General features: G+C 62.4%; 55 protein-coding genes, 1 tRNA gene, 1 other RNA gene and 1 pseudogene (2 of these 58 running past the window's edge). 26 read left to right on the top strand and 32 right to left on the bottom strand.

What is annotated here, in order from left to right:
- Positions 1-1,452 carry the 3' portion of an ATP-binding cassette domain-containing protein gene (locus JH15_RS12770; protein WP_043530961.1) on the top strand. It extends 489 nt beyond the left edge of the window, so the window shows 1,452 of its 1,941 coding nt (coding positions 490-1,941); its start codon lies off the left edge, out of view; the stop codon is at positions 1,450-1,452.
- Positions 1,453-1,484: 32 nt separating this feature from the next.
- Here the strand turns inward: JH15_RS12770 and JH15_RS12765 are convergent, their stop codons facing one another.
- From JH15_RS12765 to thiD, 3 genes are read right to left on the bottom strand one after another with little or no spacing between them, the layout of a single operon-like run.
- On the bottom strand, positions 1,485-2,264 hold the full coding sequence (locus JH15_RS12765) for an SDR family oxidoreductase (RefSeq protein ID WP_043530960.1): 780 nt from the start codon (positions 2,262-2,264) through the stop codon (positions 1,485-1,487).
- Positions 2,265-2,323: 59 nt separating this feature from the next.
- Positions 2,324-2,761: a D-aminoacyl-tRNA deacylase gene (gene dtd / locus JH15_RS12760; RefSeq protein WP_043530959.1), complete on the bottom strand. Its 438-nt coding sequence runs from the start codon at positions 2,759-2,761 to the stop codon at positions 2,324-2,326.
- A gap of 56 nt (positions 2,762-2,817) precedes the next feature.
- Positions 2,818-3,639: a bifunctional hydroxymethylpyrimidine kinase/phosphomethylpyrimidine kinase gene (gene thiD, locus JH15_RS12755; protein ID WP_043530957.1), complete on the bottom strand. Its 822-nt coding sequence runs from the start codon at positions 3,637-3,639 to the stop codon at positions 2,818-2,820.
- A 69-nt stretch (positions 3,640-3,708) separates the two neighbouring features.
- Here thiD and JH15_RS12750 point away from each other — a divergent pair, with 69 nt between their 5' ends.
- The 14 genes from JH15_RS12750 to nuoN all read left to right on the top strand — a co-directional run bounded on the left by JH15_RS12750 (position 3,709) and on the right by nuoN (position 19,287).
- Positions 3,709-4,137 (top strand): YqaA family protein, encoded by a 429-nt coding sequence (locus JH15_RS12750; protein ID WP_043530956.1) that lies wholly within the window; start codon positions 3,709-3,711, stop codon positions 4,135-4,137.
- 154 nt (positions 4,138-4,291) lie between these two features.
- Positions 4,292-4,693, top strand: coding sequence for an NADH-quinone oxidoreductase subunit A (gene ndhC, locus JH15_RS12745; protein WP_043530955.1), 402 nt, complete (start codon positions 4,292-4,294; stop codon positions 4,691-4,693).
- A gap of 95 nt (positions 4,694-4,788) precedes the next feature.
- Positions 4,789-5,469 carry a NuoB/complex I 20 kDa subunit family protein gene (locus tag JH15_RS12740; RefSeq protein WP_043530954.1) on the top strand — a complete coding sequence of 227 codons (681 nt, stop codon included), beginning with the start codon at positions 4,789-4,791 and terminating at the stop codon, positions 5,467-5,469.
- Between the two features lie 37 nt (positions 5,470-5,506).
- A complete protein-coding gene (gene nuoC, locus JH15_RS12735) occupies positions 5,507-7,291 on the top strand; it encodes an NADH-quinone oxidoreductase subunit C/D (RefSeq protein WP_043530953.1) in 1,785 nt (594 codons plus the stop codon).
- 1 nt (position 7,292) lies between these two features.
- Complete coding sequence (gene nuoE / locus JH15_RS12730; protein WP_052384108.1) at positions 7,293-7,817, top strand: NADH-quinone oxidoreductase subunit NuoE; 525 nt, start codon at positions 7,293-7,295, stop codon at positions 7,815-7,817.
- Positions 7,817-9,184: an NADH-quinone oxidoreductase subunit NuoF gene (gene nuoF / locus JH15_RS12725; protein ID WP_052384107.1), complete on the top strand. Its 1,368-nt coding sequence runs from the start codon at positions 7,817-7,819 to the stop codon at positions 9,182-9,184. The genes nuoE and nuoF overlap by 1 nt, the downstream gene beginning before the upstream one ends.
- Before the next feature lie 19 nt (positions 9,185-9,203).
- On the top strand, positions 9,204-11,993 hold the full coding sequence (nuoG, locus tag JH15_RS12720) for an NADH-quinone oxidoreductase subunit NuoG (protein WP_081949025.1): 2,790 nt from the start codon (positions 9,204-9,206) through the stop codon (positions 11,991-11,993).
- Positions 11,990-12,964, top strand: coding sequence for an NADH-quinone oxidoreductase subunit NuoH (gene nuoH, locus JH15_RS12715; RefSeq protein WP_043530952.1), 975 nt, complete (start codon positions 11,990-11,992; stop codon positions 12,962-12,964). Before nuoG ends, nuoH begins: the two co-directional genes overlap by 4 nt.
- A 15-nt stretch (positions 12,965-12,979) precedes the next feature.
- Complete coding sequence (nuoI, locus tag JH15_RS12710; RefSeq protein WP_043530950.1) at positions 12,980-13,519, top strand: NADH-quinone oxidoreductase subunit NuoI; 540 nt, start codon at positions 12,980-12,982, stop codon at positions 13,517-13,519.
- A gap of 23 nt (positions 13,520-13,542) precedes the next feature.
- On the top strand, positions 13,543-14,088 hold the full coding sequence (gene nuoJ, locus JH15_RS12705) for an NADH-quinone oxidoreductase subunit J (RefSeq protein WP_043530949.1): 546 nt from the start codon (positions 13,543-13,545) through the stop codon (positions 14,086-14,088).
- Positions 14,085-14,393, top strand: coding sequence for an NADH-quinone oxidoreductase subunit NuoK (nuoK, locus tag JH15_RS12700; RefSeq protein WP_043530947.1), 309 nt, complete (start codon positions 14,085-14,087; stop codon positions 14,391-14,393). Before nuoJ ends, nuoK begins: the two co-directional genes overlap by 4 nt.
- A 10-nt stretch (positions 14,394-14,403) precedes the next feature.
- Positions 14,404-16,257: an NADH-quinone oxidoreductase subunit L gene (gene nuoL, locus JH15_RS12695; protein ID WP_043530946.1), complete on the top strand. Its 1,854-nt coding sequence runs from the start codon at positions 14,404-14,406 to the stop codon at positions 16,255-16,257.
- Positions 16,258-16,315: 58 nt separating this feature from the next.
- Positions 16,316-17,857, top strand: a complete 1,542-nt coding sequence (nuoM, locus tag JH15_RS12690) for an NADH-quinone oxidoreductase subunit M (RefSeq protein WP_043530944.1) — start codon at positions 16,316-16,318, stop codon at positions 17,855-17,857.
- Positions 17,854-19,287, top strand: coding sequence for an NADH-quinone oxidoreductase subunit NuoN (gene nuoN / locus JH15_RS12685; protein WP_043530943.1), 1,434 nt, complete (start codon positions 17,854-17,856; stop codon positions 19,285-19,287). The genes nuoM and nuoN overlap by 4 nt, the downstream gene beginning before the upstream one ends.
- Positions 19,288-19,364: 77 nt before the next feature.
- Here nuoN and JH15_RS12680 read toward each other — a convergent pair whose 3' ends face one another.
- The 6 genes from JH15_RS12680 to JH15_RS12655 form a co-directional block, all read right to left on the bottom strand.
- Entirely contained in the window at positions 19,365-20,480 is a 1,116-nt protein-coding gene (locus JH15_RS12680) for a TRAP transporter substrate-binding protein (protein ID WP_043530942.1), read from the bottom strand.
- Between the two features lie 99 nt (positions 20,481-20,579).
- Positions 20,580-21,983, bottom strand: a complete 1,404-nt coding sequence (locus JH15_RS12675) for a TRAP transporter large permease (RefSeq protein ID WP_043530940.1) — start codon at positions 21,981-21,983, stop codon at positions 20,580-20,582.
- Entirely contained in the window at positions 21,984-22,544 is a 561-nt protein-coding gene (locus tag JH15_RS12670; RefSeq protein ID WP_043530939.1) for a TRAP transporter small permease subunit, read from the bottom strand.
- 204 nt (positions 22,545-22,748) lie between these two features.
- Complete coding sequence (locus JH15_RS12665) at positions 22,749-23,558, bottom strand: endonuclease/exonuclease/phosphatase family protein (protein ID WP_043530938.1); 810 nt, start codon at positions 23,556-23,558, stop codon at positions 22,749-22,751.
- 18 nt (positions 23,559-23,576) lie between these two features.
- Positions 23,577-24,203, bottom strand: coding sequence for a thiol:disulfide interchange protein DsbA/DsbL (locus tag JH15_RS12660; protein WP_043530937.1), 627 nt, complete (start codon positions 24,201-24,203; stop codon positions 23,577-23,579).
- A gap of 171 nt (positions 24,204-24,374) precedes the next feature.
- Positions 24,375-24,989: a c-type cytochrome gene (locus tag JH15_RS12655; RefSeq protein WP_043530936.1), complete on the bottom strand. Its 615-nt coding sequence runs from the start codon at positions 24,987-24,989 to the stop codon at positions 24,375-24,377.
- A gap of 227 nt (positions 24,990-25,216) precedes the next feature.
- On the opposite strand from JH15_RS12655, the gene yihA reads away from it, so the two are divergent.
- Positions 25,217-25,822, top strand: coding sequence for a ribosome biogenesis GTP-binding protein YihA/YsxC (yihA, locus tag JH15_RS12650; protein WP_043531650.1), 606 nt, complete (start codon positions 25,217-25,219; stop codon positions 25,820-25,822).
- Here yihA and JH15_RS12645 read toward each other — a convergent pair.
- From JH15_RS12645 to argH, 7 genes and pseudogenes are all read right to left on the bottom strand, one after another.
- Positions 25,815-26,570 (bottom strand): HAD family hydrolase, encoded by a 756-nt coding sequence (locus JH15_RS12645; RefSeq protein WP_043530935.1) that lies wholly within the window; start codon positions 26,568-26,570, stop codon positions 25,815-25,817. The two genes, yihA and JH15_RS12645, sit on opposite strands and share 8 nt — an antisense overlap.
- 9 nt (positions 26,571-26,579) lie before the next feature.
- A complete protein-coding gene (locus tag JH15_RS12640; RefSeq protein WP_043530934.1) occupies positions 26,580-27,524 on the bottom strand; it encodes a tyrosine recombinase XerC in 945 nt (314 codons plus the stop codon).
- Positions 27,521-28,243, bottom strand: coding sequence for a DUF484 family protein (locus JH15_RS12635; RefSeq protein ID WP_043530933.1), 723 nt, complete (start codon positions 28,241-28,243; stop codon positions 27,521-27,523). Before JH15_RS12635 ends, JH15_RS12640 begins: the two co-directional genes overlap by 4 nt.
- A 27-nt stretch (positions 28,244-28,270) precedes the next feature.
- Entirely contained in the window at positions 28,271-29,104 is an 834-nt protein-coding gene (gene dapF, locus JH15_RS12630; RefSeq protein ID WP_043530931.1) for a diaminopimelate epimerase, read from the bottom strand.
- Positions 29,104-30,384 carry a diaminopimelate decarboxylase gene (lysA, locus tag JH15_RS12625; RefSeq protein WP_043530930.1) on the bottom strand — a complete coding sequence of 427 codons (1,281 nt, stop codon included), beginning with the start codon at positions 30,382-30,384 and terminating at the stop codon, positions 29,104-29,106. The genes dapF and lysA overlap by 1 nt, the downstream gene beginning before the upstream one ends.
- Before the next feature lie 52 nt (positions 30,385-30,436).
- Positions 30,437-30,541, bottom strand: a pseudogene (gene lptM, locus JH15_RS17835) (LPS translocon maturation chaperone LptM); the annotation flags it as partial.
- 1 nt (position 30,542) lies between these two features.
- Complete coding sequence (argH, locus tag JH15_RS12620; RefSeq protein ID WP_043530929.1) at positions 30,543-31,946, bottom strand: argininosuccinate lyase; 1,404 nt, start codon at positions 31,944-31,946, stop codon at positions 30,543-30,545.
- Positions 31,947-32,234: 288 nt separating this feature from the next.
- Between argH and hemC the strand changes: the two genes are divergently transcribed.
- From hemC to JH15_RS12595, 4 genes are read left to right on the top strand one after another with little or no spacing between them, the layout of a single operon-like run.
- Complete coding sequence (hemC, locus tag JH15_RS12615; protein WP_043530928.1) at positions 32,235-33,176, top strand: hydroxymethylbilane synthase; 942 nt, start codon at positions 32,235-32,237, stop codon at positions 33,174-33,176.
- Between the two features lies 1 nt (position 33,177).
- Positions 33,178-33,972 (top strand): uroporphyrinogen-III synthase, encoded by a 795-nt coding sequence (locus tag JH15_RS12610; RefSeq protein ID WP_043530927.1) that lies wholly within the window; start codon positions 33,178-33,180, stop codon positions 33,970-33,972.
- Between the two features lie 6 nt (positions 33,973-33,978).
- On the top strand, positions 33,979-35,805 hold the full coding sequence (locus tag JH15_RS18240) for a uroporphyrinogen-III C-methyltransferase (protein ID WP_081949023.1): 1,827 nt from the start codon (positions 33,979-33,981) through the stop codon (positions 35,803-35,805).
- Entirely contained in the window at positions 35,802-37,025 is a 1,224-nt protein-coding gene (locus JH15_RS12595; protein WP_043530924.1) for a heme biosynthesis HemY N-terminal domain-containing protein, read from the top strand. Before JH15_RS18240 ends, JH15_RS12595 begins: the two co-directional genes overlap by 4 nt.
- 159 nt (positions 37,026-37,184) lie before the next feature.
- Here JH15_RS12595 and JH15_RS12590 read toward each other — a convergent pair whose 3' ends face one another.
- The 4 genes from JH15_RS12590 to rloA3 all read right to left on the bottom strand — a co-directional run bounded on the left by JH15_RS12590 (position 37,185) and on the right by rloA3 (position 43,103).
- A complete protein-coding gene (locus tag JH15_RS12590) occupies positions 37,185-39,335 on the bottom strand; it encodes an outer membrane protein assembly factor BamB family protein (RefSeq protein ID WP_043530923.1) in 2,151 nt (716 codons plus the stop codon).
- Positions 39,332-39,733, bottom strand: coding sequence for a hypothetical protein (locus JH15_RS12585; RefSeq protein ID WP_043530922.1), 402 nt, complete (start codon positions 39,731-39,733; stop codon positions 39,332-39,334). Before JH15_RS12585 ends, JH15_RS12590 begins: the two co-directional genes overlap by 4 nt.
- Before the next feature lie 208 nt (positions 39,734-39,941).
- A complete protein-coding gene (ybiO, locus tag JH15_RS12580) occupies positions 39,942-42,323 on the bottom strand; it encodes a mechanosensitive channel protein (protein ID WP_043531646.1) in 2,382 nt (793 codons plus the stop codon).
- 225 nt (positions 42,324-42,548) lie between these two features.
- Entirely contained in the window at positions 42,549-43,103 is a 555-nt protein-coding gene (rloA3, locus tag JH15_RS12575; protein ID WP_043530921.1) for a retropepsin-like aspartic peptidase RloA3, read from the bottom strand.
- A 385-nt stretch (positions 43,104-43,488) separates the two neighbouring features.
- On the opposite strand from rloA3, the gene JH15_RS12570 reads away from it, so the two are divergent.
- Complete coding sequence (locus JH15_RS12570; protein ID WP_043530919.1) at positions 43,489-43,842, top strand: hypothetical protein; 354 nt, start codon at positions 43,489-43,491, stop codon at positions 43,840-43,842.
- 86 nt (positions 43,843-43,928) lie between these two features.
- Here the strand turns inward: JH15_RS12570 and nspC are convergent, their stop codons facing one another.
- Complete coding sequence (gene nspC / locus JH15_RS12565) at positions 43,929-45,080, bottom strand: carboxynorspermidine decarboxylase (protein ID WP_043530918.1); 1,152 nt, start codon at positions 45,078-45,080, stop codon at positions 43,929-43,931.
- Entirely contained in the window at positions 45,077-46,276 is a 1,200-nt protein-coding gene (locus JH15_RS12560) for a saccharopine dehydrogenase family protein (protein WP_043530917.1), read from the bottom strand. The genes nspC and JH15_RS12560 overlap by 4 nt, the downstream gene beginning before the upstream one ends.
- A gap of 284 nt (positions 46,277-46,560) precedes the next feature.
- Here JH15_RS12560 and JH15_RS12555 point away from each other — a divergent pair, with 284 nt between their 5' ends.
- Together JH15_RS12555 and JH15_RS12550 are read left to right on the top strand one after the other, a co-directional pair.
- Positions 46,561-47,481 (top strand): DUF389 domain-containing protein, encoded by a 921-nt coding sequence (locus tag JH15_RS12555; protein ID WP_043530916.1) that lies wholly within the window; start codon positions 46,561-46,563, stop codon positions 47,479-47,481.
- Between the two features lie 21 nt (positions 47,482-47,502).
- Entirely contained in the window at positions 47,503-48,099 is a 597-nt protein-coding gene (locus JH15_RS12550; protein ID WP_043530914.1) for an O-methyltransferase, read from the top strand.
- Positions 48,100-48,152: 53 nt separating this feature from the next.
- Here the strand turns inward: JH15_RS12550 and JH15_RS12545 are convergent, their stop codons facing one another.
- The 8 genes from JH15_RS12545 to smpB all read right to left on the bottom strand — a co-directional run bounded on the left by JH15_RS12545 (position 48,153) and on the right by smpB (position 52,429).
- A complete protein-coding gene (locus tag JH15_RS12545; RefSeq protein WP_043530913.1) occupies positions 48,153-49,046 on the bottom strand; it encodes a dihydrodipicolinate synthase family protein in 894 nt (297 codons plus the stop codon).
- Positions 49,047-49,235: 189 nt separating this feature from the next.
- A tRNA-OTHER gene (locus tag JH15_RS18120) sits at positions 49,236-49,322 on the bottom strand.
- Positions 49,323-49,336: 14 nt separating this feature from the next.
- Positions 49,337-49,846, bottom strand: coding sequence for a DUF4760 domain-containing protein (locus JH15_RS12540; protein WP_081949021.1), 510 nt, complete (start codon positions 49,844-49,846; stop codon positions 49,337-49,339).
- Between the two features lie 351 nt (positions 49,847-50,197).
- A complete protein-coding gene (locus tag JH15_RS12535) occupies positions 50,198-50,878 on the bottom strand; it encodes a site-specific integrase (protein ID WP_231566438.1) in 681 nt (226 codons plus the stop codon).
- A gap of 67 nt (positions 50,879-50,945) precedes the next feature.
- On the bottom strand, positions 50,946-51,071 hold the full coding sequence (locus tag JH15_RS18640; RefSeq protein WP_422730564.1) for a YegP family protein: 126 nt from the start codon (positions 51,069-51,071) through the stop codon (positions 50,946-50,948).
- Between the two features lie 12 nt (positions 51,072-51,083).
- Positions 51,084-51,275, bottom strand: coding sequence for a YegP family protein (locus tag JH15_RS18635; protein ID WP_231566436.1), 192 nt, complete (start codon positions 51,273-51,275; stop codon positions 51,084-51,086).
- Positions 51,276-51,506: 231 nt separating this feature from the next.
- Positions 51,507-51,886, bottom strand: a transfer-messenger RNA (tmRNA) gene (gene ssrA / locus JH15_RS17825).
- 57 nt (positions 51,887-51,943) lie between these two features.
- Positions 51,944-52,429: an SsrA-binding protein SmpB gene (smpB, locus tag JH15_RS12525; RefSeq protein WP_043530912.1), complete on the bottom strand. Its 486-nt coding sequence runs from the start codon at positions 52,427-52,429 to the stop codon at positions 51,944-51,946.
- A 132-nt stretch (positions 52,430-52,561) separates the two neighbouring features.
- Here smpB and JH15_RS12520 point away from each other — a divergent pair, with 132 nt between their 5' ends.
- On the top strand, positions 52,562-52,999 hold the full coding sequence (locus JH15_RS12520) for a type II toxin-antitoxin system RatA family toxin (protein WP_043530910.1): 438 nt from the start codon (positions 52,562-52,564) through the stop codon (positions 52,997-52,999).
- Positions 52,986-53,333: an RnfH family protein gene (locus JH15_RS12515; RefSeq protein ID WP_052384105.1), complete on the top strand. Its 348-nt coding sequence runs from the start codon at positions 52,986-52,988 to the stop codon at positions 53,331-53,333. Before JH15_RS12520 ends, JH15_RS12515 begins: the two co-directional genes overlap by 14 nt.
- A gap of 1 nt (position 53,334) precedes the next feature.
- Here the strand turns inward: JH15_RS12515 and JH15_RS12510 are convergent, their stop codons facing one another.
- Positions 53,335-53,859 carry an outer membrane protein assembly factor BamE gene (locus JH15_RS12510; RefSeq protein ID WP_043530909.1) on the bottom strand — a complete coding sequence of 175 codons (525 nt, stop codon included), beginning with the start codon at positions 53,857-53,859 and terminating at the stop codon, positions 53,335-53,337.
- Between the two features lie 71 nt (positions 53,860-53,930).
- Here JH15_RS12510 and fur point away from each other — a divergent pair, with 71 nt between their 5' ends.
- Positions 53,931-54,377 (top strand): ferric iron uptake transcriptional regulator, encoded by a 447-nt coding sequence (fur, locus tag JH15_RS12505; protein ID WP_043530908.1) that lies wholly within the window; start codon positions 53,931-53,933, stop codon positions 54,375-54,377.
- 113 nt (positions 54,378-54,490) lie between these two features.
- Here fur and recN read toward each other — a convergent pair whose 3' ends face one another.
- Positions 54,491-55,901 carry the 3' portion of a DNA repair protein RecN gene (gene recN, locus JH15_RS12500; protein ID WP_043530907.1) on the bottom strand. Its footprint extends 263 nt past the window's final position, so 1,411 of the gene's 1,674 nt are visible here — the last part of the coding sequence; its start codon lies off the right edge, out of view; its stop codon occupies positions 54,491-54,493.

The raw sequence follows: 55,901 nt of genomic DNA, 5'->3' as shown, positions 1-55,901 counted from the left end.
CTGTTCATGCCATCCGATATCCTGCTGCTCGACGAGCCGACCAACCACCTCGACCTGGATGCCTTGCTTTGGCTCGAACAGTGGCTGATCCGCTATCCCGGGACCCTGCTGCTGATTTCCCACGACAGGGACTTCCTGGATGCCGTATGCGACTACATCATCCATTTCGATCATGGCCGCCTGGCCACCTATCGCGGTAACTACACCGCCTTCGAGCGCACCCGGGCGGAAAAGCTCGCCCAGCAGCAGGCCGAGGCGGCCAAGCAACAGGCGCGGCGTGAAGAGATCGAGAGTTTCGTGGCGCGCTTTCGGGCCAAGGCCACCAAGGCGCGTCAGGCGCAAAGCCGGCTGAAAATGCTCGAGCGCATGGAAACCATCGCCATTGCGCATGTCGATTCGCCCTTTCATTTCACCCTGCCGTCGGCCGACAAGATCTCCAACCCGTTGTTGGTCATGGACGAGGCCGACCTGGGCTACCGCACCGAGGCCGGCGCTCACGTTCAGCTCGAGAACGTCAAGCTGAGCATATTGCCCGGACAGCGCATCGGCCTGCTGGGCCCCAACGGCGCCGGCAAGTCGACCTTGATCAAGTCGCTCACCGGGGAATTGCCGCCGCTGGCCGGCAAGCGCATTCCCGGCGAAAACCTGGCCATCGGCTATTTTGCCCAGCACCAGGTCGAGGGCCTGGACCTGACCGCAACTCCCTTCGTGCACCTGCAGCGTTTGTCGCCCACGGCCAGTGAACAGTCACTGCGTAACTTTCTGGGCGGTTTCGGGTTTCAAGGCGACGACGCCTTCGGTGAGGTGGGGCGCTTCTCGGGCGGCGAGAAGGCGCGTCTGGCGCTGGCGCTGGTGGCCTGGCAGAAACCCAACCTGCTTTTGCTCGACGAGCCAACCAACCACCTGGATCTCGAGATGCGCGAGGCGCTGACCGAGGCGCTGGCCGGCTTCGAGGGTACCGTGATCGTGGTCTCTCACGATCGCCATCTGCTGCGCGCCACGGTGGATGAGTTCTGGCGCGTGGCCGATCATCGCGTGGCGCCCTTCGACGGCGACCTGGAGGATTACCGGGCCTGGCTCAAGGCGCGTCTGGAAGGCGAACGGCGAGAGGCGCGTCAGGACAAGGCCGAACGGCAGGATAGCGACACTACTCCTCAGGATCGCAAGGCGGCGCGGCGGGCTGCGGCGGAACTACGTGAAAAGCTGCGCCCGCTCAAGCGGGAGCGTGACCGTGCCGAAGCGGAGATGGCCAAGGTGGAGGCCGCGCTCGACGAGGTCGAGACGCAGCTCGGCGATGCCGAGCTCTACACCGACTCGGCCCGCAAGGAAGAACTGACGAAAGCCCTGTCCCGCCAAGGTGAACTCAAGAGCCGCCTCGAGGAACTCGAAGGCCAATGGCTGGCTGCCGAAGAGGCATTGGAGCAACTCGAGGAAGAACTGACCGGCGAGTAGTAACCCATACGGGCCTATGTAGCTGGGCGGGATTACTCGGCATAGATCATCTTGCGCGTCATGCCGCCATCGATGACGAATTGCTGGCCGGTAATGAAACCGGCCTCGTCGCCCGCCAGAAAGGCGACCGCGGCGGCGATATCCTCGGGCACCCCAACCCGGCCGGCAGGGTGTTGCTCGCGGTCGACGGCACGATGATCGGGCGCGTTGCGTTGGGCGTACTTCTGCCACGGCCCGGTCTCGATCCAGCCGGGACTGATCGCATTGACCCTAATCTCGGGCCCCAGGCTCACGGCCAGGGCATGCGTCATCGACAATAGCCCACCCTTGGCCGCGGCGTAGGCCTCGCAATGCGGTTCCGATTGCAGCGCCCGGGTCGAGGTCATGTTGATGATGCTGCCTTTGCGTCGCTTCAGGTCGGCAATCGTGGCCCGGGTGCAGAGAAAGGCCCCGGTCAGGTGGCTGTCCTGCCAGCGCCGCCAGTCGGCGAGAGAAAGGTGCTCCAACGGGCCGGTCTCGGGATCGGCGATACCGGCGTTGTTGACCAGGAGGTCGAGCCCTGGAGGCTGGTTGTCGTTGGCCTGCCAGTCGCGTAACCGTAGCAAGGCGGCATCCACCTCGTTCTCGTGGGCGGTATCGGCCTTGAGCGACAGCAGGGGCGTGGTGGGGTGAGCGGCGTCGAGTTCAGCCAATGCCTCCCCGTCGCGATCGAGCGCGGCGACCCGCCAACCGCGGGCCAACAGGTATTCGACGATGCCGCGCCCGATGCCTTGAGCGCCGCCAGTGATAAATGCAAGCCGATTGCCTGACATGTTGCCTCCCGTTCCGTGGGTTTAGAGACGCGTTCGTGCGTCAAGAATTCCAAATGAGTTCAGGTCTCCAGCAGGAAGGTGACCGGGCCATCGTTGACCAGCTCGACCTGCATGTCGGCGCCGAACTCGCCGGTGGCGACGTTCGGCCAGCGTGATCGCGCCTGTTCGACGAGATAAGCGAAGAGCCGCTCACCTTCGTCCGGTGGCGCCGCGCTGGAGAAGCTGGGCCGCAAGCCGCGGCCGGTATCGGCCGCCAGTGTGAATTGCGATACCAGCAGCAATCCGCCATTGGTTTGCTGCAGATCGAGGTTCATCTTGCCTTCGGCGTCGCCGAAAATCCGATAATGCAGCAGCTTGTGCAGTAGCTTGTCGGCACGGGCCTCGCTATCGCCCTTTTCGACCCCGATCAGCGCCAGCAGTCCGTGGTCGATGGCTCCGATACGGCGCCCTTCGACATCGACGCTGGCGCGGCGGACTCGTTGAATCAACGCTCGCATGGATCCTGTTCCGGTTGGATGTTGGGGTGACGGTAGCACGGCTGGGATAAGGCCGCTCACCACCAGGCATGGAAGTGATGCACCGGACCGTGGCCGCGGCCCACGTCCAGCCGGGTGCTGGCTTCAAGGGCTTCGCTGAGCCACTGCTTGGCGCGTGCCACGGCGCTGGGAACCGCATCGTCGTGGGCCAGGCAGGCGGCGATCGCCGATGATAGCGAGCAGCCCGTACCATGCAGGTTGTCGGTGGCGATCCGAGGGCCATCCAGCCAGTGTGTCCCGTCCGGTCCGGCCAGCAGGTCGGGGCAGCGCTCGCCACTGCGCAGGTGCCCGCCCTTGAGCAGGACATGGCGGGCCCCCAGTGCCAACAGCGATGGCAGCAGGGCCTCCATGGCGTCCGGCGAGTCGGGTGTGCGGGTATCGAGCAGCACGGCCGCTTCCGGCAGGTTGGGAGTGATCACGTCGGCCAACGGAACCAGGATGTCGCGCACGGCGTGGAGGCCTGCATCGTCGACCAGGATATCGCCACTCTTGGCGACCATGACCGGATCGAGAACGATCCAGCGCGGCCGGTGCCGGGTCAGTATGCTGCGTATCGTCTCGGCGACATCCCGGCTGGCAACCATGCCGATCTTGACCGCATCGATGGCAACGTCGTCGAGCAGGGTCTCGAGCTGCTCCGCGATGAAGGAGGCAGGGACGGGATGCACACCGGTCACGCCGCGTGTGTTCTGCGCGGTCAGGGCAGTGATCACGCTGGTACCATAGGCGCCCAGCGCCGAGAACGCCTTGAGATCGGCCTGGATGCCGGCCCCCCCACAGGGGTCCGAGCCGGCGATGGTCAGCACATTGGGGGGGCGGGATGCGAAGGAGTCGGTCATGAGGCAGCCAGTGCAATCAATATCGATGAACAGTGGCTCTAGAGTACTCCGTGGCGGGGGTGATCGGCCATGCTGAGCCTGTTTTTCGTGGCGCTGGCCAGCGCCACGCTGCTGCCCGGGGGCTCCGAGGTGTGGCTGGCACGACAGTGGTGCCTGGGCGAGCCGGCATTGGCGTTGTGGACAGTGGCGACACTGGGCAATAGCTTGGGGAGCCTGGTCAATGTCGCTCTTGGTCGTTATGCGCGTCGCTTCCAAGGGCGTCGCTGGTTTCCGGCCTCGGCAGCGGGATTGGCGCGTGCCGAGCGTTGGTATCTGCGTTTTGGCGAATGGAGCCTATTGCTGTCATGGGTGCCATTGATCGGTGATCCCCTGACCGTTCTGGCTGGTGTGCTGCGCCTGCCCTGGTGGCGTGCCGTCCTGCTGATAGTTGTCGCCAAGGGGGGGCGTTATGCGTTGCTGCTGGGGCTGGCGCAAGCCTGGTTGCTGCCCTTGTGCTAGCGGCATTCGGCAAGGCGTCTCTGACAAATCCTGCATGTTCTCCTACGCTTATGCCTGACGGCTGTAAGCCGAACGCAGCACTCACCTGGCAGGTGCCGCTCGATATCGCTTACGGTATGACCCCATAAAGGAAATCGTGGCTTAGCGAGGTTCTATGAACGAGGAGACCAGTGGACTGGTTGCCCAATACTGGGCCATCGGGTTCTTCGTTTTCGCTGTCTTAGCGCTTTGTACCTTCATGATCGTTGCCGCCAGCCTGCTGGGAGGGCGCAGCCAGGGACGTAGCAAGACGTTGCCCTACGAGTCGGGCATCCTCGGTACGGGGAGTGCCCGCCAGCGTTATTCCGTCAAGTTCTATCTGGTCGCGATGCTGTTCGTGATCTTCGATATCGAGGCCGTGTTCCTGTTCGCCTGGGCCGTATCGCTACGTGAGGTGGGCTGGACAGGCTTCCTGGGCGCCGCCGTCTTCATTTTCATCCTGCTCGCCGGCCTGGTCTACGACACTCGGGTGGGAGCGCTGGATTGGGCGCCGAAGGGCCGTACCCCGCGACCTTGAACGGCAGAACGAGCTGACATAACAGGCAGGATAGAGGCCGTCCGGCAAACGTCGGCCTACCTTGCCAAGCCGGTCACAACATTCGGAGGAGTTGCATGGCATACACCCTGACGCGTGCCGACGATACGGTCGCTGCCGATGATGCTCGCTATCCCCTGGGAGAGCGCAAGCGCGTCGAGGACCCGATGAAGCAGCAAGTGCATCGCAACGTGTTCACCGGCAAGCTCGATGAGGTGCTGAACTCGGCAGTGAACTGGGGGCGCAAGAACTCGTTGTGGCCATACAACTTCGGTCTGTCGTGCTGCTACGTGGAGATGACCACCGCGTTTACCGCACCGCATGACATCGCCCGCTTCGGTTCCGAGGTGATTCGTGCCTCGCCGCGTCAGGCCGACTTCATGGTGATTGCCGGCACCTGCTTCATCAAGATGGCCCCTGTCATTCAGCAGCTCTACGATCAGATGCTGGAGCCCAAGTGGGTGATTTCCATGGGCTCCTGCGCCAATTCCGGCGGGATGTACGATATTTATTCCGTCGTGCAGGGGGTCGACAAGTTCCTGCCGGTGGATGTCTACGTCCCCGGTTGCCCGCCGCGTCCCGAGGCGTTCCTGCAGGGATTGCAGTTGTTGCAGAACTCGATACAGGAGGAGCGCCGTCCCCTGTCGTGGGTCGTCGGCGATCAAGGCGTCTACCGTGCCGAGATGCCTTCTCAACGCGAAACGCTGCGTGAGCGGCGAATCCAGGCCACGGAGCTGCGCACGCCCGACAGTATCTGAACGCGACCCCACCCAGGCAAGGAGAGCCACTTCGACCATGAGCGTCGCCTCACCCTCATCCGACAACGCCAGCTCAGGAGCGCGGACCGACCCCGTCGTCGAGGCGCTGGCACAGCGCTTCGGCGACCGTGCGCTGATCGAGCAGGCCACCCTGACCGGCATGCCGGTGGTGTGGGTGGCGCGGGAGCACCTCGTCGAAGCCCTCGGCTTCCTGCGCGACATGCCCGAGCCGTTCGAGATGCTGTATGACCTTTCGGCCACCGACGAGCGGCTGCGTAGCCATCGACAGGGCCTGCCGGAGGCGGACTTCACGGTCTTCTATCAGCTGCTTTCGGTCTCGCGCAATCGCGACATCATGCTCAAGGTGGCGCTTGCCGAGTCCGACCTCGAGCTGCCCAGCATCGTATCGCTCTATCCCAACGCCAATTGGTATGAGCGTGAAGTGTGGGACATGTTCGGCGTGGCGTTCCGGGGCCACCCGCACCTGACCCGGATCCTGATGCCGCCGACCTGGAACGGCCATCCACTACGCAAGGAACATTCGGCGCGGGCCACTGAATTCGACCCGTATACCCTGACGGTGGCGGGCCAGGATCGAGAGCAGGAGGCGCTGAAGTTCGATCCCGAGGCCTGGGGCATGCAGCGCGAGAACGATCAGTCGGAATTCATGTTTCTCAACCTGGGGCCCAACCATCCCTCGGCGCACGGGGCCTTTCGCATCGTGCTACAGCTCGACGGCGAGGAGATCATCGACTGCGTGCCCGATATCGGCTACCACCACCGGGGCGCCGAGAAGATGGGCGAACGCCAGTCGTGGCACAGCTACATTCCCTATACCGACCGCGTCGACTACACCGGCGGGGTGATGAATAACCTGCCCTACGTGCTGGCGGTGGAGAAGCTCGCCGGTATCGAGGTGCCGGACCGGGTCAAGACCATCCGCGTGATGATGGCCGAGCTATTTCGCATCAGCAGCCACTTGTTGTTCCTGGGCACCTACCTGCAAGACCTGGGGGCCATGTCGCCCGTTTTCTATGCGTTCACCGACCGTCAGAAAGCCTATGAAGTGGTCGAGGCGATTACCGGCTTTCGCATGCACCCCGCCTGGTTCCGGATCGGCGGGGTGGCCCAGGACCTGCCGCAGGGCTGGGAGCGGCTGATGCAGGGCTTCGTTGACTGGATGCCCAAGCGCCTCAAGGAGTACGAGCGCGCCATGATGGAGAACGCCATCGTGCGCGAGCGGACCCGCCACGTTGCAGCTTTCACCACCCGCGAGGCGCTCACCTGGGGGGTGACCGGCCCCAATCTGCGCGCTACCGGATGCGATTACGACCTGCGCAAGCAGCGCCCTTACTCGGGCTACGACAATTTCGATTTCGAGGTGCCGCTCGGCGCCAATGGCGATGCCTTCGACCGCGGTCAGCTGCGTATCGAGGAGATGCGCCAGAGTCTGCGCATCATCCAGCAGTGCATCGACCACATGCCGCCGGGCGACTACAAGGCGGACCACCCCCTGACCACGCCGCCGCCGCGGGAGCGCATGCTCCAGCACATCGAGACGCTGATCACGCACTTCCTGCAGGTCTCGTGGGGGCCGGTGCTCAAACCCAACGAGTCCCAGCAGATGGTCGAGGCGACCAAGGGCATCAACAGCTATTACCTGACCAGTGACGGCAACACCATGAGTTATCGCACGCGTATCCGCACGCCGAGCTTCCCCCACCTGCAACAGATCCCGGTGCTGATGCGGGGTGGCTTCGTGCCCGATCTGATCGCCCATCTAGGCAGCATCGATTTCGTCATGGCCGACGTGGACCGCTGACATGAACCAGACCGTCTCGACAAACGATCCGACGACGATTGCCAGCGATGGCGACGGTTTCGTCCTGAATGAAGAGGATGCCCGCGCCATCGTGGATGAGCGCGGCCACTACGAGCAGCCCCAGGCGGCCTGCATCGAGGCATTGAAGATCGTCCAGCGTCGTCATGGCTGGGTGCCCGACGGGGCGATACCCGCGATTGCCGAGGCGCTGGGCATCGGGGTGGCGGAGGTCGAGGGCGTCGCCACGTTCTATAGCCTGATCTTCCGCCAGCCGGTGGGGCGCCACGTGATCCTGCTCTGCGACAGCAGCTCCTGTTTCCTGACCGGCTACGACACGCTTTATGCCGAATTTACTCGCCATCTTGGTATTCGCTTCGGCCAGACCACGCCGGATGGGCGCTTTACCCTGTTGCCGGTGTGCTGCCTGGGGGCCTGTGACCGCGGCCCGGCGTTAATGATCGGCGAAGATACGTACGGCCCCGTGGCGCCCGAGGACGTGGCCGAGCTACTGGAGGGCTACGAGTAATGGCTTCCAACGCTTCCCTGCGCTATCGCTGCCAGCTCTGGCAGACAGCACGCGAACGTCAGCCCGAGACGCATCCGCTGACCTGGCGTCTGCGGGAGGACAATACCCGGATCGATCTTGACGATTACCTTGCCAAGGATGGCTATGCCGCGGTGCGAGAGACCCTCGGCCAGCAATCCCCCCAGGACGTGATCGAGACCATGAAGACCGCCAACGTGCGCGGTCGTGGCGGTGGCGGCTTCTCGGCAGGCATGAAGTGGAGCCTGACCATGCAGGGCGAGGGCATCCCCCGGGGTTACCTCGTCTGCAATGCCGACGAGATGGAGCCGGGGACCTTCAAGGATCGCCTATTGCTCGAACAGCAGCCGCACTTGCTGATCGAGGGCATGATCCTCGGCGCCTACGCCAATAACTCCGCCTATGGCTACATCTTCCTGCGTGGCGAATATGTCGAGGCGGCACGCAGCATCGACAAGGCCTTGGCCGAAGCGCGCGAGGCGGGATGGCTAGGCACCGATATCGCCGGCAGCGGTTTCGATTTCGATATCGCCCTGCATACCGGGGCCGGTCGCTACATCTGCGGTGAGGAAACGGCCCTGATCAGCTCGCTGGAAGGCGGCCGTGCCAACCCGCGCACCAAGCCGCCCTTCCCGGGGCAATCCGGGGCGTGGGGCAAGCCCACCGTGGTCAACAACGTCGAGACGCTGTGCAACGTCCCCGGGGTGATGCGTCATGGTGCCGACTGGTACCAGGGCTTGTCGGGCGAGCGCAGCGACGACGGCGGCACCAAGCTTTACGGCGTCTCCGGTCAGGTCGAGCGCGCCGGCCTGTGGGAATTGCCCATCGGTACGCCTGGCCAGGAGATCCTCGAGCGCGCCGGCGGCATGCGTGCCGGCAAGTCGCTCAAGGCATGGCTTCCGGGCGGAGGCAGTACCGGCTTCCTGTTGCCGGAGCATCTCGAACTGCCGCTCGACTTCGACACTATCGGTAAACAGGGCAGCCGGCTGGGTACCGGGTTGCTCACGGTGGTTACCGAGGAGCAAAGCATCGTGTCGCTGCTGCGCAACCTGGAGTCGTTCTTCGCCCGCGAGTCGTGCGGGTGGTGCACGCCGTGCCGCGATGGGCTGCCGTGGACGGTCAAGATTCTCGAATCGCTGGAGCGCGGCGAGGGCGAGGTCGGCGACCTGGAACTGCTTCAGGAACTGGCGGGCGATCTCGGTCCCGGCAAGACTTTCTGCGCCCATGCCCCCGGTGCCTCGATGCCGCTGTCGTCGGCACTCAAGCATTTCCGGGACGAATTCGAGCGGGGTGTCTCTCACCCCAGCCGGGCGGCGCATGAGGATCCCATCCCGGTGGGCAACGTATGAGGCGAGGGGAGACATCCTGATGGCGACGATACACGTGGATGGACAGGCCTATGAGGTGGATGGGGCGGATAACCTGCTCCAGGCCTGCCTGTCGCTGGGACTCGACATTCCCTACTTCTGCTGGCACCCGGCCATGGGCAGCGTGGGCGCCTGTCGTCAGTGCGCGGTCAAGCAGTACAAGGACGAGGACGACACCAAGGGCATGCTGGTGATGTCGTGCATGGCGCCCGCCAAGGACGATACGCGCATTTCGATCGACGACGACGAGGCCCGCGAATTCCGTGAGAGCGTGATCGAGTGGTTGATGATCAATCACCCTCACGACTGCCCGGTCTGCGAAGAGGGCGGCCACTGCCACCTGCAGGACATGACGGTCATGACCGGTCACGACCGGCGTCGCTACCGCTTTCGCAAGCGCACCCACCGCAACCAGTATTTGGGGCCATTCATCGGCCACGAGATGAATCGCTGCATTACCTGCTACCGCTGCGTGCGCTTCTACCGCGACTATGCCGGTGGCGAGGATCTTGGCGCGTTCGGCGCCAATGACAATATCTATTTCGGGCGTCACCAGGACGGGGTGCTGGAGAACGAATTCTCCGGGAACCTTACCGAGGTGTGTCCTACCGGCGTCTTTACCGATCGCACCCACTCGGAGCAATACACGCGCAAGTGGGACCTGCAGTTCGCTCCCAGCGTCTGCCATCAGTGCGCCGTGGGGTGCAATACAAGCCCTGGGGAGCGCTACGGCGATATCCGCCGCATCGAGAACCGCTACCACGGCGAGGTCAATCGCTATTTCCTTTGCGACCGGGGCCGCTTCGGCTACGGCTATGTCAATCGCGTCGATCGCCCCCGCCTGCCCGAGTGGCGTAGCGAACGCGATGAGGCGCCCATGACACTGGAGGTCGATGCAGCACTCGATCGCGGGACCGACCTGCTGCGTACGGCCCGGCGAGTCATCGGCATCGGTTCGCCTCGTGCGAGTCTGGAGAGCAACCACCAATTGCGCGAATTGGTCGGCGAGGCCAACTTCTCAACTGGTATCGTCGCAGCCGAGCAGGCCTGCCTCGAGCGCATGCTCAGGCTCAATCGGGAAAGTGGCGTGACGACGCCGACGCCACGCGATATCGAGCGCCATGATGCGGTGCTGGTGCTCGGTGAAGATCTGATTCAGAGCGCGGCAAGGCTGGGGCTGGCGGTGCGTCAGGCAGCGCTTGCGCGCCGCGAGGGGTTGGCGGCCGAGCGCGATATCCCGGCGTGGAACGCCGAGGCGGTCAAGACCTTGGGGCAGGATCGCTACCACCCGGTATTCATTGCCTATCCGACGCGCACCGGACTCGATGACGTCAGCGCGGCGAGCTGGCGGCTGGCGGCGGACGACATTGCCCGGCTGGGATTCGCCGTGGCCCACGCCATCGACGCGACCGCACCCGGTGTCGCGGATCTCGACCCGGCGCTGAACGACGAGGCCGAACGCATCGCCAAGGCGCTGATGGCGGCAGAGCGTCCGCTGGTCGTCAGTGGCGGCTCGTTGGGCTCGGAGGCCATCATCGAGGCGGCGGGCAACATCGCCCAGGCGCTATCACGACGCACCCAGCAGGCCGGGCTGACCCTGGTGCGCCGGGAGGCCAACAGTACCGGACTGTCGATGCTGGGTGGCCACTCACTGGAATGGGCCTTGCAGGCCCTTGCCGAGCGACACGCCGATGCGGTGGTGATCCTGGAGAACGATCTTTACCAGCGGCTGCCCGATGCACAGGTCGACCAGGCCCTGACAACGGCGGAGTCGGTGATCGTGCTCGATCATCAACGCACGGCCACCTGGTCGCATGCCCACCTGGGGCTGCCGGCGGCGAGTTTTGCCGAAGGCGATGGGACGCTGGTCAACCTCGAGGGCCGTGCACAACGCTTCTACCAGGTCTTCGATCCGCGTTATATCCGCCCCGAGACCCGAATCCACGAAAGCTGGCGGTGGCTGCACGCCATCGAGGCGGGCGTGGAGCGCCGTGAGGTGAGCGACATCACCTTCGATGACGTGACGCGGGTGTGTAGCGAACGCCACCCGGCCCTGGCGGGCATCGTCGAGGCTGCACCGGGCGCCGACTACCGCGTTCACGGACTCAAGCTCGCCCGCGAGCCGCAGCGTTACAGCGGACGTACGGCGATGCGGGCGCACCTCGATGTCAACGAGCCGCGCCCGGCACGCGATCCCGATTCACCGTTCACCTTCTCCATGGAAGGATATAACGGCTTCTTCCAGCCGCGTCAGGAGGTGGCCTTCGCCTGGGCACCGGGCTGGAACTCGCCGCAGGCCTGGAACAAGTTCACCGATGAGATCGGCGGTCATTTGAGTGCCGGCGATCCTGGGGTCCGTCTGCTGGCACCACAGCCAGGCGACCATGATTACGCCCACGAGGTCCCGGTGGGCTTCACGCCGCGTGACGATGCGTTGCAAGTTGCCGTACTGCCACGGCTGTTCGGCGGGGAGGAGACCTCGTCCCGAGCAGCGCCGATCGAGGCGCGGGCCGTGGCAGCGGCGCTGACCCTGGCGGCTGGCGATGCCGAACGGCTCGCACTCAAGGAAGGTAGCCACGTTCAACTGATGACCGCTTTGGGGGAACTCAGCCTGCCGGTCCATCTCGAGGCGGCATTCGTGCCCGGGCTGGTCGGCGTGCCGGCGGGGCTGCTGCCGTTCTCGGCCAATGGCGAGTGGGCAGCGCTCTCAGTCGTCACGCACGGGCCTGACCCGGAGGCGGTCGACCTGCACTCCCAAGCCTCGGCACGGGGCGAGGAGGGGCGCCCATGAACTGGCTGTCGCCGACCCTCGTCGAAGCACTCATTGCCATGTCGAAGGCGTTGGTGATCCTGCTGGCCGCCGTGCTGCTGGGGGCGGTCATGACAGTGGTCGAGCGTCGCCTGCTGGGGTTGTGGCAGGACCGCCACGGGCCCAATCGGGTCGGGCCGTTCGGCTCGCTGCAACTGGTCGCCGACATGATCAAGATCTTCTTCAAGGAGGACTGGATCCCGCCCTTCGCCGACCGGCCCCTGTTCGTGCTGGCTCCGGCCATTGCCATGGCCTCGTTGCTGCTGTCGTTCATGGTGATTCCCATCACGCCCGGCTGGGGCGTGGCGGATCTGCATATCGGCCTGCTGTTCTTTCTCGCCATGGCCGGTATCAACGTCTATGCCGTGCTGTTCGGGGGGTGGTCGAGCGGTAACAAGTACGCCCTGATCGGCGCCATGCGCGCCTCGGCCCAGACGCTCTCCTATGAAGTCTTCATGGGGCTGTCGCTGATGGGCGTGGTGGCCATGGCCGACAGCTTTAACCTGCGCGAGATCGTCAATGCCCAGACCACGGTATGGTTCGTCATTCCCCAGTTCTTTGGCTTCTGTACTTTCCTGATTGCCGGTATCGCGGTGACCCACCGCCATCCATTCGACCAGCCCGAAGCCGAGCAGGAGCTGGCCGACGGGTATCACATCGAATATTCGAGCATGAAATTCGGCATGTTCTTCATCGGCGAGTATGTCGGCATGGTGCTGATCTCGGCCTTGATCGTCACGCTATTCTTCGGCGGCTGGCACGGCCCGCTATTGCCGCCGATCGTATGGTTCATGCTCAAGACGGCAGTGTTCCTGGTGCTGTTCGTGCTGCTGCGGGCTGCCTTGCCTCGGCCGCGCTATGACCGGGTCATGAGCTTCGGCTGGAAGATCTGCCTGCCGCTGACACTGATCAATCTACTGGTGACCGGCGCGGTGATTCTGATCGTCGGTTAAAGGAGGCGTTTCGACATGCTCAAGTGGCTGTTCACAGGGACCTGGTCCCAATTGCGAACGATGGGCATGGTTTTCATGCACAGCTTCCGCAAGCGCGAGACCCATAACTACCCGGACGAACCGCTGAACCTGCCGCCACGCTACCGGGGACGCATCGTGCTGACTCGCGACCCCGACGGCGAAGAGCGGTGTGTGGCCTGCAACCTGTGTGCAGTCGCCTGCCCGGTGGCTTGTATCTCGCTGCAGAAGGGCGAAAAGGAAGACGGCCGCTGGTACCCCGAGTTCTTCCGTATCAATTTCTCGCGTTGCATCTACTGCGGTATGTGCGAAGAAGCGTGCCCGACCTCGGCGATCCAGCTCACGCCCGATTTCGAGATGAGCGAGTACCGGCGTCAGGAGCTGGTGTACGAAAAGGAAGACCTGCTTATCAATGGCCCGGGCAAGGACCACGACTACCACTTCTACAAGGTGGCCGGGTTGGCGATCGGTGGAAAGGACAAGGGCCGGGCCCAGAACGAGGACGAGCCGGTGGATGTCAGGTCGCTGCTGCCCTAACCGATCATCTTTGAGGGAGAGACATGGAAATCGCCTTCTATCTCAGTGGCTTGGTCGCGGTGCTGGCGACCCTCGGGGTCATCAGCAACACCAACCCGGTGCATGCGCTGCTGTATCTGATCGTGTCGCTGATTGCCGTGGCGCTGGTGTTCTTTTCGCTGGGCGCCCCGTTTGCGGGGGCGCTGGAGATCATCGTCTACGCCGGCGCGATCATGGTGCTGTTCGTGTTCGTGGTGATGATGCTCAACCTGGGCGAAGCGGTGGTCGCCCAGGAGCGTGCCTGGCTGCGGCCGAGGACCTGGCTGGGACCCGCACTGCTGGCCGGGGTGCTATTGGTGACTCTGGTGGGCACGCTGTGGCGGGGTGACATCGGGCTGGTCATCGAAGGCGAAACGTTGACCGCCAAGGCCGTGGGCACGTTGCTGTTCGGGCCGTGGCTGCTGATCGTGGAGCTGGCGGCGATTCTGTTGCTGGCCGCGCTGGTCACGGCCTCGCATGTGGGGCGGCTGCGCCCTCCCGAGAAACCGCCGACCGATCGCGAATCGGGCGCACGCAAGGAGGCTTCATGAACGGGGTTCCCCTGGACCACGCGCTGGTACTGGCATCGATTCTGTTCACGCTGGGCCTGGCCGGCTTGATGATCCGCCGCAATATGGTGTTCGTGCTGATGAGCCTGGAAATCATGCTCAATGCCGCGGGGTTGGCGTTCATCGCCGGCGGCACGGCCTGGGGACAGCCGGAAGGCCAGGCCATGTTCCTGCTGGTGATTACCCTGGCCGCCGCCGAGGCGAGCGTCGGGCTGGCGCTGCTGATCCAGCTCAACCAGCGCTTCAAGACCCTGGATACCGATGCCGTAAGCCGGATGCGAGGATGAGGAGCCGCCGATGTCGTTTCTACTGCCGCTGACCTTTCTGCTACCCCTGGCCGGTACCCTGCTGCTTTCGTTGTCGCGGGGTCGGCTGGGCGAGCGAGCCAGTGCAGCGATAGGCACCGCAAGCGTGGGGCTGTCGGCACTGGCCACTGCAGCGTTGATCGCAGGGTACCTCGAGGCCCCCGAGCGCCAGGTCGTGACCCTGTGGACGTGGGTCTCGGTCGGCGATTTCCAGCCGACCCTTGGTCTGGCCCTGGACGGACTGTCGTTGACCTTGCTCGGCGTCATCACCGGGGTGGGTCTGTTGATCCATCTGTTCGCGGCCTGGTATATGCGCGGCGAGAGCGGGATCACCCGCTTCTATGCCTACATGAACCTGTTCGTGTTCAGCATGGTCCTGCTGGTGCTGGGCGATAACCTGCTATTGCTGTTCCTGGGCTGGGAGGGCGTCGGGCTGTGTAGCTACCTGCTGATCGGCTACTACTACCGGACCGCTGCCAACGGTTGGGCGGCCTTCAAGGCGTTCATCGTCACGCGGGTGGGCGATGTCTTCCTGGCGATCGGCTTGTTCCTGCTGTTCAGGGAGCTGGGTACGCTGAACATCGCCCAACTGCTCGAACGTGCGCCGCAATTATGGGCTGAGGGGGCCCCCACGGTCGAACTGGCGGCGCTGCTCTTGTTGGGCGGGGCGTTGGGCAAGTCGGCGCAACTGCCCCTGCATACCTGGCTGGCCGATGCCATGGCCGGCCCGACGCCTGTCTCGGCGTTGATCCATGCTGCCACCATGGTTACTGCCGGGGTCTACCTGATTGCGCGGATGCATGAGCTGTTCCTGCTGGCCCCCGACGTGTTGCTGCTGACCGGGGTGATCGGGGCGCTGACACTGCTTGCCGCCGGCTTCGCGGCCCTGGCTCAAACCGACATCAAGCGCGTGCTGGCCTACTCGACGATGAGCCAGATCGGTTACATGTTCCTCGCCTTGGGGGCCGGCGCCTTCGATGCGGCGATTTTCCATCTGATGACGCATGCGTTCTTCAAGGCGCTGCTGTTCCTTTCTGCCGGGGCGGTGATCGTCAGCTGCCATCATGAGCAGGACATGCGGCGCCTCGGCGGGCTGTGGCGCAAGCTGCCCCTGGCCTACGCCGGTTTCGTGGTCGGCGGGGCGGCGCTGGCGGCGCTGCCGCTGGTGACCGCCGGCTTCTACAGCAAGGACGAGATCCTCTGGCAGGCGCTGGCCGCGGGCCATGGGGGGCTATTGGTTGCAGGGCTGGTGGGGGCCTTCCTGACTTCGATCTATACCCTGCGCCTGATCATCAAGACCTTCCATGGCGAGGCGAAAAGCGACAATGCACGTCATGCCGAGGCGGGGCAGGGCCTGGCTCACGGCGTGCCCTTGATCGTGTTGATGGTGCTTTCGACCTTTCTAGGGGCCTGGTTGACGCCGCCCCTGGCGGGGGTGCTGCCGGACCCGCACGAAGGAAGCGCCGGTTGGCATACCGCGCTCGAGATTGTCGCCTCGCTGGTTGCCCTCGGCGGGTTGGCCCTGGCGGCATGGCTATTCTTGCGCCGCCGAAAATGGCTGGCCGAACAGACCTCGCAGGGATGGGGAGCACGCCTGTGGCGCTGGTGGCACCATGCGTGGGGCTTCGATACGGCCTATGACCGCGGCCTGGTGCGCCCCTATTGGCGCACGGTCCACGCCCTGCGCAGTGACCGGGTGGACGGCCTGTTCGGTCTGGTGGCGATCATGGTGCGCATGACGCATCTGGGGCTGAGCTGGACCCAGACCGGCAAGTTGCGCTTCTACGGGCTGTCGATGGTGGGCGGCGCCACGCTGGTGATCCTGGTGCTGGCCTTGGTGCGATGATCTGAAACGCCATGGGTGAAATGAAAGCGATGACACGACGACAAGGAATGCGACGCTTATGACGCTGGTCGGGTTGATTGTGATCCCGTTCCTCGGTGGGCTGCTGTGCTGGCTGGCCGAACGTCGCGGGGATAGGTTACCGAGATGGATTGCCCTGGGCACCATGGCGCTTGAATTGCTGCTCACGCTGGGCGTGTGGTTGTCGCACGATTTCAGCCTGCCTTCGCCAGGCGGCGAGGCGAGCACTTGGGCCATGGAGTGGCGCGTACCGTGGATCCCGCGCTTCGGCATCGAGGTGCACCTGGCATTGGATGGCCTGTCGCTGGTGCTGATCGCCCTGACCGGTTTCCTGGGCATGCTCGCCGTACTCTGCTCGTGGCGCGAGATCGTACGCCGGGTGGGGTTCTTCCACCTCAACCTGCTGTGGATACTCGGCGGGGTGGTGGGGGTCTTCCTGGCCATCGACCTGTTCCTGTTCTTCTTCTTCTGGGAAATGATGCTGGTGCCGATGTATTTCCTGATCGCCCTGTGGGGACACAGTGGGTCGGAGGGGCGTACACGGATTCGCGCTGCCACCAAGTTCTTCATCTACACCCAGGCCAGCGGGCTGTTGATGCTGGTGTCGATACTTGGTCTCGTCTTCGCGCACCATGCCGCCACCGGGGAATATTCGTTCAGCTACGATGCCTTGCGCGACGTCACGCTCTCGGAACCGGTGGCGATGTGGCTGATGCTGGGCTTCTTCATTGCCTTTGCGGTGAAGCTGCCGGTGGTCCCGCTGCATGGCTGGCTCCCCGATGCCCATGCCCAGGCGCCCACGGCCGGCAGTGTGGATCTCGCCGGTATCCTGCTCAAGACAGCCGCCTACGGCATGCTACGTTTCGCCTTGCCCTTCTTTCCCGAGGCCTCGCAAGCCTTTGCCCCGGTGGCCATGGCGCTGGGCGTGGTGGGCATTTTCTACGGGGCCGTGTTGGCCTGCGGCCAGAACGACATCAAGCGTCTGGTCGCCTATACCAGCATTTCGCACATGGGCTTCGTACTGATCGGCATCTATGCCGGGACTTCACTGGCCCTGCAGGGGGTTGTGATGCTGATGGTCGCTCATGCCTTCTCGGCGGCTGGCCTGTTCATTCTCAGCGGCCAACTCTATGAGCGCCTGCATACCCGCGACATGCGCGAGATGGGCGGCCTCTGGGGGCGGGCTGGTGGCCTCTCGGGATTCACCTTATGCTTCGTGGCCGCGTCGCTCGGCCTGCCGGGTACGGCCAACTTCCTGGGCGAGTTCATGGTGCTGTTCGGCAGCTTTTCGGTGGCTCCCTGGACGGTGGTCATCGCCAGTGGCGGTCTGGTCCTGGCGGCGGTCTATTCGCTGCTGCTCATGCAGCGGGTGCACTTCGGGCCGCCTAAGGACAGCGCACCGCTTGCCGATCTCGATGGACGGGAATACGGGATGTTACTGGGTCTCCTGGCGCTGGTGCTGTTGTTCGGTCTCTACCCACAGCCATTGCTGGACACCACCGGCGCGGCCATGAGCGAAGTGCAGCGGCTGTTCGGTAATACCGAACTGCTCGACGCGACGTTGACCTGGGAGGCCTCATGACCTACTTGATTGCGCTGCTGCCGCTGATCCTGGTCTGCGCCACGGCGGTTGCCGTCATGCTGGGCATCGCCTGGCAGCGCCACCACGCCAGCACCGTCCTGACGGCGGTCGTGGGGCTCAACCTGGCCCTGCTCTCGCTGGTTGCGGTCCATCAGGTGGCCCCCTTCGAGACGCTATTGGTCGCTGTCGACGGCCTGGCAATATTCGGCGCGGTACTGGTGCTGGTTTCGACGCTGGCCTGTGCCACCCTGGCACATGCCTACCTCGAGCACTATCGGGGGCCGCGCGAGGAATTCTACCTGCTGCTGCTATGTGCCGCCGCGGGGGGGCTTGTCCTGGTCTCCAGTCGTCATATGGCCACCCTGTTCTTCGGCCTCGAACTGCTGTCGATGCCGCTCTACGGCATGCTGGCGTATGCCTTTCATGAGCGCCGCTCGTTGGAAGCGGGCATCAAGTACCTGGTGCTATCCGCTGCGGCGACGGCCTTCCTGTTATTCGGCATGGCCTTGGCCTACGCCCAGACGGGCCGGCTCGATCTGGCCGGGCTGACTGCCGGTCTCGGCGAGGGGGGTGGAGCCTGGGGATTGGCGGGGGCCGGCCTGATACTGGTGGGGCTGGGCTTCAAGCTGTCACTGGTGCCCTTTCACCTGTGGACCCCCGACGTCTACGAAGGAGGGCCCGGTCCGGCTGCAACGTTCCTGGCTTCGGCCAGTAAGGTGGCGGTGGTCATCGTGCTGCTTCGCCTGGTGATCGAATCGCCCGCCTTTGCTCATGTGGGCGTGCATCAGATTCTCGCGGTGCTGGCTTTCGCCAGCATGCTGATCGGCAATCTGCTGGCCCTTACCCAGGCCAACCTCAAGCGGTTGCTGGGTTACTCGTCGATTGCCCATTTCGGCTATCTGCTGGTGGCACTGGTCGTTGCCGAAGGCTTGGCCGTTGAAACCGCCGCAGTCTATCTGGTGATGTACGTGGTCACCACGCTCGGCGCCTTCGGCGTGGTGACCCTGGTATCGAGCCGGGATATCAGCGGTGATGCCGCTGCCCTGCACCATTATCGCGGCCTGTTCTGGCGACGCCCCTATCTCACGGCGGTGCTCACCGTCGCGCTGTTGTCGTTGGCTGGCATTCCCTTCACTGCCGGATTCATCGGCAAGTTCTATATCGTCGCATTAGGGGTCGAGGCGGGCCGCTGGTGGCTAGTCGGCGGCTTGATCGTGGGCAGCGCCATCGGACTCTATTACTACTTGCGGGTCATGGTCACGCTGTATCTGGTCGAGCCAGGCATGCAGCGTCATGATGCGCCTCACGATTGGGGGACGCGTGCCGGTGGTGTGGTCGTGCTGGGGCTGGCGGCACTGGTGGTACTGCTGGGTGTCTATCCGACCCCGATCATCGAATGGGCCGCCGCGTTGGGCGTGGCGCACGGCTGACATTGGACAACGACGCTCTGCTTCCCTTATAAAAAAACCGGGCCCCAAGGGGCCCGGTCGAGTCAGTGGATGAGGAATCACTCGCTGGCTGAGGTCGTGTCGCCATCCGGGTTACGGGCGTTGAGGAACGCCTGCTCGGAAATCGCGTGGTAATCGACGACCTTGTCCTGGAACTCGCGATAGGAGTCATAGATACGCTGGGAGATGTCGCTGGACTCGGCCAGCTCCTGGACCACCGCTTCGGAATGCTCCTTGGCCTGGGCCAGGACATCGTCAGGGAAGCGGCGCAGCTCGACACCATGCTCGTTGACCAGGGTCTCCAGCGCGTCGTTGTTACGCGCCGTATACTCGTCCAGCACTGCCTGGTTCACGTCACGCATGGCGGACTCGAGGATCGCCTTGAGGTCGTCCGGCAGCTCGGCCAGGGCCTCTTCGTTGACGATGGTCTCGAACATGACGGTCGGCTCGTGCCAGCCCGGATAGTAGTAGTAGTCGGCTGCCTGGTAGAGACCGAAGGCCAGGTCGTTGTATGGCCCGATCCATTCGGTGGCATCGATCGCGCCGGATTGCAACGAGGTGAAGATCTCACCGCCCGGCATGTTGACGATAGCCACGCCCATGCGGCTCATCACTTCCCCGCCGAGGCCGGGCATGCGCATCTTGAGACCGTCGAGGTCAGCCACGGAATTGATCTCGCGGTTGAACCAGCCGCCCATCTGGACGCCTGAGGCCCCTGCGGTCATCACGTCGACGCCGAACTGGTCATAGAGCTCGTTCCAAAGCTCGAGACCGCCGCCGTAATGCAGCCACGCGTTCATTTCCTGGGCGGTCATGCCGAATGGCACGGCGGCGAAGAACTGTGCGGCCGGGGCCTTGCCCTTCCAGTAGTAGGAGGCGGAGTGCCCCAGCTCGGCAGTCCCTTCGGAGACGGCATCGAAGACCTCGAAGCCAGGCACCAACTGACCGGCACCGAAGACCTCGATCTTCAGGCGACCGTCGGACATTTTTTCGACGATCTCGGCGAGGCGCTCCGGGCCTTGTCCGACACCGGGGAAATTCTTGGGCCAAGAGGTCACCATCTTCCATTCGAAGGTTTCCTGGGCCTCGGCGGCATTGTCGAATACCGACACCATGCCCAGGCCAGTGGCGGCCGTGGTCATGGCGATGGCTGCAGTGAGAGACTTCAGTTGCATAGCGCGAATCCCCTTTTTATGTTCGAGGTTATTGCCGGGTGCTGCGTGTGGCGGGCCAAGGCCCCGCCGGTGAAAGTATTGTTTTTTTTACGCGACTCATCAGAACTGAGCCGGTAGCCAGGTGGCCAGCCCGGGGAACAGGGCAAGTGCCCCGAGCATGGCGAGCTGGATCACGATAAACGGTACGACACCGCGGTAGATCGCCGTGGTCGGTACCGAGGCCGGAGCGACGCCGCGCAGGTAGAACAGTGCGAAACCGAAAGGCGGCGTCAAAAACGAGGTCTGCAGGTTGATGGCGATCATGATGCCCAGCCAGATCGGGTCGAGCCCCATGGCCAGCAGTACAGGACCGACGATCGGCACCACCACGAAGGTGATCTCGATGAAGTCGAGGATGAAGCCGAGCAGGAAGATCACAACCATCACAATGATCGTCGCACCCACCACTCCGCCGGGCATGTTCTCGAAGAGCTCGGTCACTAGATGCTCGCCCCCATAGGCGCGGAACACCAGCGAGAACAGCGCGGCGCCGATCAGGATCAGGAACACCATGGTGGTGACGTGCGTGGTCGAGCGAACCACGTCCTTGAGGGTGTCGAAATCCAGCTTGCGATAGGCCAGGGCCAGTATCAGCGCACCGAAGGCTCCCACCGCGGAAGCTTCCGTGGGCGTGGCGAAACCGCCCAGAATCGACCCCAGCACCGCCACGATCAGCACGATCGGCGGCACCAGGCCCTTGAGCAACAGGGTGAACAGACTGCCCTGATGATCGAGCTCGGCCATCAATTCTTCGCGGTCGGCCGGAGGGGCAGCCTCCGGTTTGAGCCAGGCGATCACGGCGACGTAGACGATATAGCACACCACCAGGATCAAGCCGGGGACAAGGGCGCCGACGAACAGGTCGCCTACCGAGACCGTACGTGGGCTGAAAATACCCATGGCCAACTGGGCCTGCTGGTAGGCGGAGGAGAGCACGTCACCCAGCAGTACCAGCGCGATGGACGGCGGGATGATCTGGCCGAGGGTGCCGGTGGCGCAGATGGTACCGGTGGCCAGCGACTGGCTGTAGCCGCGCTTGAGCATGGTCGGTAGCGACAGCAGGCCCATGGTGACCACTGTGGCACCGACGATACCGGTGGAGGCTGCCAGCAACATGCCGACGATGGTCACCGAGATACCCAGGCCACCGCGCATGGAGCCGAACAGCAAGGCCATGGCATCGAGCAGGGTTTCGGCCACTTTCGATTTCTCGAGCAGCACCCCCATGAGCACGAACAGCGGGACGGCCAACAGGGTCGAATTGGTCATGATGCCGTAGAGGCGATTCGGCATGGCCGACAGATATCCGCCATCGAAGTTGGCATCGATGCCCATGGCCTCGAGCCCCATGCCCAGCCCGGCGAAGGCCAATGCGGTGCCGGCAAGCGACAGCGCTACTGGATAGCCGAACATCAGCACGATACAGATGACTGCAAACAACACGAGCGACATGTATTCGAACATTTACACGCGCTCCTCGAGGTGGGCATCGTTCTCGCTGGTCGGCATGATGCGCCCCTGTATGATCAGCACGTTACGAATGATCTCGGCGATACCCTGGGTGATCATCAACACCGCGAAGACCGGAATCAGCGTCTTCAGCAGGTAGATTGCGGGAATCCCGCCCGACTCAGGGGAACCCTCGAAGATGGCCCACGACTTGGTGACGTAGCCAAAGCTCGAATACAGGATGAAGCCCATGACCGGCAGCAGCAGGAAGAGCGTGCCGAACAGGTCGGTCCAGGCTTTTCGCTTGGGGGAGTGGCTGCGGTAGAAGATATCGACGCGGACGTGGCCATCATGCTTGAGCGTATAGGACGCGGCGACCAGGAAGACCACGGCATGCATGTACATGACCGCTTCCTGAGCGGGGATACTGTTGATACTGAAAGCGTAACGCAACACGACGATAAGAAACTGAACCAGCATCATGATGATGATCAGCCAGGACAGCCATCGACCTAGCCGTTCTGTGATGCTGTCAATCCAGGCCAGCGGTGCTGGCACGGAGGAAGCGCGATTCATGGAACCCTCTCATTCTAGGCATTTTGCGCCGTTATTGTGCTGTAACGCAGGGGCTGGTGCACGAAATGCATTATCAACGCACCGGCCTGCGTCCAGAGGGGTCGTATCATCCCATAGCGGCGCTTTTGGCGCGACGAGGAGAATGACCGATCCATGGCGAAAACTGAGCCTAGCGTGCCCGCAACGCAGGTTACAGGCAATGGATCATTGGTCTGACAGGGCGGGGATGGCCAGGCGGCAGGCCGCAGGAAGATGGATATTGACGGCCAGGGGCAGATGATCCGAAGCCTGGGGATCCAGGGCCATGACGTCATCGGCCTTGATCGACGAAGAGAGCAGGATATGGTCCAGTGCCCGGCGAGGTTGCCAGGAGGGATAGCTCAATAACGTACGTACCGGATGCAGGGGCAGTGAGGTACAGAAACGCGAATGCGCATGGAGCTGGTCGGGGGTGCAGTTCAAGTCGCCCATCACCACTACATGCCGGAGAGGTTGGATGATTTCACTCAGGTAGTCGAGCTGGCGGACTCGGCCTCGATGGCTGAGTGCCAAGTGAGCGACGAAGATATGCAGGGCATCGGGGCCCTCGCCATACCGGGCGTGGATGGCTCCCCGCCCCGGCAGGGTGCCGGGCAAACGGTGCTCTTCGATCTTGCTTGGCCGCATGCGGGACAGCAGACCGTTGCTGTGTTGTGCCACGCGCCCCAGGTTGCGGTTGAGCTGCTGGTAGTGGTGGGCAAAGCCCGCCTTGCGCGCCAGGTACTCGACCTGATTGATATTGCTCGAGCGGAAGCTGCCGCCGTCGACCTCCTGGAGGCCGACGATGTCGAACTTGCCCAGGACATCGCCGAGAACGTCGAGTCGGCCGAGGCGTTTGGGGTTGGGCAGGAAGTGCTGCCAGCTGCGAGTCAGGTAGTGATGGAACGCCGAGGTATGAATGCCCACCTGGAGGTTGTACGTCAGCAGACGCAGCGTGACGTCACGGCTCGTGGAGTGGGCATTCGGATGAACCACTGCTTCTCTCCTTGCAGGTTACTGCTCCTGGCGGACCTTCTCTATCAACGCTTGTGCAATTCGCGGCATGTTCTCGAGGCTGCCGGCACTGGACGGGCTGATGACATAGCGACCCTCGACGATCAGTGCCGGAACGCCCATCAGCTCGTACGCACGCATGCGTGCATGGGCTTGGTTGACCTGGCTCTTGACCCCAAACGAGCCCAGCGCCTTCTTGGCTTCCTCTTCGCTGACTCCGTAATCGCTGAAGAACTCGGCGATATCGTCTTGGGCGGTCAGCTTCTTGCCGTCCTCATGAATGGCATGGAAGAAATCGTCATGTATCTCATCAAGAATGCCCAATTCTTCAGCAGCATAGAAGGCCATGGCGTGTTTGTTCCAGTCACCGCCCATGGTGGCCGGTAGACGCTGGAAGGTCACATCGTCGGGCAGCTCCGCGACCCAGGCATTCAGCGGGTCTTCCAGGTTGTAGCAATGCGGACAACCGTACCAGAAGGCCTCGACCACTTCGATCTGGCCCTCTTCGACCTGGGTGGGCACCGCTTCGTCGAGCACCTTGTAATGCTCCCCCTCTACAGGTGTCTGGGCCATGACCATGCTGGACAGGCCGAGGGCGGCAAGAGCGGCAACCATTGTCTTGATCATGCGTCTAAGCTCCTTGTGGCTCGAGCGGTAGCGGAGTGATTCGTGAGCTGCATGCTCGTATTCGTTAGGTCATGTGACGTTGCGTTGGAGCGTGTGGCCCGCCCAAGGTTCCGCGAGCGCTCACAAATACGAAAGGCGGCATGTGCCGCCTTCCGAAGATTCAATGACCCATCAGTGCAAGCCAAGCACGTAGTTGGCCACGGCTTCCATGTCCCGGTCGCTCATTTTCGAGGCGATATCGCGCATGATGCCGTTGGGGTCGTTGGCCCGATCGCCGGAGGCAAAGGCCTGCAGTGTCGAGATCGTGTACTGTGCATGCTGGCCGGAAAGCGCAGGATACTGAGCGGTGCCAATGCCTTCGCCGGTCGGTGTGTGGCAGGCCGCGCAAGCGGGGATGCCCTTGGCCATGTCGCCGGCGCGGTAGAGTTCACGGCCGCGCTCGACCAGGGTCGCATCGTCTTCCGCCTGGCCCAGGTTGGCCTGCTGATTGGCGTAAAAGGCTGCGACATCCCAGGCATCCTGATCGGAGAAGTTCGCGACGATAGGCTGCATCTGCGGGACGGGGCGAACGCCATCGCGGATCTCGATGATCTGCTTGGCCATGTAGGATTCCTGCTGGCCCGCGATGTTGGGAAAGGCGCCCGAAGGGCTGATGCCCTGCTGTCCGTGGCAGGCAGCGCAGGTACCTGCGAGTTCGCGTCCTGCGGCAGGATCGCCGTCCATCTCCGCATGGGCCACGCCAACGGCGCTTAGGGTCATTGCCAGGCTTGCCAGTAACTTTCTCATCGCTAATTCACTGCCGTTTGATTGTTGAACGGTGTGTACCTTGGGCGCCGCCTCTTTCTACGTTGCCATGGGGCACGGTTCGCTGTCGGCGAGAGCACGGTGGTACACTAGCGTGCCCCAGGACACAAAAAAAATACACTGCATTATAACGAGTCACCCGGACGAGGTGAATGCGCCCGATTTGTCCGTTGACCGCCCTTAGCCTCCAGCCGCGGAACCCCGTCGTCATGTCGCGTCTCAATTACCAGACCGCCCAGTTTCTTACCAGTGCCCCCACGCTTGCCCAGTGCCCGCCCGATGACGGGGCCGAGGTGGCGTTTGCCGGCCGCTCCAATGCCGGAAAATCGAGTGCTATCAATGCGTTGACACAGCAGAAAGCGCTCGCGCGTACCTCCAAGACACCAGGACGCACGCAACTGATCAACTTCTTCACGGTCGGTGGCGATGACGCCTGCCGTCTGGTCGACCTGCCTGGCTACGGTTTCGCCAAGGTGCCTGAAAAGGTGAAGCTCGAATGGCAGCGGCATCTTGCCGCATATCTGCAGGAGCGCCATTCGCTACGCGGTCTGATCCTCGTCATGGATGTTCGCCATCCGCTGACCGAGTTCGATGAGATGATGCTCGGTTGGGCCGATGACAAGAACATGGCGGTGCATATCCTGCTGACCAAGGCCGACAAGCTGAAGCGTGGCGCTGCGATGAGTGCCCTGCAACAGGTCCGCAACCAACTTCGCGAATGGGAGGATCTGGTCAGCGTTCAGCTATTCTCGGCCTTGAAGCGCGAAGGGCTCGATGAGGCTCGGACGCGCCTCGACAATTGGCTGGTTAGTTGAGGCGGCTGTCGAGCCACTGCAGAAGTGCCGGCAATTCACTGACGTGACGCAGCCGGTATACGCCTGGGGGCAGCGAGCGCCCGCTATCGTCGTGACGGTCGATCCACGCTACACGCATGCCCAGCCGTTGGGCTGGCATGACGTCCTCCTGCCAGGAATCACCGACATGCATGGCGCGTGAGGCGGGGGTTCCCAGGCGAGCCAGCGCGGCCAGGAACGGACGTGCATCCGGCTTCGGCGCCAGCAATTCGCCGGCTGCGATCGTGACCGGGAAGTGCCGGGCGATAGGCAGCCGTGTCACGTCAGCATTGCCATTGGTGATCGCCGCGAGCCGGTAATGCTCCCCCAGCCGGTCGAGCAGGGGCCCCACCTGGGGATACGGTTGCAATTGATGGCGTAGATCCATGAAACGGTCCATCGCCGCCGCGGCCCACAGGAACGCGGCGCTACGGGGAAGCCCAAACTCTTCCATCATCTCGATCAGCGCGCGCTCACGGATCCAGGTGAAGTCGCCGCGGCGCAGGGGATATTGCTGGGCGAGCGCCATCCGTCGATCCTGATAGGCCGAGAGCGGGAAGCGTTCGGCATAGCGCCCCCATTGTTCGATCTGTACCCCTTGCCAGGCGGCGAGCGCGTCGTCGAGCCAGGTGTAGTGGCCCTGTTCGGCGAGCTCCATGACCGGTCGGTTATCCCATAGGGTGTCGTCAAGATCGAAGGTCAGGGCGTCGATGACTGCGTGTCGCGCCATGGGAGCACCTCAAGGGAAGGAATCGTCAAGGGATGTGTCATCGGCGGGGGAGCGACGACGCTGTGCTCGCGGATGGGCGGCATCGTAGCTTTCGGCGAGATGCTGCCAGTCGAGCCGGGTATAGATCTGGGTCGTCGACAGGTTGGCATGGCCCAGTAATTCCTGAACGGCACGTAGATCCTGGCTCGACTCCAACAGATGGCTGGCAAAGGAGTGGCGCAGACGGTGGGGATGCAAGTGCTCGGCCAGGCCCCGCTCCTGGGCCAGCAAAGCCAGACGTTTCTGGATGGCCCGATGCCCAAGGCGTCGTCCCTGCTGGCCGACGAACAGCGCGGGCTCGTCCGGCGCGGCCAAATGACCACGTACCTTGAGCCAGGCGCTTAGCGCGTCGTGGGCGCGCCGCCCCACCGGAACCTGGCGGGGTTTGCTGCCCTTGCCGATGACTCTGACCCGGCGAGCGTCCACTTCCCCCAGATCCAGCGCGGCCAACTCCGCCAGACGCAATCCGCTCGAATAGAGCAGCTCGAGCATCGCCTGGTCGCGGCGGGCCAGCGGTGAGTCGTCATGCGGCGTGTCGAGGAACTGATTGAGGCGATCGATATCGACCGGATGCGGGAGGTGACGTGGCTGTCGAGGCGCCTGGGTCAGGCTAACGGGGTTGTGGGATAGCCGGCCTCGGCGCACCAGGTGATCGGCAAAGCGTGACAGCGCCGCGCGTCGGCGGGCCAGGCTGCGTGGCGCCAGGCCACGCATGCGTTCCTGGCCGAGGAAGCGACGTACCAGGCCGACATCGAAGTCCTCCCAGGCCTCGAGACCCTGGATCTCGGCCCATTGTGTCAGGGCAACGAGATCGCGGCGGTAGGCCGTGACGGTGGTCGGGCTGGCAGCCTGGGCCAATTCGTTCAGAAAGGCCGACACCTCGGTCGCAAGCGGCGATTCGGTGATCTGGCTCATGCGTTGCGGGGCTCGGCCAGACGGACCAGCAGGCGCGAGGTGACCTCGCCCAGGTATTCGGTGAACAAGGTGTCGAGGCTGGCCCGGAAATACTCGGGGTCGGGGCTGGCCAGCACCAGGTAGCCCAGGGGCTCGCCCAGGGTAAGGCGAGTCAGGGCGCAGGAGCCGGCCTGCTCGGGCGCCTTGGCATGGGGAAGCAGGCGCTGCCAATCGGTTCGGCTCAGCCGGGTACAGCGGCTGGTGCGGCCATCGAGTAGCGCGGCCAGGCGCAGTCCGGCGGCATCGTCGAGAATATGTCGGGGCGGCTGCGGTGGATGCGGTTCATGGTCGGTCATTGACGCCGGGCACCATAGAGCCACCGCGGGGGTGCGAAAGCGTTCCGACAATTGTGTGGCGAGTGCCTGGCCCAGGGCGTCGTTGTCTTCGGCCTCGAGCAGGGCCAGTACCAGCTCGCGGGTACGCCGGTACTGCGCTTCGTTATGGCGGGGCGAATCCAGCAACTGCTCGAGCCGCCACTCGGCGCTTTCGGCGCGCGCGCGCAGATCGTGGATCAGTCGTTCGAGCAGCGAGGTGGCGCCGCGTGCCTCGGGGTGCGGTACCTTGAGCTGCTGCAGCAGGCCCTCGCGGCCTACGAAAAAGTCGGGGTGCCGGGCCAACCATTGGGCGACTCGCTCGGGATCCAGTGTCTGACGCGGCTCGGGAGCCTGACCACGGGGCATGCATTCTCTCCTATCTCGAGCGGTACGCTAGTTGAGCGAGACCCGTCCATCGAAGACGCGTTCAGCGGGGCCGGTCATCATCAGGTGCGAATCGCCACCTTCCCAGGCGATGGTCAGGTCGCCGCCGGGCAAGTGTACGCTGACCGGGCTTTGCAGGAGCCCCTGACGAATGCCGCAGGCCACGGCCGCACAGGCACCGGTGCCACAGGCCATCGTCTCGCCGCTACCACGTTCGAAGACGCGCAGGCGAATCTCATGGGCCGAAACGACTTGCATGAACCCGGCATTGACCCGGCGGGGAAAGCGCGGATGGCTCTCGATACGTGGGCCGAGGCGTGCGACGGGCGCGGTATCGACATCCGCGACCTGCAGCACCGCATGCGGATTGCCCATCGAGGCCACTGCGATCTCGATCGACTCGCCGTCGACATCAAGGGAATGGACCGGACGATCCTGGTCGGCATCGAAAGGCAGTGCGGTAGGCGCAAAGCGCGGCGTGCCCATATCGACGGTGATGCGGCCATCCGTCTCGATGCGGAGCACCAAGGGGCCGCCGGCGGTCTCGACATGGACCTCGCGCTTGTGGGTCAGGCGCTGGTCGAGCACGAAGCGCGCAAAACAGCGCGCGCCATTGCCGCAGTTCTCCACCTCGCTGCCGTCGGCATTATAGATCCGGTACCGAAAATCCATGTCCGGGTCGAGCGGGGGCTCGACGAGCAGCAACTGGTCGAAACCGATGCCGAAGTGGCGATCCGCCAACTGACGGATCTGTTCGTCACGCAGGCGGGCTCGCTGGGTGACCAGGTCGACGACCATGAAGTCGTTGCCCAGGCCATGCATCTTGGTGAAGTGAAGCAGCATTACTTGGTCTCCGGCCCATCCTGGGGCAGCGGGGCTTCGCCGGACCACAAATCCTCGATACGCTCACGGGCGCGTACCAGGTGCATGCGGTCGCCATCGACCATCACTTCGGGTGGGCGCGGCCGGCTGTTGTAGTTCGAGGCCATCACGAAGCCATAGGCACCTGCCGAGCGTACCGCCAGCAGGTCACCCGCCGCAATCGCCAGTTCACGCTCCTTGCCGAGGAAATCACCGGTCTCGCAGACCGGACCCACCACATCATAGGTATTCATCTCACGCGATTCGCGCGTATCGACCGGCAGGATCGCCTGCCACGCCTGATAAAGCGCGGGACGGATCAGGTCGTTCATCGCGGCGTCGACGATGGCGAAATTCTTGGTCTCGCCGGGCTTGAGGAATTCGACTCGGGTCAGCATCACGCCGGCGTTGGCGGCGATCGAGCGCCCCGGCTCGAATAGCAGCGTCAATTCGCGCTTGTCTTTACGCTGGGCGAGCCGTTCGAGCAGCGAGGCTGCGTAGTCGAAGGGTGCTGGCGGCTGCTCATCACGATAGGGCACGCCCAGGCCGCCGCCGAGGTCGAGATGCTCGATATGGATACCGCGGGCTTCGAGGCGCTCGACCAGCGCCAACAAGCGGTCGAGCGCGTCGAGAAATGGCGAGAGTTCGGTCAGTTGCGAGCCGATATGGCAATCGAGGCCGACTACGTTGACGTTGGCCATCTCGGCAGCGCGGGCATAGACCTCGAGCGCCTCGTCGACAGGAATACCGAATTTATTGGCCTTGAGCCCGGTCGAGATGTACGGATGAGTGCGGGCATCCACGTCGGGATTGACGCGTAGCGACACCGGCGCCACGTAGCCGTATTCGCCAGCCACCCGGTCGAGGCGCTCGAGTTCGGGGAGCGACTCGACGTTGAAGCATTTGATACCCACTTCCAGCGCCCGCGCCATTTCCTCGGGCTGCTTGGCGACCCCCGAAAAGACCACCTTGGCAGGGTCGCCGCCTGCGGCCAGGACGCGCTCGAGCTCGCCGCGCGAGACGATATCGAAGCCCGCGCCGAGACGTGCCAGCACGTTGAGTACAGCCAGGTTGGAGTTGGCCTTCACCGCGTAGCAGATCAGGTGCGGGTGGCCGCCAAGTGCCTCGGTGTAGGCCCGGTAATGACGCTCCAGTGTGGCACGCGAATAGACGTAGCAGGGCGTGCCGAAACGCTGGGCGATGTCGGCCAGCGGCACGTCTTCGCCATGCAGTGTGCCGTTGCGGTATTCGAAGTGATCCATCTCAGTTCTCGTCCTGGTCAGCGTCGCGGGTTTCTTCTCGTGCTTCGCCTGTGCCGTAGCGCTCTTGTGCAGCCTTGTCATCGGGAAGATAAAGCGGGCCCTTCTGCCCGCAGCCGGCCAGCACGAGCGCGACCAGGCCCAGCGTCAGCCAACGCATCTCAAAGAGCTCCGTGCGGTTGGGCCAGCGCATCGCGGGCGCGTTGGGCCGCGGCACGCACCTGATCTGGCGCGGTGCCACCGATATGGTTGCGTGCGGCCACCGAGCCTTCCAGCGTCAATACCTCGAATACATCCTCGCCGATGGTCTCGGAAAACTGACGCAGCTCATCGAGGCTCATCTCGGACAGGTCTTTCTTCTGGTCGATGCCGTAGGCCACCGACTGGCCGACGATTTCGTGAGCATCGCGAAACGCCACGCCCTTGCGCACCAGGTAATCGGCCAGGTCAGTGGCGGTGGAAAAACCGCGCCGGGCCGCTTCGTACATGTTGTCGGCCTTGGCCTCGATGGCAGGCACCATGTCGGCAAAGGCCTTGAGGCAGCCCTGCACGGTATCCAACGTGTCGAACAGGGGCTCCTTGTCTTCCTGGTTGTCCTTGTTGTAGGCCAATGGCTGAGACTTCATCAGTGTGAGCAGCCCCATCAGGTGACCATAGACACGCCCGGTCTTGCCGCGCACCAGTTCGGGCACGTCGGGATTCTTCTTCTGCGGCATGATCGACGAGCCGGTGCAGAAGCGGTCGGGCAGGTCGATGAAGGCAAACTGGGCGCTGGTCCACAGCACCAGTTCCTCGCTCATCCGTGACAGGTGCATCAGCAGCAGGCTGGCAAACGCCGTGAATTCGATGGCGAAGTCGCGATCGCTGACGGCATCCAGCGAATTCTCGGCGGGGCGCTCGAAGCCCAGCAGTTCGGCGGTGACATGGCGATCGATGGGGTAGGTAGTGCCGGCCAGGGCCGCGGCCCCCAAGGGCAGGACATTGACCCGCTTGCGGCAGTCACGCAGACGTTCCTGGTCGCGAGCGAGCATCTCGTGCCAGGCCAGCAGGTGATGGCCGAACGTGACTGGCTGGGCCGTCTGCAGGTGGGTGAAGCCGGGCATGATGGTCGCGGCCTCGCGGTCGGCCAGCTCGATCAGGCCGGTACGCAAACGCAGCAGCTCGCTGTCCACGGCATCGATGGCGTCGCGCAGATAGAGACGGATGTCGGTGGCCACCTGGTCGTTGCGCGAGCGGCCAGTATGCAGTTTCTTACCGGTGATACCGATCTTCTCGGTCAGGCGTGCCTCGATGTTCATGTGCACGTCTTCGAGCTTCGCCGACCAGACAAAGCGACCTTCGGCGATCTCCTGGTCGATCTCCTCGAGTCCGGCGATGATGGCATCGCGCTCGTCGCCGCTGAGCACACCGACACCCGCGAGCATGGTGGCATGGGCGATGGAGCCGCGAATGTCGTGGTGGGCCAGGCGCTGGTCGAAATTCACCGATGCGGTGAATCGCTCGACGAAAGCATCGGTGGGCTCGCTGAAGCGACCGCCCCAGGACTGGTTGGTTGGCTGCGACATCGAACTGGACATCCTGCTTGGTGGTTGGTATCTGGCCAAAGTGTACCAGAGTCGGTCCACAGAGGAGATGGCTCGGGCTATGCACGAGCCTGGCTCAACACGATGGTTTAGGGAGCCAATACGAGGGTATGGGGGCGATATCAGCAGACGTGGATTTTTCCTGCTTCGATGAGTGCTTTATGATGGAGGCATAGACGCACCCGACACTCCGACCGGCATCGCCCGTCTGCGTCGCCTCAATTGCGCCGCGACCGGCTATCGGCCGTGGGCACCCACAGGGAGATCTTCGTGTTCGCCGACAATATTCTGCGCATCGCCACTCGCAAGAGCCGCCTGGCCCTATGGCAGGCCGAGCATGTTCGTGACCGACTGATGGCGCTTCACCCGGGCCTCGAGGTCGAACTGGTGGCGATGTCGACTCGCGGCGACAAGATTCTCGATACGCCACTGGCCAAGATCGGTGGTAAAGGACTGTTCGTGAAAGAACTCGAGGAGGCCATGCTCGATGGCCGTGCCGACATTGCCGTACATTCCATGAAGGATGTGCCGATGCATTTCCCCGAGGGGCTCGGCCTGTCGGTGATCCTCGAGGGGGCCGAGCCCACCGATGCTTTCGTTTCCAATCATTACGCCTCCCCGCATGAGCTGCCTGAGGGGGCGCGCATTGGCACCGCCAGCCTCCGGCGGGGCCTGCAGATGCGCGAACTGCGCCCCGATTTCGAGATTCTCAACTTGCGCGGCAATGTCCAGACCCGCCTCGGCAAGCTCGATGCCGGCGAGTTCGATGCCATCCTGTTGGCGACGTCAGGCCTGCGCCGGCTGGGCCTCGACGATCGCATCACCCAGGAGTTGCCCCCCGAGATCTGTCTGCCCGCCTGTGGCCAGGGCGCGCTGGGCATCGAATGCCGTATGGACGACCACCAGCTGATTGCGTTGCTGGCCCCCCTCGACGATCCCGCTACGGCGACCCGAGTGCGCGCTGAACGCGCCATGAATACCCGGCTCGAGGGTGGCTGCCAGGTACCCATCGGAGGGCACGCCGTCTTCGAGAATGAAGGGCGTAACCTGTGGTTACGTGGCCTGGTGGGCGATCCCGATGGGACCCGGGTGCTGCGCGCCGAAGGACGTGGTGCCGTCAGCGAGCCCGAAACGCTGGGCATACGCGTTGCCGAGGAACTGCTCGAGCAAGGCGCGGGCGAAATCCTGGCCCAGGTCTACGGCGAGCAGTGACATGCCGCTACGGCCGCGTGTGCTGATCACTCGCCCCGGCGAACGTGCCTTGCCTTTGCTAGAGGCCATCGCGGCGCGTGGCGCTCAGCCGGATAGGCTCGATGTGATGCGCCAGGAGCCGTTGGAAGAAACCCAGGCGATGCGCAACGCCTGGCTGGACTTCGATCAGTTCGACAAGGTCGTGGTCGTCAGCCCCTTCGCCGCCGAATGCCTGGCTGAGGCGCTGGACCGTTACTGGCCCCAGCTACCGATCGGGCCGCAGTATTACGCGGTGGGGCGTGCCACGGCGGATACCCTGCATAGCCAACTGGGCGTGCGGGTCCGGGTGCCGCCGGCCACCGGAGAAGATACCAGTGAAGCGCTGTTGGCCATGGCCTCGCTCAGGCACCTGGAAGGCAGCAAGGTCCTGCTGGTGGCTGGGGAAGGCGGACGCGAGCTATTGGCCGATACGCTGGTGGCGCGTGGCGCTCGGCTGACACGTCTGGCACTCTATCGACGGGTACTGATACCCCTTGCGGGGCCTTCGTTAGAGCGCCTGGCCAGCGGCGATTATGCTGCCCTGGTGGTTAGCAGCGGAGAAATTCTCGAACATCTGGCAGGATGGTGTACATCGACGGCGTTGCACCAACCGCTAATCGTTTCCAGTCAGCGGTTGGTTACACTGGCTAAAGAATGGGGTTTCGCCGATATACATGTGGCGCGGGGCGCCACGCCAGCCGCTTTGGCGGATGCCGTGGCCGAAACCTGCCGACTGGCCAGGGCCGATGCCGATCATGACGATCTTGAAAAAGGCTAGCGACTGATGAGCAAAGAACACGATCAGGAAGAACAACAGGCATCCAAGGGTGCCGATGCCTCACGCTCTGACAAGGACGAGTCGACGTCGGCGCCTTCCGGGTCGTCTGGTAAGGCTGGGGAGCGCCACGCCTCCGGCAGCGGCAATACAAGCAAATCCCAGCGTTCGCGCCCCCGCGGACGCCGTGGCAACAAGGCATCATCGGGGGGCAGTGACTCGCCGAGCCAGGCACAGCGTACCGACACCGGGACCGGCGCGGCCGCCGCGTCGCCGAGCGCTGGCTCGGGCGAGCCTCAAGTGAATGCCACCCAGGCGAGTGCCTCCCCGGCCAGCGGCACGGCGACCCCCGCCGATACTTCGAGCCCGTCGACGACGAAAACCACGGATTCGACGTCCCCAGCGGATTCGAAATCCACCCCTAGTCCGAGTGCTTCGGAAACGAAGGCAGCGACGCCGTCCCCGAAAGCGGCTGATACGCCTAAGACGACGGATAGCACGAAGTCGACGAACACCACGGAGCCCCCCAAACCGGGCTCGACGAGTGGCGCCAAGCCGACCACCGATGCCGCCAACCCGGTGGGCAGCAAGGGCTCAGGCACGACGGCCGGCGCCGGGGCGAGTGCCGCCCAGGCGGCAGGGGGCGATGGAGGACAAGGTGCCACCAAGGGGCCTCGTGGTGGCAGCGGTAGCGGTGGCAGCAACAAAGGCAGCAGTGGCAAGACCCTTGGGTTGGCTGCGCTGGTATTGGTCATCCTCCTGGCGGTGGCCATCGCCCTGTTCGGATGGCGCATGTGGCAACGCCTGGAAGCCCAGCAACAGCGTCTGGAAGACCAGCAGCAACGCCTGTCGGGTGTCGAATCCAATAGCCAGGCGATCGATGAGTTGCGCAACGAGGTGGCCTCCAGCGAGCAAGCGCGGCAGTCGGCAGTCGAACAGGCTCAGGCCTCGCTGCAGGAGGAGTTCGAAACGTACCGCAGCAATGTCGACGAGACCCTCGATCGCGTCCTCGACGAACTTTCCAGCGAACAGCAGACCGACGAGCGCGAATGGCTGCATGCCGAGGCGGCCTACCTGCTGCGCCTGGCCAACCAACGTCTCCAGCTCGAGCGGGACGTTCAGGGCGCGGCTGCTCTGCTGCGTACCGCCGACGAGCGCCTGCGCGAGGCCGACAATCCGGCCCTGGTTCCGGTCCGCCGCGAAATTGCCTCCGAACTGGCCGCGCTCGACTCGGTACCGCGCATCGACCGTACCGGCCTGTACCTGGCCATCAACGCCCAGCAGGAGCAGTTGACCAAGCTACCGTTACAGCAGGATGTCGAGCAGATTGCGGCCCAGCCGGGTGAAGATAGCCCGCCTTCGGGCGGCTGGCGCGAGCAGCTTTCGCGCTTCGCCGGCGAGCTCAAGGAACTGGTTACCGTGCGCCGCCATGACGAGCCGCTGGAAGCGCTGATCACGCCGCAGCAGGAGGCTTATCTGCGCCAGAACGTGCGCCTGGTACTGGAGCAGGCCCAGTTGGCCCTGTTGCAGGAAGCGCCGGAGCTGTACCGGTCGAGTCTCGACAAGGCAATCGACCTGGCCGAGCGCTTCTACGAAACCGACAGCGAGAGCGTGCAGAGCACCCTCGATAAGCTCGACGAGCTGCGTAATGCAGCGATTCGCCCCGAGCTGCCTGACATCAGCGGTTCCCAGCAGGCGCTCGCGACATTCATCGAACGCCGATTCAACGGCGATGCTCAGCGCAATGGCGGCAATCAGGGCAGCGCGAACCAGAGTGGCAATAGTCAAGGCGGTGGCAACGAACAGGCGGCCGATAGCCAGGGAGACGGGGCATGAGGAAGCTGATTCTGCTGATCGTCTTTGGCCTGGCCATCGGCGCGCTGTTTGGCCAGCTCATGCATTCGGTGCCGGGCTATTGGCTGGTACGGGTGGGCGACACTTCCTTCCAGACCTCGTTCTGGTTCGGGCTGATCCTGCTGCTGGCCGCTTTTCTGATTCTGCACTTCGTCCTGCGCGTGCTGACGCGTCTGCGCCATCCGGTCAGCCGGCTCAAGGTATGGAATAGCCGGACGCGTCATCGCAACGCCATGCGCCGCACGGTGCGCGGTCTGGTCGCTCTGGCCGAGGGGCGCTGGAAGCGGGCCGAGCGCTCGTTGGTCAAGGCCGCCGACGACTCCAGCACCCCGCTGGTCAATTACCTGTCGGCAGCCCTCGCGGCTCATTATCAGGGGCGTTACGAGCAGGCAGATACGCTGCTCAAGCGGGCCCACTTGAGTACTGAAGGCGCCGATAGTGCCGTGGGCATGGTCCAGGCGCAATTGATGCTCGACCGTCAGCAGTTCGAGGAAGCCATTGCGACGCTGACGCGGCTCGACAGGCAATTGCCCAACCATCCCCAGGTGCTCAAGTTGCTCAAGCAGGCTTACTTGAGCGTCAATGATTGGGATGGGCTGCGGCGCTTGATGCCGCGACTGGCGCAGCAGCAGTTGATCTCGCAGGAGGAGCGTCAGGAACTGGAGCAGCGCGCCTACCGCGAGCTGATCGTCCAGGCAGCGCGCAATCCCAACGATATCGAGCGGGTGCGTAACCTGTGGGCCGATATGCCCGATCACCTGCGTGGCGATATCGAGCTGATAGTGCTCTACACCGAGGCGCTGGTGCGCGGTGGCGAAGAAGGTATCGCCGAGCGGTTGCTACGTCACTCGCTCAAGGAGCACTGGGATGCGAGACTGGTGCTTCGCTACGGCTTGCTCAACGTCGATGCTGCACGGCAGTTGGTCTATGCCGAAAAGTGGCTTCAGGAACGCCCCAACGATCCTGATCTATTGCTGACCCTGGGGCGGCTGTCACTGCGCAATGCCTACTGGGGCAAGGCGCAGGAGTACTTCGAAGCCAGCCAACGCCAGCGGCCCAGCGGCGTGGTGTGTGCCGAGTTGGCTCGCCTTTATGCCAACCTGGGCGAGCACAACAAGAGCCAACTCTACTATCGCCAGAGCGTGGAGCTGCTCGATCGCTCCCTGCCGGCGCTACCTCAGCCCAGCGACAACAATCGCTGAGCGAAGGCCGACGCATTGCTCTCCTGGGCGCCGTAAGGCGCCCTTTTTTTATGGTGTCGGCCATGCTAGGCCATGGCGCAAAGAAAAGGGCCGCCCGGTGGGCGGCCCTTGTCGTATTGACGCTCTGGTTTCGGTAATGCGTATCCCGGCCTGCTGCAATCAGTCAGGCAGGGCGAATGTCACTACCTGATCGCTGACCTTGGGCAGAAGGATGGAGTTGCCCCCCACTGCAAAGGTCACGTATTGCTTGCCCTCGTAGGTGTAAACCGCAGGCATCGAGACCGCAGGTGCATCCACAAGGTGCTTCCAGAGTACTTCACCGCTCTCCATGTCGAGCGCCCGGACGCGCGAATCCATCGAGGCGCCGATGAAGATCAGTCCCGAGCGGGTGATGACCGGCGAGCCGATAGTCACCGACCCCCAAGACTCGGGCATATAGAAGCCGTGCTTCTGGACCTGGCCGAAGGGCACGTTCCACAGGCGCTCACCGGTATTCAGGTCGTAGGCGGCAATGGTGCCGTAGGGTGGCTTCCAGCAGGGCATGCCGGCCCAGTTCAAGAACGTCTCGAGATGAAAACCGTAATCGGTATCCCCCTGTGCGTAGTAGCCGCCTGTCTCGCCGGATTGCTCGAGCTGTTCGAACTCATCACGCGGGATGAGACGGTAGATCTGCACCACGCTGTTGGAGTTGATGACGAAGACACCGCTCTCCGGGTCAACGGCGCCACCGCCCCACTGCGAGCCACCTGTGGTGGGTGGGTAGGCGATCGTACCTTCAAGGCTCGGCGGTGTGAAAAGGCCCTCGTAGCGCAGCCCCTCGGCCTTGCGGCTGCATTCTCCGAAGCTCACGATATCGGCAAGCTTGGAGACGCCCGGCCATTCGTCGGGGATGACCGGCTCGGGAGTATCCACGAACGGTTGGGTCGGTGCGGCCTCTTCGCCCTCGACATCCGAGCGTGGTACCTCACGCTCCTCGATAGGGTAGATGGGCTCGCCGGTCTCGCGGTTGAGTACGTACAGGAAGCCTTGCTTCGAGGGCTGCACCAGTGCCGGCACGGACTCGCCATCCTGCTGAATATCCACCAGCGTGGGCGGCGCGACGGTATCGTAATCCCAAATGTCGTGATGCACGAGTTGCCGGCTCCAGACCACTTCGCCGGTTTCGGTGTTGAGTGCCGTGACCGAGGTGGCCAGGGGCATCTCTTCAGTGCGGTTGCCACCATAGTAGTTGGGGCTCGGCGAACTGATGGGTATGTAGAGCAGGCCGGTCTCGGGATCCAGGGACATCGAGGCCCATACGTTCGCCGTACCGGTGCGCTCGATCACCTCTTCGGGTAGCGCATGGAACGTCCACTTGCGCTCGCCGGTGCGGGCATCCAGGGCGAAAACGGTACCCGGAGGCGCGGCGGCATCTGTCCAATCCTTCCCGGCCCAGCCCAGGAACAGCGTATCGTTATAGACCGTGGGCGGCTGCAATAGCGACAGTGGCCATTTGTCATTGACCGTATTCCATTGGTTGACGTCGAGCATGCCGTCTTCGCCAAAGTCGGCGCATGCCTCGCCGGTATCGGCATCGACCCCGTACAGCTTGGCGTCCATGGTGCCAATGTAGACCATCTTCTGGCAGGCCTCGCCCTCTTGGGGGTCATCGGCCTGCCAGTAGGCGACGCCGCGATTCTTCATGTTGGGCTGGGTCAGCGCCTCGAGGCGGGCGTCGGGATCGAAGGTCCACTTTTCCTCGCCGCTGCCTGGTTCCAACGCGATGATGCGGTAGAACGGCGTACCCAGGTAGAGGGTGTCATTGATGAACAGTGGCGTGGCCGACCATACCGACATGGGAATATTGTCGCTGCCATCCGAGACATCGCCGGTGTGGTATTCCCAGACCTGCTCGAGCTCGCTGACATTTTCGGGTGTTATCTGCTCGGCAGGCGAGTACTTCTGGGCACGCAAGTCGCCATTGAAGGTACCCCAGCTGTCCGGTGTTTCCATCCAGGCATCGGGCCCTGGACGAGGCAAAGACGCTTGATCGTCTCCACTGGGAGCTTCGCCGGCGGGGCCGGTGTCGACACGTCCGCCAGGGCCGGTAGGTGTGACCGAGGACTCCTCGGTACTGGCAACGTCTTCTTCGTCGGTTTGTGCTTCGTCGTCGCTCGCGCCTTGCTCGCTGCTTTCATCCTGGGTTTCGGTTATGCCCTGCGGCTGACCGCCCTCCTCCTCGGAAGAACCGTTCTCTTGTGCCTGGGCATAGCCGACCAGGCCCGCCAGAACGAATGAGGCAGTCAGTATGGTCATGTGATGGCGAGTCATGAGGTGGCAGCCTCCTTGCGTTGAGTGGTGCGGTGATGCTTGCCGCTGGCGGGGTCGGCCACGAGATGAATCAACCAAGCCACCAGCCCGACACCCATCATGATGAGCAACCCGTTGGCCTCGAGGAGATAGGCAGCCAGGGCCGTTCCCAGCAGGTCGAGCAATATGAGAAAGACCAGAAGGCCACTCAGCCCTCGTCCCATGCCGCGTACGAAGCTCAGCAGGAGCGCGCCAATCACCAATAACGTCGTGGAGAAAAGTACCAGATAGGTACCTGGGGTATAGGCAATGCCATTGCCTTCGTTGAATGTGGCCACTACCGCGAGTATCCATGCAATGATCGAACTCGCGAGCAGCAGCCAGGCACCATAGGGAGTACCTTGGGGGTTGCTTGCCATTGTTCGTTCCCTTCCCTTGAACAGTGTGGAACGCGGCCTAGCCGCGCTGCCTCGTCAGGCAAAGCCGGCCAGACGTTGCGTCATAGCCTCGCTGGGTAAGTATAGGCATAACAAGTGATTTTTCATGTAGGCCCGCAAAACGAAAACGCCCCTCACCGTATGCGATGAGGGGCGTGGGGCTGTCGGTGCCGTCTAGAACACGTCGGGCTCAACGATCCTGTGGATCGTTGATGTCGTCCTCGTCAGGCTTGTTGTGGGACGTATCGCCCACATCCGACGTAGGGCTGCTGGCTCCGGTCTCGGGGGCGGCGTCGTCCTGCGAGGCGACCACAGAGGATGGACGCTCCTCCGCCAGGCGCAGGTGGGCGGGCGGTGCCGTACCGTCCTTGTTTTCCCCAAAATAGAGCGTGGTATGCGGGAACGGAATCTCGATACCGGCTGCATCGAAGTGCATCTTGACCAGGCGGTTGTAGGCACGGCCAACACCCCACTGGTCGCCTGGCGTGGTCTTGATTACCACGCGAATGTTCACCGAGCTGTCGGCCAGGGCAGTGACACCGGCAACGGTAAGCGGTGCCAGGATCTTGTGGCTATGCTCTTCGCTCGCCTGGAGCTCGTCGAAGGCGGCCTGCAGGTGCTCGATGGCATGGTCGATATTCTCGCGGTAGGCGATGCCGTATTCACCGATATGATTACCGAAGCCACGCATGTAATTGGACACGGTATCCACGCTCGAGAACGGCACGATGTGGTAGGTCCCGGCCAGGTCGCGAATGCCCACCGAGCGGATGCTCAGACGCTCCGCCGTCCCGGTGATTCCACCTACGGTCACCACATCGCCGGTATTCATGGCGTTTTCCACCTGGATGAATACGCCGGTGATGATGTCCTGAACCAGTTTCTGGGCGCCGAAACCGATGGCCAGGCCCAGCACCCCGGCACCGGCGATCAATGGCCCGATATTGATGCCGATCTCTGACAGAACGATCATTACCGTCAGGGTGATGATGGTAATGGCCAGGGCGTTGCGGAACAGAGAGAGCAGGGTCTTGGTACGGGCATCGGGCTCGCCCTTGCCGGTCTCGGGATTGAGGCGATGCTCGATCAGGCTTGCCAGGCCCAGCCATACGGCGATGGCGACGATCAGGATCACGGCCACGCTGATGGCACGTCCGGTGAGGTTGCGTCCTGCTTCGGAGGCGTACCAGCCGGACATGTCGAAGGCGCCCCAGGCACTGAGTATGGCCATGATCACTACGATCAGGATTACTGCGCGCAATACCCGCAATGCATTGGGCACGTAGGCGTTCAGGCGGGGCTCGAGCAAGGGTAGCTTGCGGCGCATATCGTCCGAGAGCCGGATATGGCGTCCGATGGTCTGGGTCAACAGGCTGGAAACCAGTAGTCCGGCAATGATGATCGCCAGCGTCTTGAGCGTCGCGATCATCACGAAGGGCAAGGCATCCTCGGGGCGGACCAACGTCACGATCAGCACTATCAGGAAATAGAGGATCGCCAGCCAGTGCCAGACACGGGCGAACAGGCGCAGCGACAGGCGCGTGGCACTCATGGTCGACGCGTTGGCCTTGGCTTCCAGCGCATGACGAATCTTGAGGCGATTCTTGAGCACGACGGCCACGGCATAGACGAAGGCCGCCAGCATGATCAGGGTGCCCACCCCTTGGCCGAGCGTCGGTGAGATGTAGTAGTTGATCAGTGGCACCAGCACCAGTAGACCGTAGCCAACCATGCCGATCAGGCGGGCAATCCAGCCGTTCCAGTAGGAGGCGTCGCCTGCTGTAATCGGGAGCAGGCGAAGGCCCTCGTACCGCGAAGCGAACATCATGCGTAGCCCAGCCTTGAGCAGCTCGATAATCAGGAAAGCATTGAGAAACAGTGAGGCCTGGGTCGAGAGTTCGCCTGATTCGCCGATGGCAAAGGTAGCGATCATGTTGCCGGCTACGTAGGCCAGTGCCACCACAATGACATCGATAACTGTTGCAAACGCCACGGCGATCACCAGGCGAAACACTGGCGTGAGACCCTCGCTCATCAATGACCATCGGCTGATGCGAGTGAACCCGGACTTGGCCAGTCGCCGGAAGAGCAGGAACAGGGCAAAGGTGGCGACAATCACCAGCGCCAGGTTGATGGCGGCTTCGGAAAAGGTCGCTACGTCGAAGCGGGATGCCTCGCCCGGCTCACCTACGCCGACCAGCGTACCGAATGCCTCGACCATGCTATTGAACTGGCTACCGACATCGCCTGCGATGTTACTGGTTGCCTCGGCGAGGCGACGGGGCAGACTGACCTCTTCAGCCGTCTGGTCGCTAGGGGCTTGGGCGGCTATGGCTTCGGGGGGCACTTCGCCATCCACGCCGAGCGGAGTTTCGGCATCGCTTTGGCCGGCCAGGTCGCGTAGCTCGCTGATTAGCCGATCCCGGGCCTCGGGGTCCTCCAGCAGGTCGGCAAGGGTCGCATAGGCCGGCGGCTCCTCGTTGGGCGCGGCCCCCTGTTGGGCGAGGGTGGGGGCGCTGATCAGCATCAGTGCCATTAGCACCCCGCTTAGCAGCAGGCAGAGTGGGCGCAGTAGATGCACGCGTCGACCTCCATGATTGAGCGTATTTGAGGCGGGCCCGTGCAGACTACTTGCCGTGAGCCCATTCGTCAGGTACCGCCACATCCCGTATGGGAATATGTATTACCCAATTTTATACGTATCTTGTACAAGGGCGTGCCAGCCGCCAAGTATAGCGAACCCCGGTGGGTTTATCAGCCAAGAGTGACCCTGACGGCCAAGCCATGAGTTTCCAGACTACTCGTAGCGATCCTCTTCGTAGGCGACCTTTTCGGAGTCTTCGTCGCATCCCGGCGAATGTTCGAACGTTGCGTTGACGTCCAGCAGGCCCAGGTGCGAGATAGTGCGTCGGCCCAGCAGTACCGGATAATTCATATTGCTGCGGTTGCGCAGGCTGAAATCTTCTTCATAGAGCGTGTCGCCCAGGCAAATGGTCATGACGACGGTTGGGCGGCGCGCCGTACCGCCTGCACCGCGCAACTTCAGGTTGCGATTGATCGGCCTCTCGAGCGTCTCGGAAAGCACCTCGCCCGATTGCTCGTCCTTGAGTTCGAGGCGAAAACGTACCCAGTCCTCACCATCCTTTTCGAAGCGCTCGATATCGCGAGCATCCATCGACGAGGTCAAGGCCCCGCTATCGAGCTTGGCCTTGACCTCGACGCCCCAAGGCTCGATGGTCGCCTTTTCCACCCAACCGAAGACCTTTCTATCGTCGGCCTGAACGACGCCGAACGTGCCAAGCAGGAGCAGGCCGGCCATGGCCCGAACGATGGGACGACTTCCTTTCGACATATTTCGTACTCCTTGTTTGCAAGATCGCCTTCTCGGCGCCCCGGGGCGGTCATGATTCCATTCGCGTTATGGCGTGGCAAGCCAATGCGCTAGAGCAGATACTCGCTACGGCGGATGCGCTTTTTTTTCGATAGTTTAACGTGGGTTAATTAGTGTCCCTGAGCGAGCTGTCACGGTGGGCGCGTCGAGCAGGGAAACGCTCGCAGGACAAGCTGGCAGGATGCCAGGCGACGCCAGGGAAGCACGAACAGGAGGTTCGTGATTACAGCAGTCACGGAACGCTAGGATCGAGCCCGGCCGAGAGGTCGGGCTTTCTTTATGTTGCAGTGCAGCGTAGAGTGGGCTGAAATCATCATTACCGCCCTAACAGGTTTCGAGGCTTGCTATGAACTATCCTGTCCTTACCCCCGCGTTTCCGCTTTCTCCGGCCCATGCCTTCGATGTCTGGCGTGTCGGGGTCATGGCATTCGAACTTTGGACCTCCTCAGTGTCGACGATCGCCATGCGTAACAACCTCTGGTACACCCAGGCGCCTTTCAGCCCACGCATGATCACTGAAAACCAGCGCATGGTCACCGAGAAGATCGAGGCCAGCATGGAAACCGGTCTGGAGATGCAGAAGGCCTGGCTGGGGATGTTCAGTGGCAAGCAAACGCCCTGGTGGGAAACGACGCGCCTGACCATGACGCCCTACCATCGTCGCAGCAGTGCCAATTCCCGGCGTCTGTCCAAGGGGTAACAGCCCAGGGGAAGCAGGCCGGCCCATGCAGGAAAAAATCGGCGCCCGATAAAGGCGCCGAAATCGCTTGCTGGGCCTCGGGCGGATCAGCTCAAACGCTGCATGTAGTCCACATAGCCGAAGGTCTTCACTGTACGTATCTCGCGGCTATGCTCATCGACCCGGCAGATCGACGGCAGGCGAACACCATTGAAAGTGGTGTTCTTGACCATCGTGTAATGAGCCATGTCGGTAAATACCAGTCGATCGCCGATCAAGAGCGGCTCATCGAACGAATATCTGCCGATCACGTCGCCTGCCAGGCACGTGGAGCCCCCGAGCCGATACGTGTGGGCTTTCTCTCCGGATTCGCCCGCCCCGATGATCTGGGGCCGGTAGGGCATCTCCAGTACATCGGGCATGTGCGCCGTCGCTGACGTATCGAGTATGGCGTTGGGCCCGTCGTTTTCCACGATATCCAGCACCGTGCAGATCAGATAGCCGGTATTCAGCGCGATCGCCTCGCCAGGTTCAAGGTAGACGGTAAGGTGCGGATAACGCGCTCGGAAATCCCGGATCAGGCGCACCAGCCGCTCGACATCGTAGTCGGCTCGGGTGATATGGTGGCCGCCGCCGAAATTGACCCACCGCATGCCCTCCAGATAGCCACCGAACTTGGCTTCAAATGCCTCGAGTGTCTGTTCCAGGGCATCGCTATTCTGCTCGCACAAGGTATGGAAATGGAGGCCTTCCAGGCCCTCCATGTCACCCTCCGCCAGGTTCGCTACGCGCGTTCCCAGACGAGAGCCGGGCGCGCAGGGATCATAGAGCGGGACGTCACCGGTCGAGCGCTCGGGATTGACCCGTAGTCCACAAGAGATAGGACGGGGCGCTGTCGCGATTTTCTCGCGGAAGTGCCGCCACTGCCCCGGCGAGTTGAAGCTGATGTGGTCGGCATAGTGAAGCACCACCTCCATCTCCGGCTCGGTGAAGGCCGGCGAATAGACGTGAACCTCGCCGCCGAAGGTTTCGGCGCCGAGGCGTGCTTCATCCTGTCCGCTGGACGTCGTACCCACCAGGTACTGGCTGACCATGGGGAAGGTGTCCCACATGGCAAACCCCTTCAGCGCCAGCAGGATGCGCGCCCCGCTAGCTTCCTGAACCTGCTTGAGCAATTCTAGGTTCTTGCGCAACAGGGCGTCGTCGACCACGTAGGCCGGCGACGGGCAGGAGTGGATGTCGAAGCCGAGCGATGTCATGCCAGCGGATCGTGCTCTGGATCCAGCTCGACGACCTGCCAGGGCAGACCCATGTCACCGATGCGGTCCATGAAGGGATCCGGGTCGAGCTGCTCGACGTTGAATACACCTTCGCCTTTCCAGATGCCTTGAAGCATCAGCATCGCACCCGTGACGGCGGGTACCCCGGTGGTATAGGAGATGGCTTGCGACTTGACCTCACGATAGCTTTCTTCGTGATCACAGATATTGTAGATATGCACCTTGCGCCGCTTACCGTCCTTGATACCGTCAGCGATGATGCCGATGTTGGTCTTGCCCTTGGTGCGTGGGCCGAGCGAGGCCGGATCAGGCAGTACCGCCTTGAGGAACTGCAGCGGCGATATCTCGCAGCCGTTCACCTCGATAGGCTCGATGCGAGTCATGCCGACATTCTCGAGCACCTTCAGGTGAGTGATGTACTTCTCGGAGAAGGTCATCCAGAAGCGAATGCGCTCGAGACCCTTGATGTTCTGGGACAGCGATTCCAGCTCTTCGTGATAGAGCAGATAGATATCTTTCTCGCCGATACCGTCGAAGTCGAAGGTGCGCTTCTCGGCCAGTGGCGGCGTCTCCTTCCACTCGCCGTTTTCCCAGTAACGACCGTTCGCGGTGATCTCGCGGATATTGATCTCGGGATTGAAGTTGGTGGCGAACGGGTAACCGTGGTCGCCGCCGTTGGCATCCAGAATATCGATGCGATGGATCTCGTCGAACAGGTTCTTCTGGGCGTAGGCGCAGTAGATGTTGGTCATGCCCGGGTCGAAGCCGCAGCCCAGGGTGGCCATGTTGCCTGCCTTGGCGTAACGCTCCTGGAATGCCCACTGCTCCTTATACTCGAACTTGGCCTCGTCCGGGTGCTCGTAGTTGGCCGTATCGAGGTAAGGCACGCCGGTTTTCAGGCACGCCTCCATGATTGTCAGATCCTGATAGGGTAGGGCCACATGGATCAGCAGGTCCGGCTTGTAGGACTCGATCAGCGCGACCAGGGCGTCCACGCTGTCGGCGTCTACCTGGGCAGTCTGGATCTGGCGATCCAGCTGGGCTGCGATGGCCTTGCACTTGTCTTCGTTGCGGCTGGCCAGGCAGATCTCGCTGAATACTTCGGGATGCTGTGCACATTTGTGAGTGACGACGCCTCCGACGCCACCGGCGCCGATAATCAGGACTTTGCTCATGGGCCTCTCGAATCCAGATCAGGAATGTCTAAGTAAGGGTAGGGGCTCATCGGTATTTCGGCCATCTCGTCATGCCGTGTCCAATGCCACCCGGTCTTGCATCGCTTTGCGCGCAGATGATGGCCCCCCATGGCTGGGGTATCAAGTGGTTTTAATAGTGGCACCTGTGCCGTCCGGCCGTCCTGAACCATGGCTCTTGGATTAAATGGTGCGTTGCAAACAAGCCTGGCGGGCCTAGGTGGAGTATCCATACTTCGAAGACATGGATGCCACAGGAGGCTGGAATGCCACGTTCCATTGAGATCAGCGCCCCGTCACAAACCATCGACTCTATTCTGGAGCGGATCGAGCCAGTGAACGGGGTCGTGGGCTTGTCCCGACAGAAGAGGGCTTCCCTGTCCCCTCCGGGGGATGTGCTGACCATTCACGCCACGGACGATGCCACGCGATCACTGCTAGCCATACTGACGGATCTCGACGCCTCGGTGGATGGAACAATCAGTCTGAGCGAGCCCACCAGCCTGCTCTCTTCTAAACACCAGGGGCTGATCAACAAGGAATCGAATGAAACGATTTGGGACGACATGGCCTTCCTTCTGCGAAGGGATACCAACCTGTCTTCCAATTACCTCATTCTGATGACGCTGGCCGGAGCCATTACGGCGGCAGGCCTATGGTCCGATACGTTGCATCTTATCGTTGGGTCCATGATCATCGCCCCGGCCTTCGAGCCCCTGTTGCGGCTACCGCTAGGCCTGATCACGCGCGCCAAGGAATTGATACCCAGTGGTCTGATTTCGACGGGAGCCGGTTACCTCGCCCTGGCCATGGGAGCGGCGTTTGCCACGATGATACTCACGCTCTGGGAATCGGGAGCCAAGCCCGGGCTGGCCGATCAGCAATGGGTCGATTACTGGTCCTCGTTGAGTTTTTCGGGGGTACTCATCTCGTGCTTCGGGGCAATCGCGGGGCCCGTCATCGTGACCGCGCAGCGTTCGGTGATGACGGTGGGGGTGATGATCACACTCGCCCTGATTCCCAGCATGGGCATCGTGGGGATGGGACTGGCGGTCGGCGACCTGGCCCTTGCAAGCCAGGGATTCATGCGGTGGTGCGTGGATGCCGCGCTCGTGACGACCATGAGTTCCATGGTGTTCGGGCTCAAAAAGCGCTTTCTTCACCATCGCTTGCATGCCTTGAGCTAATGGCGAGTATGGGAGACACGAATGATGGGGTCACTCGAAGCATTGAAGGCCGAGCTTCAGCACTTCGGTGAACGTAATGACCATGAGCACTCAGACCGCCCCATGCGGATGCTCAACATTACCCGCGAAACGGGGGAGTTTCTGTCGGTGCTCGTCCGGGCGACTGCCGCGCGGCATATTCTGGAGATAGGCACCTCCAATGGTTATTCCGCGCTCTGGCTGGCAGAGGCGGCTTCTGCCGTTGGCGGCAGCGTGACCACCGTCGAGGCGTCGGAATACAAAGCAGGCCTGGCCAGGGAGACCTTTTCCCGCTCAGGCCTCAGTAAGCACATCACGTTGATCCACGACGATGCAGAGCGTGTCCTTGGGCAGAGCCGCGCGGACGCGTTCGACCTGATTTTTCTCGACTCGAATCGCTCGGCGTACCCACAGTGGTGGCGCATGATCCGCCATGTGCTTCGTCCCGGTGGGCTGCTCATCGTCGACAATGCCCTGTCCCACCGAGAAGAGATGGCCCCGTTCAGCGCCTTGGTCGAGGCGGACGAGGCATTTACCGTCAGCCTGGTTCCGGTGGGCAAAGGTGAGCTTCTCGCCGTCAAGGCGGGCGGGTCCGGATGAGCTGTAGCTGACGGCACCGAACCGCTTCGCCAAAAATGTCACGGGAACGATTGTCAGGTCAGCTGAAGCTCATCCAACACTCTGGAAAGTGCCTGTCGGCCCGCTCCCTCCAATGGCCTGAGTGGCGATGGCAAGCATGGGGACTTGACTAGCCCCTTCAGCTCCGCTGCGGTAGCTAGCACACGCAGACTGCCGCCATGCTCGCGATACAGTGTCCACAAAGGTTGTAGGCGTTCTGACAGGCGCAGAGCTTCTTCGGCATAACCTGCCTGGGAGGCTCTGGTAACGGCCAGCGCCGTCCTGGGGAAGAGACCACCCAATACCGAGTACCAGGCCTCGCATCCGGCATTCAGCCCTGTGGCAGCGAAGGGGTCGCCGCTGACGCCGATCGTCACGTGAGCGGGGATGAGCGCTCGCAGCCGCTCGATACGTGCTTTCGCTGCATCGGGGTCCGCTGGTACCCCGGGTATCTTGATGGAGCCGACGTTGGGAAGGTGAGCTATACGGCCATGCAGCTCGTCACTGAACTCGAAATGGGTCGTCCCGGGGTTGTCATAGATGCACAGCGGCACCGAGAGCGTGCGTGTCACGGTCTCGTAGAGCGCGAAAACCTCATCATCGGATAATTTCTGATACGACATGGGAGACAATAGCACTGTGCTCGCGCCTGCGGCTTGTGCATCCTCGGCCAGGTCCAGCACGTCGCGGGTGCGCAAGGCGCTGATGCCGACCATCACGGGAATGTTGCCGGCGTGCGTCACCGCGAGCTGAGCGATCTGCGCACGCTCCCGTCGGGAGAGATACGCGTAATTCCCCGTCGACCCCAAGGCGCCGATGGCATCGACGCCTGCGTCGGTCAGGCGCTCCATCAGGTGTATAAAAGCGGCCTCATCGATCTCGCCCTGATCCAAGGGCGTCAGGGGGAAGGCACTCAGACCGGAAAACATGGGCGACCCTCAAGCAAAAGAAGATGGCATAGGCGCATGGAAGCGGCGCTTGCCGGCCCCAGGAACTCCCATAGTAGCCTAGGGGCACGCGTCAGGGGTACTCCAGCCAGATGGCCCCTACCAAGCTAGCCGAGCCACACTCGTAGAAACGAAAAAAGCACCCGTAGGTGCTTGATTCGTGTGCTTGGTTGGTGGAGGCGGCGGGAATTGAACCCGCGACATAACGCTAGATTTCAATAGCTTAAGTATAAATCTAGACAGTTAGCAGACTACTGCCTACTTGTTCCACTTCAGTCGCTACCCTTGCGCTTCTTCAGCGGTGCGGCCTTCCATTGCTTCGCAAGGCATTCGAATTCCTGGAATGCTGTCGGGCTTCGGGTCTGCTCGCGAACGCCTTCGATGAAGGGCTTTGCCCAGTCATAAGTCTTTGTAATAATGGTATATTGAGATTTTCGCAGCATTTTTTCGTTGTAGATGTCTTCCTGTACGCCAACGCTAAGCCGTTCAAAGTGGTTGAGCAGGTAGCGAATTTGCTGAACATTTTCCTCTTTCGTATGCTGTTTGCCTGCCAATAGCCGCATGTTCTGGTCCGAGTCGTGAAGATCACGAAGCGTGTGAATGGCAGTTATTAGCCTTTCGTCAGAGCGTATCGCGAACAAGAAATCTGCTGTTTGCTTCTTCTTGGCAGTGCTCTTGACGCTCCAGACAGAGACAATGGCGACGAGTATGCCAGCTAGCATGAGCAAGCTTCTGATGATGTCGGGTGTGGTCCACACAGATACTGTAGTTGTGTCCGGCATGCAGAAGATTCTGATTGAGCAATGAAAAGGAGGTGCCTATGGCACCTCCTAGCGAACTGGGTTGACTATCGGATGGTACAACGGCTCAGAAGCCGTCGTTTTCGTCCATGGGGCGGTTAGATTGTGCGATATTCCGGATGGTAGTTTTCATGTCCCTTCTCCTAGCAGAGGTAAGACTTAAGGAAATCGCTGATCTACGTCAGCTTTAGCTTATAGCGGCTGCAAGCGAGCCATTACGATAGTGTAGCTCTAGCTATGCAGCACGTAGGAGGAACAATACACCATCCGTGTTCTCTTTGCGAAGCGGCATGGGAAAATTTTTCCCAGTCTCTGTAGCGTCGGCGGGTACCGTCAAAAGGCGTAAGCAGCATCTGCAAGCGTCCCCGCCTGGTTGTTGCTTGTCGGGATCCAGTTCGCATAAATCCGCGCCGTGGTCACCACACTGGTGTGCCCCATCTGCTTTGAAACCCATGCCAGAGGCTCGCCAGCGCTGACCATCATACTCGCGTAGGTGTGCCGTGTCTGGTAGGGGCGGCGGTACCGGACGCCGGCGAGTTTCAGGGCGTGGGTCCAGAGCGTCTTGCGTATCGCCTGGTCGCCAACCCAGGGTTCCCCGGTGCGTGGGTTCAGGAATGCTCGCGCGCTGGGGTGCAGGTAGCTGATGGCCTTCTGTGCCTTGAGTGCCGCCAAGGCGCGGGGCAGCAGGTCGATGGTACGTGTGCCCGCTGTCGTCTTGGTGGTTTCGGCGGTACCGCGTGAGGCTTGGGTAATTGCACGAGAGATGCGTACTCGTTTGCCCCGCCAGTCGATATCGCCCCACTCCAAGGCGACGAGCTCTGATGTGCGCAGCCCACTCCAGAATGCGAACTGAATCAGATGGCGCCCTTCCGGCTGGAGCGCCTCGAGGATCGCTGCCTGTTCCTCGGCGGTGAACGGGTCGATATCGTCGACCTCGCGTGGGGCTTCCTGTTTCCGGTAGTGCCAGCCGGCGAGTGGGTTAGCGGTGATCAGTTCATCATGTCGTTTTGCCAAAAAGTCTGTTTGGCTTTCAAACCACAGGGCTTGCTGATGGCCCGGCCGGCTGGGCCGGTCCTTTGCATTACGTCCTGTCGTGAATTACTGCGCTCGGTCCATTCGCCTTGACGGAGTTGATACCTGTCTCTCGAGCGGAGGTAGACGAATAGGTCTCGCTAACCCCGATCACTTGGCCATTCCCGGCGTGCAGGGTGAAATAAGGCTACCCATTCGAGGCGACCCTCCTGTCATACCTGGCATCGTAGGGGCTGTTGTTCTGACAGGATTCGATGCCGTTTTTGGCACCTTGCTTCGAAGTGTAGCGTTCACTGCTGAGGATGATCTCGTGGTTACCGGCATGCAGCGTGAAGTGATATTGGCTACCAGATGGCTTGATAACGTAGTACCCAGACATAAGATTTCCATGTGTGTTAGTGGAGTCAGCAGCTAGTATTAACCGACCCTCCTTTACTCCGCTTGGTTAGGGTGGGTTGCAAGTCGTAAATAAGTTGTAGGTGATTTGCCATTCACTGCAAATTTTTGACTTGATAGACCTTAAAGCTGACCAAGGCATTGCCAAAAGAAGACCCATCAAGCCTACATAAACGAAAAAAGCACCCGTAGGTGCTTGATTCGTATGCTTGGTTGGTGGAGGCGGCGGGAATTGAACCCGCGTCCGCCGGCACTCGCCCGTTGGCTCTACATGCTTAGGTCCGTCTTTTAGTTTAGCGTTACTGACTCCGACGGGCAGGATCCAGCAACGCGATCCTTCTAGGTTTTAGCGGCTAGCGAGAAGGCACCACTAACCGCGATCCTATGAGCTGTCGCTCGTCTCCCCGCCACGATGCATAGGCACATCGCTTTGGGGCCAGGCTAACTACCAGCAGTCTTTAAGCTGCCAGAGCGCCCTGAGCGTAGTTTTCGTCGTTTGCGACTATTTAATCGTGATGTTGGATTTACGAGATACATCACGCTCTCGGCATGCACCTCAGGGGTTGTCACCGGCGTCGAAACCATGTCGCCCCCCTAACACCGCGCACTATACCAGAGTGTTTTACTCAAGTACAAGCGGCTTGATTCGACTTACTTGTTGTCGCGCATGATGCGCGCCTTCTGGCGATTCCAGTCGCGCTCCTTCTCGGTGGCGCGCTTGTCGTGCAGCTTCTTGCCCACAACCAGAGCCAGCTCGCACTTCACCAGGTTATTCTTCCAGTACAGCTTGAGCGGCACACAGGTGTGCCCCTTGTCCTGGGTGCGCGAGAAGATCTTGGCGATCTCCTTGCGATGCAGCAGGAGCTTGCGGGTGCGCGTTGGGTCGGCTATTTCATGCGTGCTCGTCGTATTGAGCGGCATGATGTGGCACCCCAGCAGCCATGCCTCGCCATTCTTGATCAGGATATAGGTATCCGTGAGCTGGGCCTTGCCGGCACGCAGGCTCTTCACTTCCCAGCCCGCCAGGGCCAGGCCTGCTTCGAACGTCTCTTCGATATGGTATTCGAAGCGGGCCTTCTTATTCTGGGCGATGACGTTGCTGCTGGGGCCTTTGCTCTTTCCTTTCTTGGTGGCCATGAAACCTCGTTGATCGAATCGCCTTGGGATGCTACCCCTCCGGGATGGGGGGAAGCGTGTTACCATTCAAGGCCTGACGAAAATAACCGTCCATGATACGCACAAGGCCCTGTAAAGTCAGCGGAGAGGTACATGCCAACGGTCAATCGGTCCGCCATGGTGCGGCACTCACCCCAGGCGATGTTCGACCTGGTCAATGATTTCGAGCGCTATCCGGAGTTCTTGCCGGGATGTCGCAGGGCGCGGCTCCTGGAACGGGATGAGGACCATCTGGTGGGCGAGCTGACCCTGGCCAAGGCCGGGGTCGAACAGAGTTTCACCACCCGCAATGATCTATATGCCCCGGAGCGTATCGATCTGTCGCTGGTGAGCGGGCCTTTCCGCCGCCTGCGAGGGCGCTGGCTGTTTACCCCGATGGGGGAGAACGCCTGCAAGGTCAGCCTGGAAATGGAGTTCGAATTTGCCAATCGCTTGCTCGGCATGGCGTTTGGCAAGCTATTCCAGCAGGTGGCGGGACAGCTGGTCGATGCCTTCACCCGCAGGGCCGATGAGGTCTATGGCCGACCCTGACTCTCCCCGGGACGCGAGTGATGTGGCCAGCCAGGCGCCGGTCGAGATAGAAGTGGCCTTTGCACTGCCGGAGCGGCAGGTGATCGTCACGTTGACGGTGCCATGGGGGACGACCGCGCAACAGGCGGTCGTGCTCGCCGAGCTTCCTGAGCGCTTTCCCGAGCTGCCCGAAGCCACCTTTACGAAGGCGAGCCTGGGAATTTTCGGCAAGCTATTGCGTGAACCCCAGCGCTACCCGGTGGAAGCCGGTGACCGAGTCGAGGTCTACCGGCCGCTTCAGGTCGATCCCAAGGAGGCCCGCAAGCAGCGCGCCGCGGGCAATCGCAACGGCTAGGTCAGAAACCGCCCGGCTGCGCTTCGATGTCGGGTTCCGGTTCGTCGGCAGGCTCGCCTCCGGTAGGCACCGTGCCCGGGCCACCATCGGGGATGGCTTCGGGGCCTTCCTGAGGTGCCGGCTGGGGCACGATATTTTCCTGTACGCCCGCGCCTTCGGGGACCGGGCCCGCACTGTCCGGGGTCGTCAGCTCGATATCGCGAGACAGGTCGCCATCGCTTGCGATATTCACCAACCGGTCATCCGCGAAGGTCAGGGTCACGCGCCGCTGATCGACATCGCCATAGGCTTCGTCGAGCCGGAAAACGTAGTCCCACTGGCTGGCATCGAAGGGTGCCTCGAGCAGGGGTGCGCCCATGACATAACGCACCTGCTCCCGGCTCATGCCCGGTTGTAGCTGGCTCACCATGTCCTGCGTGACCAGATTGCCCTGGGGCAGGTCGCGCTTGTAGACGCCGAAATAGCTACAGCCGCTGACGAGTGACAGGGCGACTGAGAGAGTGACGGTTTTAATCAGCTTTTGCATTTGCGCCTGTTTTTCCCTATCGTTGATCCGTCGATCATACCCGACCCTACACGTTACTGCGAAGAGCAACCATGGCCGATCAGAACCATGAATTGCGCAAGGCAGGTCTGAAGGTGACCTTGCCGCGCGTCAAGATCCTCCAGATTCTGGAGAACGCGCCTCAACAACATCACCTGAGCGCAGAAGATGTCTACAAGGCGCTGCTCGAAGCGGGAGAAGACGTCGGCCTGGCCACGGTCTATCGCGTACTGACCCAGTTCGAGACCGCCGGTCTGGTGATTCGCCACAATTTCGATGGCGGGCACGCCTTGTTCGAGCTTTCCCAGGACGAGCATCACGACCACATGGTGTGCCTGGAAAGCGGCGAGATCATCGAGTTCTTCGATGACGAAATCGAACGCCGCCAGCAGGAAATCGTCGAGGAGCATGGCTTCGAACTCGTCGATCACGCCTTGGTTCTGTATGTGCGCCCCAAGGGATCTAAGGCGACACGCCAGGAAGGCATCAAGAAGAGCTAGGAATATTCCTGCACGTCAGGTTTAGACATATGAAGCGCCGCCGCCCATTGGGCGGCGGCGTTTTTTTCGTCGCTTCTAGAGTAGGCGCTTGTTACCGCGCCTATGGCGATCATTCAGTGGGTCGGATGCTGGCTGGCATCGAGCATTTCACGCGCGTGGGCCAGGGTGCGGTCCGATAGCGTGACACCGCCGAGCATGCGGGCCAGCTCGCGCACACGCCCGGCACTGTCGAGCAGCGCCATGCGGGTCAGCGTGGTATCGGCATCGGCCTGCTTTTCGATATGCAGGTGCTGGTGCGCTTGAGCGGCGACCTGAGGCAGGTGGGTCACGGTCATGACCTGGCCGCTTTCACCCAGGCGGCGAAGTAGCTGGCCGACGATCTCGGCAGTGGCCCCGGAAACGCCGACATCCACCTCGTCGAAGACCAGCGAGGGTATCGTCGAGTGGGTGGCCGCCACGACCTGGATGGCCAGGCTGATACGCGAGAGCTCGCCGCCCGAGGCGACCTTGGCCAGGGGGCGTGGGGGCTGTCCCGGGTTGGCACTGATCAGAAAGCGTACCGCATCCAGCCCATTAGGCGCCGGCGTCTCGCGGTTTTCCACCTCGACCTTGAAGCTCGCCTTGCCCATGGCCAGGAAAGCGAGTTGTTCCTGAACGGCGTTGCCGAATCGGGACGCTGCTTCGCGACGAGCCTCGGCAATGCCGCGGGCCTTCTGACGCCATTGGTCGCGTAGCGCCTGCAACTCGGTGGTGAGCGTTTCCAGGTCATGCTCGCCGCCCTCCAGCCCGTCGAGCTCCTGGCGCAGCCGCTGGTGTAGGCCGCAAAGCTCCTCGGGCATGACATGGTGCTTGCGTGCAATGCGATGCACTTCGCCCAGGCGATCCTCGACCCAGGCCAGGCGTTCCGGATCGAGTTCGGTGTGCTCGGCGAATCGATGCAGCTCGCGGCTGGCCTCTTCGACCTGGATGCGGGCATCGCCCAGCATCGACAGGATATCGGCAAGTGCGCCGCGGTCACTGCCGGGTAGAGGTTCGAGGCGAAGCACGGCTTGGTTCAACAGGTGCAGGGCCCCTGCCTCGTCATTGTCGCAGCACTCGGCTGCGAATTGCGCCTCGCGCAGGGTTTCCTCGGCATGCGCCAGGCTCTCCTGTTCTTCTTCCAGCGCCTTGAGTTCATTCTCGCCAAGGGCCAGCTGGTCGAGCTCCTCGACCTGATAGCGAAGCAGTTGCCGGCGCGCCTGGATTTCCTCGCCATCCTCGCTCAGTCGCTTGAGACGGCGGCGCTTGTCCTGCCAGTCTCGATACAGCGCGGAGAGCGACGTCACCTCAGCCGAATGGCCGGCGAAATCGTCGAGCATGCGCAGGTGGGTCTCTTCACGCAGTAACGCCTGATGCGCGTGCTGACCATGAATTTCGATCAGGTGATCGCCCAGGGCCTTGAGATCGGCCACGGTAGCCGGTTGACCGTTGATCCACGCCTTGGAGCGTCCGGATGCCGTCACCACGCGTCGTAGCAGGCATTCG

The sequence above is a fragment of the Litchfieldella xinjiangensis genome (genome assembly GCF_000759345.1).
Taxonomy (GTDB): domain Bacteria; phylum Pseudomonadota; class Gammaproteobacteria; order Pseudomonadales; family Halomonadaceae; genus Litchfieldella_A; species Litchfieldella_A xinjiangensis.
This window is presented reverse-complemented; position numbering and strand designations above follow the sequence as displayed.

Excerpts from the sequence above, each read along its gene's own strand:
- JH15_RS12765 (WP_043530960.1), bottom strand. The coding sequence starts at position 2,264 with ATGTCAGGCAATCGGCTTGCATTTATCACTGGCGGCGCTCAAGGCATC.
- dtd (WP_043530959.1), bottom strand. The coding sequence starts at position 2,761 with ATGCGAGCGTTGATTCAACGAGTCCGCCGCGCCAGCGTCGATGTCGAA.
- thiD (WP_043530957.1), bottom strand. The coding sequence starts at position 3,639 with ATGACCGACTCCTTCGCATCCCGCCCCCCCAATGTGCTGACCATCGCC.
- JH15_RS12750 (WP_043530956.1), top strand. The coding sequence starts at position 3,709 with ATGCTGAGCCTGTTTTTCGTGGCGCTGGCCAGCGCCACGCTGCTGCCC.
- ndhC (WP_043530955.1), top strand. The coding sequence starts at position 4,292 with ATGAACGAGGAGACCAGTGGACTGGTTGCCCAATACTGGGCCATCGGG.
- JH15_RS12740 (WP_043530954.1), top strand. The coding sequence starts at position 4,789 with ATGGCATACACCCTGACGCGTGCCGACGATACGGTCGCTGCCGATGAT.
- nuoC (WP_043530953.1), top strand. The coding sequence starts at position 5,507 with ATGAGCGTCGCCTCACCCTCATCCGACAACGCCAGCTCAGGAGCGCGG.
- nuoE (WP_052384108.1), top strand. The coding sequence starts at position 7,293 with ATGAACCAGACCGTCTCGACAAACGATCCGACGACGATTGCCAGCGAT.
- nuoF (WP_052384107.1), top strand. The coding sequence starts at position 7,817 with ATGGCTTCCAACGCTTCCCTGCGCTATCGCTGCCAGCTCTGGCAGACA.
- nuoG (WP_081949025.1), top strand. The coding sequence starts at position 9,204 with ATGGCGACGATACACGTGGATGGACAGGCCTATGAGGTGGATGGGGCG.
- nuoH (WP_043530952.1), top strand. The coding sequence starts at position 11,990 with ATGAACTGGCTGTCGCCGACCCTCGTCGAAGCACTCATTGCCATGTCG.
- nuoI (WP_043530950.1), top strand. The coding sequence starts at position 12,980 with ATGCTCAAGTGGCTGTTCACAGGGACCTGGTCCCAATTGCGAACGATG.
- nuoJ (WP_043530949.1), top strand. The coding sequence starts at position 13,543 with ATGGAAATCGCCTTCTATCTCAGTGGCTTGGTCGCGGTGCTGGCGACC.
- nuoK (WP_043530947.1), top strand. The coding sequence starts at position 14,085 with ATGAACGGGGTTCCCCTGGACCACGCGCTGGTACTGGCATCGATTCTG.
- nuoL (WP_043530946.1), top strand. The coding sequence starts at position 14,404 with ATGTCGTTTCTACTGCCGCTGACCTTTCTGCTACCCCTGGCCGGTACC.
- nuoM (WP_043530944.1), top strand. The coding sequence starts at position 16,316 with ATGACGCTGGTCGGGTTGATTGTGATCCCGTTCCTCGGTGGGCTGCTG.
- nuoN (WP_043530943.1), top strand. The coding sequence starts at position 17,854 with ATGACCTACTTGATTGCGCTGCTGCCGCTGATCCTGGTCTGCGCCACG.
- JH15_RS12680 (WP_043530942.1), bottom strand. The coding sequence starts at position 20,480 with ATGCAACTGAAGTCTCTCACTGCAGCCATCGCCATGACCACGGCCGCC.
- JH15_RS12675 (WP_043530940.1), bottom strand. The coding sequence starts at position 21,983 with ATGTTCGAATACATGTCGCTCGTGTTGTTTGCAGTCATCTGTATCGTG.
- JH15_RS12670 (WP_043530939.1), bottom strand. The coding sequence starts at position 22,544 with ATGAATCGCGCTTCCTCCGTGCCAGCACCGCTGGCCTGGATTGACAGC.
- JH15_RS12660 (WP_043530937.1), bottom strand. The coding sequence starts at position 24,203 with ATGATCAAGACAATGGTTGCCGCTCTTGCCGCCCTCGGCCTGTCCAGC.
- JH15_RS12655 (WP_043530936.1), bottom strand. The coding sequence starts at position 24,989 with ATGAGAAAGTTACTGGCAAGCCTGGCAATGACCCTAAGCGCCGTTGGC.
- yihA (WP_043531650.1), top strand. The coding sequence starts at position 25,217 with ATGTCGCGTCTCAATTACCAGACCGCCCAGTTTCTTACCAGTGCCCCC.
- JH15_RS12645 (WP_043530935.1), bottom strand. The coding sequence starts at position 26,570 with ATGGCGCGACACGCAGTCATCGACGCCCTGACCTTCGATCTTGACGAC.
- JH15_RS12640 (WP_043530934.1), bottom strand. The coding sequence starts at position 27,524 with ATGAGCCAGATCACCGAATCGCCGCTTGCGACCGAGGTGTCGGCCTTT.
- JH15_RS12635 (WP_043530933.1), bottom strand. The coding sequence starts at position 28,243 with ATGCCCCGTGGTCAGGCTCCCGAGCCGCGTCAGACACTGGATCCCGAG.
- dapF (WP_043530931.1), bottom strand. The coding sequence starts at position 29,104 with ATGCTGCTTCACTTCACCAAGATGCATGGCCTGGGCAACGACTTCATG.
- lysA (WP_043530930.1), bottom strand. The coding sequence starts at position 30,384 with ATGGATCACTTCGAATACCGCAACGGCACACTGCATGGCGAAGACGTG.
- argH (WP_043530929.1), bottom strand. The coding sequence starts at position 31,946 with ATGTCGCAGCCAACCAACCAGTCCTGGGGCGGTCGCTTCAGCGAGCCC.
- JH15_RS12610 (WP_043530927.1), top strand. The coding sequence starts at position 33,178 with ATGCCGCTACGGCCGCGTGTGCTGATCACTCGCCCCGGCGAACGTGCC.
- JH15_RS18240 (WP_081949023.1), top strand. The coding sequence starts at position 33,979 with ATGAGCAAAGAACACGATCAGGAAGAACAACAGGCATCCAAGGGTGCC.
- JH15_RS12595 (WP_043530924.1), top strand. The coding sequence starts at position 35,802 with ATGAGGAAGCTGATTCTGCTGATCGTCTTTGGCCTGGCCATCGGCGCG.
- JH15_RS12590 (WP_043530923.1), bottom strand. The coding sequence starts at position 39,335 with ATGACTCGCCATCACATGACCATACTGACTGCCTCATTCGTTCTGGCG.
- JH15_RS12585 (WP_043530922.1), bottom strand. The coding sequence starts at position 39,733 with ATGGCAAGCAACCCCCAAGGTACTCCCTATGGTGCCTGGCTGCTGCTC.
- rloA3 (WP_043530921.1), bottom strand. The coding sequence starts at position 43,103 with ATGTCGAAAGGAAGTCGTCCCATCGTTCGGGCCATGGCCGGCCTGCTC.
- JH15_RS12570 (WP_043530919.1), top strand. The coding sequence starts at position 43,489 with ATGAACTATCCTGTCCTTACCCCCGCGTTTCCGCTTTCTCCGGCCCAT.
- nspC (WP_043530918.1), bottom strand. The coding sequence starts at position 45,080 with ATGACATCGCTCGGCTTCGACATCCACTCCTGCCCGTCGCCGGCCTAC.
- JH15_RS12560 (WP_043530917.1), bottom strand. The coding sequence starts at position 46,276 with ATGAGCAAAGTCCTGATTATCGGCGCCGGTGGCGTCGGAGGCGTCGTC.
- JH15_RS12555 (WP_043530916.1), top strand. The coding sequence starts at position 46,561 with ATGCCACGTTCCATTGAGATCAGCGCCCCGTCACAAACCATCGACTCT.
- JH15_RS12550 (WP_043530914.1), top strand. The coding sequence starts at position 47,503 with ATGATGGGGTCACTCGAAGCATTGAAGGCCGAGCTTCAGCACTTCGGT.
- JH15_RS12545 (WP_043530913.1), bottom strand. The coding sequence starts at position 49,046 with ATGTTTTCCGGTCTGAGTGCCTTCCCCCTGACGCCCTTGGATCAGGGC.
- JH15_RS12540 (WP_081949021.1), bottom strand. The coding sequence starts at position 49,846 with ATGCCGGACACAACTACAGTATCTGTGTGGACCACACCCGACATCATC.
- JH15_RS18635 (WP_231566436.1), bottom strand. The coding sequence starts at position 51,275 with ATGTCTGGGTACTACGTTATCAAGCCATCTGGTAGCCAATATCACTTC.
- smpB (WP_043530912.1), bottom strand. The coding sequence starts at position 52,429 with ATGGCCACCAAGAAAGGAAAGAGCAAAGGCCCCAGCAGCAACGTCATC.
- JH15_RS12520 (WP_043530910.1), top strand. The coding sequence starts at position 52,562 with ATGCCAACGGTCAATCGGTCCGCCATGGTGCGGCACTCACCCCAGGCG.
- JH15_RS12515 (WP_052384105.1), top strand. The coding sequence starts at position 52,986 with ATGGCCGACCCTGACTCTCCCCGGGACGCGAGTGATGTGGCCAGCCAG.
- JH15_RS12510 (WP_043530909.1), bottom strand. The coding sequence starts at position 53,859 with ATGCAAAAGCTGATTAAAACCGTCACTCTCTCAGTCGCCCTGTCACTC.
- fur (WP_043530908.1), top strand. The coding sequence starts at position 53,931 with ATGGCCGATCAGAACCATGAATTGCGCAAGGCAGGTCTGAAGGTGACC.